Below are 57,510 nucleotides of genomic sequence, written 5' to 3' on the forward strand. Positions count from 1 at the left end.
AACGTGTCCCGATCCATGCCCGCCTCCCGCGTTCGGTATCCTTCATGATACCAAATCCGGGAATGCATAGCGAACGCTATTTGAGCCAAAGCAAAAAGCCGCCTTCGGGCGGTTTTTTGCTTTTGGGGGCCGGCGCTGCGGCGGTGGGGCCATGAGCGGGACGGTCCGGCCCCGCCTGCGGCTCGATCTACGGCACGATGTCGATGAAGGCGTAGGTGAAGCGCAGCATGGGGCCGGACTCTGTTTCCTGGCGCAGCAGATCCTCCAGGAACGCCTGCAGGGGTTCGACCTCCGGCCGCAGCTCGGGGAACAGCGGCACCGGCGATTGCGCCACCAGCACCATGTGCCGGCCGGCCGGGGGGGCCATCTCGTAGGCGCGGGGCACGCCGGACGGGCTCGCTTCGGGCGCCCCGAGCGAGATCGTCTCGCCCGCGCTGGCGGCCGTGTCCCGGCGGACGGGATTGGGCAGCATGTGCAGCACCAGCCGTTCGTTTGAGTCGATGAACACCGCGTGCAGATGGCTCTGGGGCAGGGTGGTCTGGATGTCGAGGGTCAGGAACTCGCCAACCCGGTAGCGCCCCGTGCCGTTGCCGAAGCCGATGGTCGGACCGTCCCGGAAGCGCCAGTCCTCCAGCGTGCCCAGGATGGCGCACAGGGGGCGCGGTGCCACCGCGACGCCCGAGGTGTCGATCCCCGTCAGGCCGGGTACATCGGCGAGGCGCGCGCGCAGGGTGTCCAGGTCGTCCCGGCTTTCCAGATAGCCCGAGGCGCTGGCGGCCATGCCGGCGTCGAAGCTGACCGTGAGCGCGCTGCACGGCAGGTCGGCTGTCAGCGCGCCCGGATCGGGCACGGGCGGACGCACCGCGACCTGTTCGGACGGGGCGGTGGTGGTCTCCGTCCCCGGTTCGGCCTGGACCTGGTCGGGCGGACCCGGCGGGCCGTCCTCCGGCGCGGTCGTGGAGGCGGTCTGATCCAGATCCGGCGTGGTTTCGGTCGCGCCATCGCTCTCGGGCCCGTCACCAGCGGTGGGACCGTTGTCCGGACGGGGACGGGGCGTCATCTGGGCGATGATCGCTTCGGTCTCCGCGTCCCGCTCCGGCTTGGCGTCGCTGCTGGCCGATCCGTCCGTCGCGGCCGTTCCACCAGTGTCCGCCTGCGGGATGGTCGGCCCCGTGGCGGTCGTGGTGGTGTTCGCCCCCGAAGCCGGCGTGGCGGGGCCGTCCGCCGGGGTGTCGGCGACCGCGCCCGGCCCGTCGGCCCCTGACCCAAGGCCGCCCTGCCAGACCCAGAGGCCGGCCCCGGCGCCGCCCGCCAACAGCAGCAGGCCGGCCGCGAGGGCGAGCGTGCGGCCCTTGCCGCCGCCGCCCGACCGTGCATCCCCGCGGCGGCGGGTTTCGCCCGCCTTGGCCGGGGCGCCCATGCCGATCAGGTCGGCGGCCGTGTCCGGCCGGTCCGCCGGGTTCGGGTGCAGCATGGCCGTCAGGTCGGGCCACAGGTCCTCCGGCACGCCTTCCAGGTCGGGCACATCGGCGCGCCGGGCCAGCAGTTCCGTCGGCGAATGGCCCATGTCCAGGGGGTTGCCGCGCGCCACGGCGGCCAGCACCAGCCCCAGGCTGTAGACGTCGGAGCGGCCGTCCACCTGCCCGCCGTGCGCGCCGAGGTGCTCCGGCGAGGCATAGCGGTACTTGCCCGCGAAGCCGTCGCCGATCAGCGTGGTGGCGGCCGCCTCCTGGCGGGCGATGCCGAAGTCGATGATCTTCGGCTGGTTGATGTCGCCGTCCTGCAGGACGATGTTGTCGGGCGAAATGTCCCGATGAACGATTCCCGCCCGGTGGGTTTCGGCCAGGGCGCCCGCCAGCCGGTCGCGCAACTGGCGGACCTCGCCGACCGAGAACCGGCGCCGCCCGATCAGGTCGGCCAGGGAGGGGCCGTCCACGTATTCCATGACCAGGAACGGGTGATTGTTCTCGTCCAGCACCAGCCCGCTGTAGCCGACGATGACCGGGTTGCGGATGGATTCCAGGATGCCCGCCTCGCGCCGGAACAGCGCAATGATGCGGTCATCGCTGGCGAACTCCGGCTTGATCATCTTCAGCGCATAGGCGCGCTGATTGAACAGGTGGCGGGCGCGGTAGACCTCGCCCATGCCACCGATGGCCAGCAGTTGTTCGATCCGGTAGGTGTGCGAGATGACGCCGCCGATCGGAATCGTGCCGCCGGAGGGCCGGGTTTCGCCGCGGGCGGCGGGCGGCGTGGTTCCGCCGGGCTGGGAGACGACGGTGGCGTCGTCCGAGGGGCTGCCGGGGGTGCGTCCGGGGGCGTCCGGATCGGACGGGGTCATCCAATGGTCTCCATCGCGGGTCCTCTGTCGCGTCTTCTATCGCGCCAGCACGAAGTCGGCGCCCCGGCTGATGCCCACGGGGGTCACCATGGTGCGGTTAAGGATGCCGCCGCGCGCGCCGGACACCTGGGCCAACTGCTTTTCCAGCGACTTCACCACGACCGGCACCATGTCCTCAACATACGTCTTGATCTCCACCACCGTCACCTGTCCGTCGCGCGGGGCGCGGTCGGCCTGACGGGCGCTGCCGCCCTCGAAGCCCTGCAGGAAGGCGTAGGTGAACAGGCCGTGGTTGAGGACCGCGTATTCAGGGGCCTCCTGACCGGCGCGGGCGGCGGTCAGCACGTGAACGCCGGTCTCGCGGCTCAGCGAGTCCAGGAACCGGCGCTGCTCGAATCCGTCGAACTGTTGCAGGGCGGCGCCGGATCCGCAGGAATCCACAAGCAGCAAGACCTTCTGGGCCGGGATGCGGCGCAGATTGTCCGCCAGTTCCTGCGCGGACACCCCGTGCGAGCGGATCGCCCCGGCCGAAGCGGCGGTCACGTCGGCGGCGAGGAAGTACCAGTCGTCGTTCAGCGCCTTGCCGTGGCCGGCCAGATAGACCACCACCACGTCCCGGTCGGACACGGTGCGCAGGCTCTTCAGGTGCGCCATGATGGCGCCCTTGGTCGCGTTGCGGTCCAGCAGCAACGTATTGCGCACGCCGGCGTAGGGGGTGCGGATGCGGCTCTGGAACAGCCCGGCCACCGACTGGGCGTCGTTGGCGGCGAAGTTCAGGGGCTCCAGCCCGCTGGCCCGATAGGCGTTGATGCCGACCGAGGTCAGGTAGAGCTGACCCGTGTTGCCGCCGCCGGCCGCCTGCACGGTGGCGGTGGCCGGCTCGCTGGTGCCGTTCTGCCAGCCGACGCCGACGGCGGAGAACTGGTTGGCCCCCGCGACGGCGGGCACGCCGAAGGTGACGGTGCGGCTGGGGTTGCCGTCCTGGGTGCCGGTGCTCTCGCTGACGATGACGTCGGGGGCCACGCGCTTGCCGTTGTTGAACAGGCGCACGGTGGGAATGGTGTCGCTGCTGGGATTGACCACCGTCACCGTGACCGTGAGCGTCTGCCCGGCCTGGGCGCCGGAGGTGGGCGAGACCGACAGCGAGACCTCGGGCGGCAGGCGGATTTCCTGGCTGATGGGCACCGAGGGGGTCTGGGTGCTGAGGGTCATGCCCGGCTGCACGGACTTGGACAGCAGGCCCGGCTCGTACAGCGAACTGGCGTAGGTGTCCACGGGCATGTCGGCGGCGGGCGTGCTCCACACCACATCGGCGTAGGTGTCGATGGCGCCGTCGTAGCGGCCCTCGGGGGAGACCACGGCCCAGCCGCCCTGGTTGGAGATCATGCGGGCGAGCTGGCGGAACGACTGGCCGTCCAGCACATGCACCGTGCCGTCGGCGCTGGCGGCCAGGATGCGGTTCGGGTTGGCGCGGAGCGCGAGGCCGCTGATGCGGCCGGGCAGGGGCGAGGGCGCGGTGGTGGCGCCGCCGCCCGCGTGCCGGACCAGCCGGCCCGATGCGTCGCCGGAGACGGCGGCCCCCCCGGGCGCGGCGGCGACGGCGGTCACGGCGCCCCCGTGCGGCGTGGTCGCGGACAGGCGCTGAGCGGTCGTGGCGTTCCAGATCTCGACCGCGCCGCCGCCGGTGCCGACCGCCACGGTGCCGTCGGCGGCCATGGCGAGCGCGGTGATGGAGCCCGAGGGCTGCACCGTCCGCACGCTGCCCGGACTGCCCAGCAGCAGCGCGCCGGTGCTCGTGGTGGCCGCGAATGTGCCGGTATCGGTGGTGGCGACGTGGGTGACGGGGCCGCCGGCCCGATGCAACTGCCGCACGGTGCCGCTGGCCAGGGTGACGGCGAGGATGGTGCCGTCGGTGCGGCCCACGATGGCCTCGTTTCCGTCCGGCGACAGGCCGAGCGCGCCCACCCCGGTCGAGGCGGCCGCCGGCAGGGGGGCGACGCCGCTGCCGGAGGAGGCCGGCAGGACCCGCGCCTGATTGCCGGTGGACCCCAACAGCACGAAGCCGCCGCCCGGCCCGACGTGGATCTCGCGCAGCGGCCCGAGGCCCGGGTTGGGCAGGCGCTGGCTCTCGGCGCCCTCCTGCAGGTCCCACAGGGCGATGCTGCCGTTGCCCACGGCGGTCGCGGCCGTGGTCCAGTCGCTGTCGATGGTCAGGCCCTGCACGGGTCCCAGGTTGCCCCGGATGGTCAGCGTCGGGCGGAAGATGGCGCGGGTCTGGCTCTGGACGGCCCGGCCCAGGTTGCGGGTGGAATAGCGCAGGATGTTGGACTGGGCCTCGGCATCCCGGGCGACCGGCAGGGGGCCGGGCGCCAGCAGGAGGGCGGCCCCGCAGACGGCGAGAACGAGCGAGCGGACGGACATGACGGCTTTCCCCTGCGCACGGCGGGGCCCGCGAACGCCGGACGGCCGCGCGGGACCACCGGCGCCGGGTCCGGCCTCAGGAATCCAGGTTGACCAGTTCGACGCGGCGGTTCGCGGCCGAGCGCGGGTTGGACGGATCCTTCAGGCGCTGTTCCCCGAAGCCGCGGGCGTCGAGCCGCGCCGGGTCGATATCGAAATTGCTGAGGAGGTAGTCGCGCACCGCCAGGGCGCGGCGCTGGGACAGGTCGTCGTTGTAGAACGACTCGCCCGAGGCATCGGTGTGGCCGAACACGCCGAACCGATAGGCGCTCAGCTCCTCGGATGTCAGCGCCTTGCCGATGGCGTTCAGGGTGGGCATGGCGCCGGGCAGGATCTCGGCCGAGTTCAGCTCGAACAGGATGCTGTCGAACGAGGCCGAGAGCTGGCCCATGTTTTCTTCGGTGGACGGCTCGGGCTGCTCGTCGCCGGCGTGCAGGCGGATGCCGCGCCCGCGCGGGCTCAGCATGTCGATGATCTCGTCGGAGCTGCGTTCCGCCCCGGTGATGTCGGGAATGGCGATGCCCGGGTTTGCGGGTTCGGTCTGGGCGGCGGCCGGGACGGCGCCGAAGGCGACGGCGGCAGACAGGCCCAGGGTGAGGCACGCGGACGTCCGCTTCATCGGTGGTTCCCTCTGGCTCGGCGGGCGGGGCCGTTCCCGCGGGACGGGACCGACTCCAGGCCCGGGATGTCATGCCCCACAGTAGGATTGATCCGGGCCGCTGTCACCCCCCGCGCCGAAGGCCGACGGGCTCACTCGGGAATAAAGATGTCCTTCTCATGCCCGCACACGGGGCAGATCCACCAGTCCGGCAGGTCCACGAAGGGTGTGCCCGGCGGGATGTCCGCCTCCGGGTCGCCCACGCGCGGGTCATAGATGTAGGGGTCGCAGTCGCCCCAGGTGCAGACCCAGAGGCCCCCCAGACGCTCCAGGTCCGCATCCGCGTCCGTGGCGGCGCGGGCGCGCGCCGCAGGACCGGCCAGAAACGGAAGCGCGGGCAGGGCGGCGAGGGCGGTCAGCAGGCGGCGGCGGCTGGGCGAAAGGCCGGGGGCGCGGCGGAAATGGTCGGCACTCATCGAGGGGTCTCCTGTCGCGATGCGGGCAAGTCGGCGGAACAGGCCGTCAGGGTGCGCAGCCAGGGTTCCGGCGGCATTGACGGCCCGCAAGCCGGCCCGGACTGCAATGGAGATTTCATACGCGCGACCGCAACGGTCAGGGGCGCGATTGGCCCGTCGGTGTCCGAGACTGGCCGACGAAAAGGTTCACCATTTTTTGTCGGCCGGCCGGCCCGACTGGGCCGGCGCCGCGAAGCGGCGGAGGCGATGAACCGGACTGGTCCGGTTCATCGCCGATCCGTGCAAAAAAAAGCGCACGGGCGGGAGCATGGCTCCCGCCCGGCGGTTCGCGATGGACCGATGGACCGAGGGACCGGCTTACATCGGCAGGTCGGGCGAGAACATGAACAGCTGGCCGCCCTGGTCGGCTTCGACCTCGGCGACGGCGCCGCCGGACTCGCCCTTGTGCTGGACGACGCCGATGAGCATGGCCTCGTTCACCGGCACGCTGAAGTTGACCTCCTGCTCGCCGGTGCCGGACAGCTCCTCGATGGAATAGAAGCTGCCGTCGTCCTTGCGGGCGAGCAGCGCCGAGACGTTCCAGGTGCCGGAGAACTCGGAGGAGGTCGCCTTGGAGAAGGTGCCGCCGTAGGCCGAGACTTCATTGGCCGCGCGGGGGTTCTGCTTGCCGCCGGCCATAGCCAGGAAGTAGCCGGTGTTCGCCGGCGTCACGTCCAGGGTCTCCGGATCGATCTCCAGGGCGTACTTCCGTTCGCCGTATTCGTTGCCGGAGTCCTCATCGACGATCAGAACGTTGGCGTCGGCGGTGCCGATCCACTGCAGGCCGTCCGGCGCATCGGTGCGGGCGGTGCCGTCTTCCCAGGTGGCGGCGGTGCCGTCGCCGCCGTGCTTGATGCCCTTGTCGCCCACCTCAAGGGTCAGGGCGCCATCGAACGCCGCGACGATGCGCTTGGCGCTCGCCGGCACGGACTCGGGCAAGGCGCCGTCCAGTTCGCCGAGCGCCGCGCCCAGGCCCTCGAAGTCGATGGCCAACAGTGCGCCCTCGTTGGTCATGTTCTGGATGTAGCGCTGCTTGGAGGTGTCCGGATCGACGGCCGGGTGCTCGGTCTTGCTGTCACCCACGAAGAAGGTGAAACCCTCCGGCTGCTCCTCCGGCTTCTGCCACAGGGTCATTTCGGTGTCCTTGACGGCCACCGGCTTGTCCCAGCCGCCCCACTGATAGCTGGTGGGGAAGAAGGTGACGTCGAAGGTGTTCGGGGCGTCCGGATTGGTCAGGTAGGCGTCCATCATCTTGGCCTGGAGGTCGATCTCCTCAATGCCAAGATCGGCGTAGGCGTCGTTGTTCAGCGCCATGCCATAGATCTTGCCGTACAGCAGGCCGTTGCGGGCCAGGAACTGGTCGCGCGCCGGCGCGTCCGCCGCCAGCGGCTCGCCGTCGGCATCCAGACCCTTGCGGCCGATGTAGATCTTCAGCGGAGCCGGCTCCAGGTCGTGGTTGTAGCCCGCCAGGACGACGACGACGTAGTCCGGATGACCCGGGTTGATCGGCAGCAGCTTCTCGTAGCCGGTCTGGCCCAGGGCGGGGACGGTGTAGGCGGTCTCGTTGGCGATATCAACGACGATCGAGGCCAGGCCCATGGTGTCGTTGGTATCGACCAGGGTGGTGACGGTGTTTTCGGCGTCCTTCGAGGTGAACATCTGCTGGATGTTCCACTCTTCGGCGTTCAGCCAGACATCATCGGCGAAGCCGATGCCGTCGCCGTACTTGTTGGCCTTTTCATAGAACGCGCCGCAGAACGACTGGAAGAAGAAATCGCCGTTCTTCAGCGTGTACTTGTCCGAGAAGTCCACCACGGTGCCGTCGGGCAGGGCCTGGTTGCCCCACGCGCCGCCTTCGGACCGCGGCACCACTTCGTCACCGAAGACGTTGTAGACGGTGTCGAACAGGTGCCCGGTGCCCTCGACGATGGTGCTGGCGGCGGCGTCGTTGCCGAGGAAGTCGGCCAGGCCGGCGCGGGCATAGTCGATGGTGTGGACGTGGGAGCCGGTGAACGTGACACCGCTCTCCATCTCCCAACCGTAGGTCTCATTGCTCATCGTGGCGTAGGATTCGGACTGGTACGCCACGCGCACCGTGTCCTCATCGGCCAGCCAGGCCGCATGGCCGTCCGGATAGCCGGTCAGCGCTTTGCCGGTCCCGGCGTCCACTTCGCCCACGGTGGCCAGCGGCTTCATGGCGCTGATGAAGGGGAAGTCGGTGTCGCCGCCCTGGCCATCGACGCTTTGTTCGGCGGGCGCGTCGGCCGTGCTGGCCTCGGCGATCAGCGCGGTGACCTCGCCCACGTTGTGGATCTCGGCGGCGTGCGCCGTGAGCGCCGTGGACGCCAGGAGCGCGGCACTGAACGGGATCAACGCTTTATTGCCCAGGTGCATGGAAATATCCCCTCTGTCTTTCGTCGGAAGGCGTGCGTCGAGACGGAACGCCCGATGGCGCGGGTGGACCTGGACCCCCGGCGGTTCGGCGAGGCGCTGTCCAGGGAGACCGCGGATGAGTCCCGGCCGGGCGCTGCGACGCCCGGATGATCGACCGGGAGTGTTCGCCAACGCCGCCCCAGGCTCAAATCACAGTTCGATGACGAAGAATTGCGGATAATAATGAATCGCAACTAAAGAATGCGGGTATGCCAATGCGGCCCGAAGCCGCGTGACGGATCGGGTGCCGGGCGCGAGGATGGATGCGGGGCAAGGCGCCGGCGTCGTGGGGTCATGCCGCTTCCGGCAAGTCGGGACTCGTCGGAAGCGGCCGGCCCGACCGGGCCGACGCGGCGGAGCCGCGTCTGGCATGGGTCCTGACGAGTCAGGGCCCAAGCAAACCAGGATCAGCCGTGCTTCACGAACCAGCGCTTGGGCGCGCCGCAGACCGGGCACAGCCAAGTGTCGGGCAGGTCCTCGAACGCGGTGCCGGGCGGGATGGGATGCGACCCGGCGATGTTGTCGGGATCGCCCGTGTCCGGATGGTAATAGTACGGATCGCACCCATTGTAGGTGCATTCCCAGACCTGCGTGAGCGGGTCGTAAGGCTCTTCGGCCGTGGCGGCCGTGGCGGCCGTGGCCCGGGCCGGGCGCGCGCCGGGCTGGACCCAGGCCAGCAGCCCCAGAAGGGCGGCCGGGGCGGTGCGCAACAGGGATCGGCGCGATGGAGTCATCGTGATCTATCTCCGGGTTCGAGACTCGACGGGGAGACCCTCCGCCGGGCGAACGCGGACAAGTCTGCGCGCGGGCCCCGCAGACTACATTGACGGCGCGCAAACGGCACCGGGGCAGAATCAAATGTCATGGCCCTGCAACAGAGAAGAGGCCGGCCCGAATGCCTCCGGACCGGCCCCGTTTTCAAAACCCGGTGAGAGGACCCACCGTCACGCGCCGATCGGGCCGCCGTCGGCCTTCACGATCACCTGCACGGACGGACGGGGCGGCATGCCCTCCTGGAAGTCCGGCCAGCGGGTGACGGGGGTCTCGAAGGTGCTGCCCTTCTCGTCACCCGGATGCTGGACGGCCGCGAAGTAGGTGGTGTCGTCCGGCGTGAACTCCGGACCGCACAGCTCCGCGCCAGCCGGGCAGGCGTACAGGCGACGGGTCAGGGCGCGGCCGGGACCGGACACGTCCGAGCCCCACACGCCGTCGGCGATGCCGCTCTTCGGGCCGCCGTCGGTGGAGATCCAGATCCGGCCCTTGCTGTCGAAGGCCAGGTTGTCCGGGCAGGACAGCCAGCCGCCCTCGACCAAGTCGCCGCCGTACATGGCGCCGGCCTCGGCGTCCGCCGGATCGCCGGCCAGCAGGAAGATGTCCCAGGTGAAGGTGGTCGCGGCGTGGTCGGCGTTGGCGCCGTCGCCGTCGGCGGCGGTGCCCGGCGGGATCATCTCGATGACGTGGCCGTGCGCATTGACCGCGCGCGGGTTGGCCGCGTCCGTCTGGTCGTCCTTCCGCTTCGTGTTGTTGGTCAGCATCATGTAGACGACGCCGGTCACCGGGTTCGGCTCCACGTCCTCCGGGCGGTCCATCGGCGTGGCGCCCAGCAGGTCGGCGGCGCGGCGGGTCTCGATCAGCACGTCGGCCTGGCTGTTGAAGCCGTTCTCGGCGGTCAGCGGGCCTTCGCCGTGGACCAGCGGCATCCACTCCAGGGTCCCGTCGGCGTCGAAGCGGCCGACGGAGAGCGTGCCTTCGTCCAGCAGGTCCATGTTGGCGGCGCGGTCATCGGGGTTGAAGGTCCCGGCCGAGACGAACTTGTAGACGTAGTCGAAACGCTGGTCGTCGCCGGTGTAGACCACCACGCGGCCGTCCTTGTTCAGGACCGTGGTCGCCCCCTCGTGCTTGAAGCGGCCGAGCGCGGTGCGCTTCTTGGGCGTCGAGGACGCATCGTACGGGTCGAACTCGACCATCCAGCCGAAGCGGTTGGGCTCGTTCTGCTCCTTGTTGATGTCGAAGCGGTCGTCGTACTTGCCCCAGACGTACCAGCCGCCCGGCACGCCGTAGCGCTTGTAGTTGCGGGCCTCGTCGGTCTGCTCCGCGTCGCCCATGAAGTAGCCGTGGAAGTTCTCCTCGGCGAACAGGACCGTGCCCCAGGGCGTCTTGCCGCCGGCGCAGTTGTTGAGCGTGCCGATGACCTTGGTCCCGGTGGAATCGGCGCTGGTCTTCAGGCGGTCGTGCCCGGCCGCCGGGCCGGTCAGCATCATCTCGGTGCCGCTGGTGGTGATGCGGCGATTGTAGGGGCTGTCGGCGACCACGGACCACGGCCCGCCCTCGCGCTTGATCTCGACCACGGTGTGGCCGTGGGCGGCCATCTCGATGGCGACCTGTTCGGCGGTCAGGTCCTCGGACGCCGGGCTGCCCGGGAACATCAGGTCCGGGTTGGTGTACTCGTGGTTCACGCACAGCAGGCCGTGGTCCGAACTGTCGGAGCCCATCGGCAGCGGCATGAAGCCCACATAGTCGTTGTTGTAGCCGAACTGCTGGGCCTGGGCCTCGGCGGTCTGGTTGGTGACGTCGAACGCAGGCGCGCCCGGCACCACCGGGTCGCCCCAGCGGATCAGGGTCTGGGCGGCATAGCCGTCGGCGACATGGCTGTTCTCGTCATAGCCGTGGGGCAGCGGGCTGAAGGTCAGGGTGCTGCCGCCGGCGGCATGGGCCGTCCGGCTGAACAGACTGGTGCCGATCGCGGTGGCGGTGCCGGCGACGGCCACGCTGGCGGCCGCGCCCTTCAGGGCATCGCGGCGGCTCAGGCGGGACTCGATGATGGCGCCGATGGTCGGCGTCTTGGTGGGGTTGGCGGGCACGTCGTCGTCGTGCTCCAGCCGCTCGCTCCAGGTCAGGTCGTCGCGCATGAGGGGCTCCGTCGGTCAGCAAATGAGGGGGAGGGGTCACAGAACCGGCCAGACGGGGCGATCGCGAGCATCCGCAAACCGAGAAAGGAGTCTGAGGTGCGCCTTCAGGTCACCACGCCGTGGAATGTCGCGAACTTTAATGACTCAAGAAAGCAGTCGGCGTGAAAGTTTGGTGTCAAACCCCTTTCGCGCGCGAAAGGAGCGGCGCGCGCCCGTCATGCGCGCACACACACCGACCGGGCCGCGAGAGAGTCGCGGCCCGGCGATGGAGCGTCGGCGTGTGGGGGCGGGACGGGGAGGGGGAGAGGTCAGACCGCAAGATACTCGTGGCGCAGGTCTTCGTTTTCCAGCACCTCTTTCGCGGAGCCGTCGAACACCACCTCGCCCATGTCCAGGATCACGGCCCGGTCGGCCAGCGTCAGGGCGGCGATGGCGTTCTGTTCCACGATGACGGCGGTCATGCCCAGGTCGCGGACCTTGCGCAAGGTGCGCTCGATCTCCTGCACGATGACCGGCGCCAGCCCCTCGTAGGGCTCGTCCAGGAGCAGCAGCTTGACGTCCCGCACCAGGGCGCGGGCGATGGCCAGCATCTGTTGTTCGCCGCCGGACAGGGTCGTGCCCTCCTGGCTCTTGCGCTCGCCCAGACGCGGGAACAGTTCGTAGACCTCCTCCAGCGTCCAGCCCAGCGGCGGCGCGATGCGGGCCAACTGCAGGTTCTGCTGCACCGTCAGGCCGGAGATGATGCGGCGGTCCTCGGGCACCAGCGCGACTCCCAGCCGTGCGGCCTGGTGGGCGCGCATGGTGTGCAGCGCCTGACCGTTGAGCCAGACCTCGCCCCGCTGAAGCTGCGGGGAGTCGAGGCGGGCGATCGCGCGCAGGGTGGAGGTCTTGCCGGCGCCGTTGCGGCCCAGCAGCGCCAGGATCTCGCCTTCGCGGATCTCGAAGCCCACACCCTGGACGATGTAGCTCTGTCCGTAATAGGCATGCAGGTCGCGCGCCTGGAAATAGGGGCGGTCGGAGGCGGCCGGGGCCGGGGACTGGGACATGAACGGGTTCCTTCGACGGGGGACCTGGCAGGAGCGTGACGGGGCCGCCGACCGGCCAGTCGGTCGAGCGAGGGCCTTGCCGCATCAGGCCCTGGGGCGCCCCTTCAGGGGGCGATTTGGCTTCGACCGAACGCCAACCGTATCATGTGGGGGCGGCTGCGTCCGGCACAAGGTTCCGGGCCGGAAGGACAACGCGCCGCCGGCCCCGAAGCGGGACGCGGCGGCGCGCGGGTGTGTCGTGCCTCGGAGCGACCAAGGGCCGCGCCTAGACCGCCAGGTTAGACGGCCAGGTACTCGTGTCGCAGCTCGGCGTTGTCCAGCACCTCCTGGGCGGCGCCGTCGAACACGACCTCGCCCATGTCCAGGATCACCGCCCGGTCTGCCAGATGCAGCGCGGCGATGGCGTTCTGTTCCACGATAATCGTGGTCATGCCGAGTTGCTTGACGTTCTCCAGCGTGCGTTCGATTTCCTGCACGATCACGGGCGCCAGACCCTCATAGGGTTCGTCCAGCAGCAGCAGCTTGATGTCCCGGGCCAGCGCGCGGGCGATGGCGAGCATCTGCTGTTCGCCGCCGGACAGGGTGGTGCCTTCCTGATTCTTGCGTTCGCCCAGGCGCGGGAACAGGTCGTACAGGCGCTCCACGCTCCAGCCGTGCGGCGGCGCGATCTGGGCGAGTTGCAGGTTCTGCTGCACGGTCAGGCCCGGGATGATCCGCCGGTCCTCGGGCACCAGGGCGACGCCGTTCTGGGAGGCCTGATAGGCCTTCATCTCGTGCAGCGGCTTATGATCCAGCCAGATTTCCCCGTGGGTCAGGTTGGGCGCATCGAGCCGGGCGATCGACCGCAGGGTGGAGGTCTTGCCGGCCCCGTTGCGCCCCAGCAGGGCGAGAATCTCGCCTTCCCGGATGTCGAACGACACCCCCTGGACCACGTAGCTTTCGCCGTAATAGGCGTGCAGATCCCAGGCGGAGAAATAGGCCGGCGCGCCGCCGCGCCCGCGCACGGGCTCCACGCCGGGGGCGTGTCCGCCCTGATAGATCTCGTCCTTCAGGAGCGTCTCGGTCATAGGTGGGCTCCTCCCAGATAGGCTTCCTGGACGCGCGAGTCGCCCTTGATCTCGTTCGGCGTGCCCTCGACGATGGGTGTCCCCTGGGCCATCACCGTGACGCGGTCGGCCAGCGAGAACACCACGTGCATGTCGTGCTCGATGATGATCTTGGTGACGCCGTGTTCTTCCTTCATGCGCGCCAGAAGGTCGATGGTGGCGTTGGTGTCGTGCCGCGACATGCCGGCGGTGGGCTCGTCCAGCAGCACCAGCTTGGGTTTCTGGACCAGACACATGGCCAGTTCCAGCCGGCGCTTGTCGCCGCGCGACAGGTTGCCCGAGTGGTGGTGGCGCTTGTCGCCCAGCCCGACGTTTTCCAGGATCGCCTCGGCCCGGTCGCGGATCTCGGCCCGGCCGTCCACGCGGCCCCAGGCGTTGACCTTGAACGCGCCGTCCCGCACCGCGAGGGTGGGGATCATCACGTTGTCCAGCAAAGACAGGTCTGTGAAGATCTCGGGCGTCTGGAAGACGCGCGCGACCCCCATCTGGTTGATCTCGTGCGGCGCGCGCCCGGTCAGGGTTTTGCCCCCGAACAGCACCGTCCCGGTGTCCGGCGCCAGCCGGCCCACGCAGACGTTCAGCAGCGTGGACTTGCCGGCGCCGTTGGGGCCGATGACCGCGTGAACGGTGCCCTCGGTGATGTCCAGGTTGACATTGTTGAGGGCCTTCAGACCGCCAAAGCTCTTGTTGACGTTCTGGACCTGAAGGATTCCCATGGTCGCTCTCTCCCCGTTCCCTATTCGGCCGGCTGCGGCTGTGTGCTGGAGCCGCCGGACCCGCCGCCCCGCAAGCGGGTCACGGCCGCGGAGATGCGCTGGCCGCCCTCGATCACGCCCCCCGGCAGGAAGATCACGATCAGCATGAACAGCAGGCCGAGCGTCAGGTGCCAGCCCTCGCCGACGAACAGCCCGGCGACGGAGACCACCGCCGCCTCGATGCCGTCGGGCAGAAAGGCAAAGATCTCGTGCAGGGCCTGCTCGTTGAAGGCCGAGAAGATGTTCTCCGAGTACTTGATGATGCCCGCCCCCAGCATCGGGCCGAGCAGCGTGCCCGCACCGCCCAGGATGGTCATCAGCACCACCTCGCCCGACGCGGTCCACTGCATGCGCTCGGCCCCCGCCAGCGGGTCGGTGACGCACAGCAGCGCCCCGGCCAGGCCGGCGTACATGCCGGAGATGACGAACGCGGTCTGGGCATAGGGTCGGGTACTGATGCCGGTGTAGTTCAGGCGGGTCTGGTTCGTCTTGATGGCGCGCAGCATCAGCCCGAACGGCGAGCGGAAGATGCGGAACGAGATGTACATGCCGATCAGCAGCCAGACGGCGCAGAAATAGAATCCGGGCAGGCCGCTCATCTCCATGCCGAACAGGTTGGTGACCAGCGGGCCGTCCACCTCGCCGGCGCCCATCATGTGGTCCAGCACCCGGGGATCGCTGTTGAGCACGCGCAGGCCGGTTTCGCCGTTCGTGATCGGCGTGAGCACCGAATAGGCGAGGTTGTAGGACATCTGGGCGAAGGCCAGGGTGAGGATCGAGAAGTAGATGCCGGTCCGGCGCAGACTGATGAAGCCGATGAGCCAGGCAAAGGCGCCCGACATCACGACGGCCAGCAGCAGGGCGGGGATCGGGTTCATGCCCAGCAGCTTGAAGCTCCAGACCGCCGTGTAGGAGCCCACGCCCAGGAAGGCGGCGTGGCCGAACGACAGGTAGCCCGTCAGCCCGAACAGAATGTTGAACCCGATGGCGAACAGGCCATAGATCGCGAACTTCTGCATCAGGTCCGGATAGGCCGCGCCGAAGGGCATGAGCCAGATGGGCATGGCCAGGATGACGACGGTGAACAGGCCGAACCGGACCATGTCGCCCTGTGGCGTCTCGCGAGTGTTCGTGGTCATGGTCTCAGCCCTCCATCACGCCCTTGCGGCCCATCAGGCCACGCGGCCGGACGAGCAGGATCACCACGGCCACCAGATAGATGATGATCTGGTCGATGCCGGGCAGGATACTCTTCACCTCGGTCATCGAGGCGAACGACTGCAGGATGCCGAGCAGGAAGCCGGCCGCCACCGCGCCCGGCAGGCTGCCCATGCCGCCCACCACGACGACCACGAAGGACAGAACCAGGAAGTCCATCCCCATGTGGTAGTCCGGCGGCAGGATCGGCGTGTACATCACACCGGCCAGACCCGCGACCACGGCCGCCAGCCCGAACACCAGGGTGAAGCGCTTCTCGATGTCGATGCCCAGCAGGCCCACGGTCTCGCGGTCGGCCATGCCGGCCCGCACCACCATCCCGAAGGTCGTGAGCTGCAGGAAGGCGAACACGCCGCCGATCACAAGGGCCGAGAACAGGAAGTAGATCAGCCGCCAGTACGGATAGACGATCTGGCCCGGGTCGAAGCCCACCAGCACGCCGATGTCGGCGGCGGTGCGCATGGCGTCGGGCGGGCTCTGTGGCAGCGGATTGGCCCCGAACCAGGTCTTGATGATCTCCTGCAGCACGATGGCCAGGCCGAAGGTCACCAGGATCTGCTCCGCGTGCGGGCGCTTGTAGAAGAACTGGATCAGGCCGCGTTCCATGATGAACCCGATCAGGATCATCACCGGGATGGCGGCCAGAATGGAGACCGGGACGGAGTAGTCCAGAAGAAGGTGGCCCGTGTCCCCCAGCCAGGAGACGATGTAGGGTTCGCGGATCTCGACCGGCGTGCCCCACGGCGTGAGGTTGTCCGGGTCGAGACGGACCTGTTCCAGGCCGATGAACTGGTTGACACTGACGGCGCAGAAAGCGCCGAGCATGAACAGGGCTCCGTGCGCGAAGTTGACCACGCCGAGGGTGCCGAACACCAGCGTCAGTCCCAGCGCGATCAGGGCGTAGGCGCCACCCTTGTCGAGCCCGTTCAGGATCTGGAGAAGGATCGCGTCCATCCCGTCAGACTCCCTTGGCGGTAGAGCACCGCCCGCCCCCATGGCGGACGGCTCCGGATATCCCGGTCATGTGTCCTGGTCCGGCTGTCCCGCCGCGTTGCGGCGCTCTGTCGAGCGGGGGCGGGTTGTCCGGAAAAGCGGCGTGCGGGCCCGCGCCGGCGGCCCGGGGCGAGCCCCGGGGCGTGTGCGCGGCCGCACGAAAGGGTGCGGCCGCCCCGCGAGGGGCGACCGCGATCACAGGGTGTCCCTGGGTGGGCCGGCTTAGGCGCCGTTGTTGCACTCACCCAGTTCGCCACCGAAGATGGCGGGATCGTAGGTGACCTGCTCGGCCGGAACCTCCTGCACGACCTCCAGCAGGTCGAACTGCGAGGACGGGTTCTCGTTGCCCTTCACGACCAGCACCTTCTTGAAGCACTGGTGGTCGGCGCCACGGTACAGGGTCGGGCCGTTGCCCATGCCGTCGAACTCGTGGTCTTCCAGGGCATCCACCACGCCGCAGGGCATGAAGGTGCCGGCGCGCTCGCACGCATCGGCGTACAGCAGAGCCTGGACGTAGCAGGTGTGGGCGGCCTGCGACGGCGGGAAGCCGTACTCGGCGCCGAAGGACTTCACGAAGGCCTTGGAGCCCTCGTCCTGCAGCGACCAGTGCCAGTTGGTGGACCCGAAGATGCCCTTCACGTTCTCGCCCGCACCCTGCGCCATCAGGCGGGAGTACAGCGGCACCACGATGGCGAAGTCCTTGCCGTTCACCTGCTTGTCGCGCAGGCCGAACTGCACGGCCTGGGTCAGGCTGTTGACCATGTCCTTGCCGTAGTGGTTCAGGATCAGCACGTCGGCGCCGCTGTTGAGCACCGGCGTGATGTACTGCGAGAAGTCACCGGCGCCCAGCGGGGTGCGGACGGCGTTGACGGTCTCCCAGCCCAGGGCCTCGGTGGAGTTCTTGATGGACTCTTCCTGGGTCCAGCCCCAGGTGTAGTCGGCGGTCAGGTGATAGGCCTTGCGGTCCGCGCCGTAGTTGCTCTTCAGCACCGGGGCCAGGGCGGCGCCGGACATGTAGGCGTTGAAGAAGTGGCGGAAGCCGTTGCGCCGCTTGTCCTTGCCGGTGGTGTCGTTGGAGTGGGTCAGGCCGGCCATGAAGATGACGCCGGCTTCCTGACACAGCGACTGCACCGCGATGGCCACGCCGGAGGACGAGCCGCCGGTGATCATCAGGGCGCCGTCCTTCTCGATCATGCGCTTGGCGCTGGCGCGGGCGGCGTCGGACTTGGTCTGGGTGTCGCCGGTGACGAACGAAACCTTCTTGCCCAGAACGCCGTTGCCCGAGAGGACCAGCGGCTTCATGGTGTTCAGCATGCCGCCGTCGCCCTCGCCGTTGAGGTGCTTGACGGCGAGCTGGTAGGCGCGCAGCTCGTCGGCGCCCTCGTCGGCGTAGGCGCCGGTCTGCGGCACGTTGAAGCCGAAGGTGACCGTGTCGCCCGTCGGCTTGTTCAGGTACTCGGCGGACCACGCCTGAGAGCTGAAGATGGTCGGCATGGCCAGGCCGGCGCCGACGGCGGCGCCGCCTTTGAGGACACCGCGGCGGCTCGGGGTCAGGAAATCAACCATGACGTTTCTCCCTGTGGATCATTGAGGATTGTCGCTGCCGCGCCGCGTCCGACGGACTGTCCTGTACGGGACCCGCACGCGCGACCCGGTCCGGCCCCCTGCTTTGGCTGCAGAGTTCTTCCGGACACTCTGACGCCTGGATACGCGGCAACAGTCAAAAAAACAATAATATATTGATTTGGAAGCCGCTTTTTGTAACAAGTTGTCTCGTTTGGCGCCGCCCTTTGTCAAAAAATCCACCTTGCGCCGCACACAAGGCGCACACAAGGCGCACACAAGGCGCGGACCGGGGCGGCCGAGGGGAAACGCGATGGAAAGCGGCTTCGGCCTCAAGATCCGGGAACGGCGGCGCAGCATGGGCCTGACGCAGGCCAACGTGGCCGATGCGGTCGGCATCTCCACGTCCTATTTCAATCTGATCGAGCGCGGAAAACGCACCATCGGCGGCGCGCTTCTGTTGCGGATCGCCGAGGCGCTGGAACTGGACCCGGCCACGCTCGACGACGACGCCGAACGCCGGCTGGTGGCCGAGATCACCGAGGTGGTGGGCGATCCGCTGGTGGCCGGTCTGGATCTGCGGCCGGGCGATGTGGCCGCCCTGGTCGGTCGCCATCCCGACTGGGCGCGGGCGCTCGCCATGCTGCACCGGGAGTGCCGCGACCGGGGCGAGCTCGTGGCCGCGCTGTCGGACCGCCTGCACCAGGATCCGTTCCTGGCCGATATCGTCCATCGCATGCTGACCAACATTGCCGGCATCCGCTCCACGGCGGAAATCCTGGAGAGCGTGGACGACATCGAACCCGGCCAGTCGCAGCGGTTCCATGCCACGCTGGTCGCCGAAAGCTCGCGCCTGTCCGAGGCGGCCCAGGCGCTGGCGGATTTCTTCGACCATGCCGAGGCCCCGAAGCAAGCCGTCACGCCCGGGGAGGAACTGGACGACTTCATCCAGGCCCACGGCAACCACTTCCCGCCCCTGGAGGAGGGGGCGGCCCGGCTGCGCGCGCGCATCGGGGCCAACGGCCCGAGCGGCGAGACGGCGGTGGCGGGCTATCTGGAGACCCGGGCGTCGTCCCGGGCGGCGCGCGCGGCGCCGGGGGATGGCCCCGGCGATGCCCTCGCCTGGGCGCTGGAGGACGGCGCGCCGCCGGCCAGCCGGCGGTTTGCGCTGGCGCGTCTGGCGGTGGGCCGCGATCTGGCCGAGCCCATCGCGGCCATCGTCGAGGCCTCGCCTTTGCTGTCGTCCGAAGCGGCGCGCCGCCGGGCCGAGGATGTGCTGGCCAGTTACGCGGCGGCGGCGCTTCTCATGCCCTATGAGCGCTTTCTGGAGGACGCCGAGCGGCTGCGCTACGACATCGGGCTGGTGCGCCGGATCTATCAGGCCAGCGTGGAGCAGGTCTGCCAGCGGTTCGTGAGCCTGCGCCGCCCGGGGGCCGAGGGGGTTGCGTTCGCCATGGTGCGGTCCGATCCGGCCGGGAACCTGAGCAAGCCGTTCCCCCTGCCGCGCCTGCCCATGCCGCGCCAGGGGGCGGCGTGCTCGCTGTGGGCCGTCTACCGCGCCTTTCAGAGCCCCGGCGCGGTGGTCCGCCACGTCTCGGAAACCCCGTCCGGCGATCGCTTCCTGTTCTTTGCCCAGACGGTGGCCAAGGGCGTGGATCGCTTCGGGGCGCCCCCGCGCCAGGCGTCGGTGATGCTGGCCTGCGACCTGCGGGTGGCCGACCGGGTCGTGTATGGGGACGGGCTGGACCTGTCCGCGAACGCCCGACCCGATCCCGTCGGCGTGTCCTGCCGGGTGTGTCCGCGCGACGACTGCGCCCACCGCGCCGCCGCGCCCATCGTGCCGTTGGCGTGAGGGGCGTGGGCCGGGGGGCGACCATGGACGTCAACGGTCATCGTCGGATGCCGTTGGAATTACAGTCGGTGCTGCCACGGATCGATGATCCGGACGCCGGCCGCCCTGAACGCGGTGGCGTCGCGCGTGGCCACGGCGAAGCCGCGGGCGGTGGCGATGGCGGCGATGTAGCCGTCCGGTGTCGGGAACCCCTTTCCCAGGGTGCGGGCCGCAACGGCAAGATCGGCGTACCGCCGCGCGGCGTCCAGATCAAACGGCAGGATGCGGTCGGCGAACAGGCCCAGGAGCCCGTCGAGCGTCGAGGAGAGGGCCTGTCTCCGCCGCCCCGCGGGCAGGGCGTGGATGCCGAACAGCAGTTCCGCGACCGTCACGCTGGACAGAAACAGCGTTTCAGCCGTCTGCGCGTCCAGCCAGTCCCGGACAGCGGGGGACGGCTCGGGCTTCATTGCCTCGGAGACGACCTTGGTGTCCAGAACAATCATTCCAGGCCCAAGGGTGCGGCGGGCGTTCTTTCGCGATGTCTCTCCAGCGCGTCAAGATCGTCATTGGTCAAGCCGGCCTTCCGGCTCAAAGCCGACAGGGCCGACCCGATCCTCAGGCGCTCGCTGGGGCGAACCGCCGTCTCCAGGATGTCCCGCATCTCGGCTTCGGTGCTGCGGCCATGATGGGCGGCGCGCACCTTGAGGGCACGGTGGGTCTCTTCGGACAGGTTGCGAATGGTCACGGCGGGCATCTGCTGGCGCCTCCATCCATGCGATGGCGATGCTATCAGGATAATGATACTGATATCACGCGGCAAGCGGCAACCGTCATGGGCCGTCCCTACCGAAAGGGAAAGGCCGCAAGCCGCTCTCGGGCGCGGCGCAGGCTGTCGGCGTTCTGGGCCGCGCGGGCGGGGTTCCAGCCGTCCGGATCCCGAACGAAGGCGGACAGGCGATCATTATAGTTCATGCCCCTTCTGGCTGTTTGACTGGGGTCGACGGGCAGCAGGTCCGCTTTTACATCCTTCCGCCCATACCGACGGACCAACCCAAGGAGTGTCTCCTTCGGATCCTGGATTCCTTCCGCATCATGGGTCAGCTTGGATTTCGGAATCCCGCTTAATGTTGAGAAACCATCGCGATCCGCCATCAGCCACGCTTCGGTTTCCCTTACGGCAACCCGAAAGACGAGACCTTTCGGCAAGGACCGGCCCTTGCACCATGAAGCGACGAGCGACGGAGGGCACTCGATCCTGTCGAGATCGGTGAGCAGGAAGACTGGAAAAGCGTGTGCCATCTGGATGAATTTCTGGAGGTTCTTCGAAAGATATCCCGAACCCGTTCCGCCAAGTCGACCCGCGATTTCCAGATGCTGACCGGTTTCGAGCAGCAGTCGCTCGGCGACGGCTTCGCTGAGCGCATCCTCCGTGGCCAGCCAGACCGACGTCATTGCCACAGGCTCAGTTGCTCGACCCCCTGGGGACGTGTGTTGGGCAGAACGGCTTCGGCGACCGAGAACCCGGCCTTGAGGGCAGCAACCTCGGCCTCGGTGGGGGGCACGATCTCCGAGCCTTCCTTGCCCGGCAAAAGGCGAATAACCGCGCCAGCGTCAATCCCGGGATTGCTCAGCATGGCCTCGCTGTGGGTGCTGATGATAACCTGACGCTTGTGCTTCGCCTCCCGTTGAGCGCGAGAGATGAGCGCTGGCAACTGCTCAACCACCGCAGTATGCAAGGAAAGCTCGGGTTCTTCGATCAACAAGGGGCCTTTGCCGTCGAGAAGCGACCAGAGTATTCCCAGAAGGCGTAAGGTGCCGTCGGAAAACTGGTCCTCACCTTGCCAAGCCCCTTTCGGCCTATGGTGTTCGTACAGGGCTTGAATGTGGGGGCGTCCCTGCTCGTCGCGTTCAAACCTGAGTTCTTTGAATTTCGGAACCGCGATCTGAAGTGCTTTCTCTATTCTCCGGAAGCGGGAGTCCCGTGTTCGTTGATGTGTTACCGCAATCCGTTCCAGGAAACCTTGGCCGAATGGGTCATCTTCCAGGCGATTGCCACCGATCTTATCGCCGAACTTCAGCAACTGCGGAACCAGGTGCAAATAGGTCACATTGGCGAAATGGTCCGACAGTTCGCGAAAGGTGGCGTTGGCGCGGGTTTGTTCCAGGTGGGTTTCGGTGAGCAAGACCGGATCTCGCTGATCGTCCGCGTCCGGACGAATCAGAGGAGGCTTGGTCCCGAGGTGTTCCACCTTTTCCTCGGTCACGACGGGTCGTTGGGCGCCGACCCCTTCGGACGTGAAACCAAGAACGTAGCGCCAGTTCGAAACCGGATTGCTGAGATCGAACGATAGAACGACTTCGATACGGACCTCGGTATCTTTTCTCGCATGCAGGCAGCGGACCTTTTTGAGGCCACGCCGCATCTCAACAGCCTGTTGCAAACCGCCACCGGTCGGTTTGCAGATATCCCTTAGGAACCGGAACACGTCGATCAGGTTGGATTTTCCCGAGGCATTGGGCCCGATGAGGTAGGACACCGGCTGCGTCAGATCGAATTCCGCTTCGCGGAAGTTCCGCCAGTTCTTGATCTTGACGTGGGTGATGAACATCGGGGGCACCTTGCGCCGAACGGAAAAGGGTCCGCCGGATGGAACCGGCGGACCCCTTAGATCTACGCGCCGGGGTCAGCCCCGGCAAGGCGGCGAGACCCCCGCCCTCACCCCATGGCGGCTTTCAGGCCCTCGTCCAGCTTGTCGAGGAACTGGGTCGTGGTCAGGAACGGCTGGTCCTTGCCGATCAGCAGCGCCAGGTCCTTGGTCATGAAGCCGGCCTCGACGGTCTCGATGCACACGCGCTCCAGGGTCTCGGCGAAGCGGACCACCTCGGGTGTGTTGTCGAACTCGCCGCGGAACTTCAGGCCCCGGGTCCAGGCGAAGATGGAGGCGATCGGGTTGGTCGAGGTCTCCTGGCCCTTCTGGTGCTGGCGGAAGTGGCGGGTGACCGTGCCGTGGGCGGCCTCGGCCTCGACCACGTCGCCGTCCGGGGTCATCAGGACGGAGGTCATCAGGCCCAGCGAGCCGAAGCCCTGGGCCACGGTGTCGGACTGCACGTCGCCGTCGTAGTTCTTGCAGGCCCAGACGTAGCCGCCTTCCCACTTCATGGCGCAGGCCACCATGTCGTCGATCAGGCGGTGTTCGTAGGTCAGGCCGGCGGCCTCGAACTTCGCCTTGAACTCGGCGTCGTAGACCTCCTGGAACAGGTCCTTGAAGCGGCCGTCATAGGCCTTCAGGATCGTGTTCTTGGTGGACATGTAGACCGGGTAGCCCCGGTTCAGGCCGTAGTTCATGCAGGCCCGGGCGAAGCCGCGAATCGACTCGTCCAGATTGTACATGGCCATCGCCACACCCGAATCGGGGAAGTCGAAGACCTCGTGCACGATGGGCTCGCCGCCGTCGGCCGGCTGGAAGGTCATGGTCAGTTTGCCCGGGCCGGGCACCTTGAAGTCGGTGGCGCGGTACTGGTCGCCGAAGGCGTGACGGCCGATCACGATGGGCTGCGTCCAGGTCGGCACGTAGCGCGGCACGTTGTCGCAGATGATCGGCTCGCGGAACACGGTGCCGCCCAGGATGTTGCGGATGGTGCCGTTGGGGGAGCGCCACATCTTCTTGAGGCCGAACTCCTCCACCCGCGCCTCGTCGGGCGTGATGGTGGCGCACTTGACGCCGACGCGGTGCTTCTTGATCGCCTCGGCGGCGTCGATGGTGATCTGGTCGTCCGTCTCGTCGCGCTTTTCGATGCCCAGGTCGTAGTACAGCAGCTCGACATCCAGGTACGGCAGGATCAGCTTGTCCTTGATGAAGGACCAGATGATGCGGGTCATCTCGTCGCCGTCCAGTTCGACGATCGGATTGGCGACCTTGATCTTGTCCATGGCGGGGGTCCCCTTGATCTTGGGCGCACGGATCGTGACAACGGCCCGATCGGCCCGAAGGGCCGGCCGCGGGTCAGGTCCGCGCTGCGTTTCCAGAATAGCCACCGGCCGCGACGCCGGCCTCTTGTGGGCCTGCGGGGTGGCATGATGTCCGCGGGGGAGCGCCCCCTGGGGTGCATGGACCGGACCCGCGCAGCGCATGCGAGCTTGGCGCGAGCATGGCGGCGGCGGTCCCTGGGACGGACGCCCGCACCATACCAGGACGGGCGCGGAAGGCAAGGGCGGAGTCGGCGCGTCTCCGGGGCGGCGGCGGTGGCGTCGTTTTCCCTATGTTCTCTTCCTGTTCCCGTTTTTGCTTGCGTGGCGGAACAGACCGTGTACGGTTTGCGGTGCGGGCCGACCCGGCGCTCCGGTCCGCGGCGGCGGGCCTCAGCCTCGCCTTGCACCCGGCCGGACCCGTGTGGAATAAGGGGGACCCTCGTCATGTCGCAAAGCGCGCTCCGCCTCGTGGATCGGGATACCATGGACAAACAGAAGGCGCTCGACGCCGCCGTCAGCCAGATCGAACGGTCCTTCGGCAAGGGCTCCATCATGCGCCTCGGCCAGCGCGAGCGGGCCGTGGAGATCGAATCGGTGCCCACCGGCTCCCTGGGGCTGGACATCGCGCTGGGCATCGGCGGTCTGCCGCGCGGCCGCATCGTGGAGATCTACGGGCCGGAAAGCTCGGGCAAGACCACGCTCGCCATGCATGTGGTGGCGGAGGCCCAGAAGCGCGGCGGCACCTGCGGCTTCATCGATGCGGAACACGCCTTCGATCCCAACTATGCCCGCAAGCTGGGAATGGACCTGGACACGCTGCTGATGTCCCAGCCGGACGCCGGCGAGCAGGCCCTGGAGATCGCGGACACCCTGGTGCGATCCGGGGCCATCGACGTGCTGGTGGTGGACTCCGTCGCCGCCCTGGTGCCGCGCGCCGAGCTGGAAGGCGAGATGGGGGATTCCCACGTCGGCCTGCAGGCGCGCCTGATGAGTCAGGCCCTGCGCAAGCTGACGGCCTCCGTGGCGCGGTCGAACACCCTCGTCATCTTCATCAATCAGATCCGCATGAAGATCGGCGTCATGTTCGGCAACCCGGAGACCACGACGGGCGGCAACGCGCTGAAGTTCTACGCTTCGGTCCGCCTGGAGATCCGCCGGATCGGCGCCATCAAGAACAAGGATGAGACGGTCGGCAACCAGACTCGCGTCAAGGTGGTCAAGAACAAGGTCGCGCCGCCGTTCAAGACCGTCGAGTTCGACATCATGTACGGCGAGGGCGTCTCCAAACTGGGCGAGATCATCGACCTGGGCGTGCGCGCCAACATCGTGGAGAAGTCGGGGGCCTGGTTCTCCTACAACTCCCAGCGCATCGGCCAGGGCCGCGAGAACGCCAAGCAGTACCTGCGCGACCACCCGGCCATGGCCGAGGAGATCGAGAACGCCGTGCGCGCCAACGAAGGGCTGATCGTCGAGGCCATGATTGCCGGCCCCGGCGGCATGGAGGACAACGACTCCACGCCGGCGTCCGACGGGACCGCGTCGGAGGCGTAGACCGACGGCGGGTCGCTCGCGCGGTCACCGTGGCCGGCCGCGCCCGCCGCCGCCCTTGGGCGGGCCGGAGCGCCGGCGGCCGGTCGGGCCGCGCCGCACGCCGCCGCCCCGGGGGCGGCCGCCAGGGCGCCCCCCTGAGCCGGTGTCCCCGTCGTCGCCCTCCAGCACCTCGAACAGCAGACCGCCGGAGATGGGCTCGGCCTCCACCAGACGCACGGTCAGGGGCTGGCCCAGCCGATAGACGCGGCCGTGCTCGCGGCCCTCCAGGCAGCGGGCCTCCTCGTTGTGCCAGTAGAAATCCGCCGGCAGGGTGCTGATCGGGATCAGCCCGTCGGCCCCGGTGTCGTCCAGGGTGACGAACAGCCCGGCCCGGGTGACGCCGTTGACCCGCCCGGTGAAGGTGGCCCCGACCTGTCCGGCCAGGAACGAGACGGTGAAACGGTTGACCGCATCGCGCTCGGCGGCGGCGGCGCGGCGTTCCGTCGAGGAGATATGGCCGCCGATCTGGGCCATCTGTTCGGCCTGATCGTCCGCCAGCGCGCCGGCCCCCAACCCGAGGCCCCGGATCAGCGCCCGGTGCACCAGAAGGTCGGCATAGCGCCGGATGGGCGAGGTGAAGTGGGCGTAGCGCCGCAATCCCAGCCCGAAGTGACCGATGTTCTCCGGGTTGTACTCGGCCTGGGCCTGGGCGCGCAGCACCACCTCGTTGATGAGGTGTTCGTGCTCGGTGTCGCGGGCCTTTTCCAGCACGCGGTTGAACTGGTGCGGGGTCAGCACCTGCCCGGCGGACAGCTTGATGTCGAGCGTGTGCAGAAAGTCCCGCAGGGCGCCCAGCTTCTCCTGGGACGGCTCGTCGTGGATGCGGTACATGCAGGGCTGGCGCAGCCGCTCCAGCTCCTCCGCCGCGCAGACGTTGGCGGCGACCATCAGTTCCTCGATCAGCCGGTGGCTGTCGTAGCGCGCGCGCGGCTGGATGCCGGTCACGGTGCCGTCCTCGGCCACGATCACCCGGCGCTCGGGCAGGTCCAGGTCCAGGCTGCCGCGCGTGTCGCGGGCGGCCTTCAGCGCCCGGAACAGGCCGTAGAGCGGCGTCAGCAGCGGGTCGGTCAAGGGTCCGGTCGCCTCGTCCGGGTGGCCGTCCACGGCCATCTGCACCTGGGTGTAGGTCAGCCGCGCCGCCGAGCGCATCAGGCCGCGCACGAAGCGGTGGCGGCGCTTGATGCCGTCGGCGTCGAACCACAGTTCCACGGCCAGACAGCCGCGCTCCTCGTCCGGGCGCAGCGAGCACCAGCCGTTGGACAGCGCCTCCGGCAGCATGGGCACGACCCGGTCCGGGAAGTACACCGAGTTGCCGCGCCGCAACGCCTCGTCGTCCAGCGCATCGCCGGGCCGCACGTACCAGGCGACGTCGGCGATGGCGACCATGGCGTGCCAGCCGCCGGGGTTGGCGGGGTCCGGGTCGGGTTCGGCCCAGACGGCGTCGTCGAAGTCCCGGGCGTCCTCGCCATCGATGGTGACCAGCGGCACGTCGCGCAGGTCCTCACGGCCCTCCAGGGGCGCGGGCCCGGCGGCGCGGGCCTGATCCTCGGCCTCCGGCGGCCATTCGGTGGGAATGCCGTGCGTGTGCAGGCAGATCAGGCTGACGGCGCGCGGATTGGCGGTGTCGCCCAGGCAGTCCACCACCTTGGCCATGCGCAGGCCGTAATGTCGGCCGGGCACCACCTCGGCCTCGACCAGCTCGCCCGGGCGGGCGTTGCCGGTGTTGCCGGCGCGGACGATGTATTCGTTGCGGTCGCGCTTGCTGGTGGGCCGCAGGCGGTAGCCCTCCGGTCCCTCCGCCAGCACGCCCAGCAGCCGCGCGGGGGCCGAGGCGAGGCGCTTGATCGGTTTCGCGGTGTAGCTGGCCTCGCCGTCGCGGGTCAGGCGCGCCAGCACGCGGTCGCCGACACCGATGGCGGCGGCGTGCCGGCCGGTCATGGGCAGCACCAGCACGCGCGGCGGCGGCCCCAGTTCCTCGGCGTCCCAGGTGTCGGGGCGGGCGAGCAACTCGCCGTCGGCATCGGTCGTGTGCACCGTCAGCACCGTGACTTCGGGCAGGGTGCCCGGTGGCGCGAACCGGCGCTTGCGCCCCCGCTGCACCGTGCCCTCGGCCTCCAGATCCTTCAGCAGCGCCCGCAACTGGGGGCGCTGGTCGGCGGTCAGGCCGAAGGCGCGGGCGATCTCGCGCTTGCCCACGTGGTCCGGGTTCTCGCGGATGTACTCCAGCACCTGCTCGCGGGTGGGAAAGGGCGCCGGGGTTCGGGGCTTGGCGGGTGACACGAGGCGGGGTGTTCCTTGCGTTGTGACGGGGCAGGGGGCGGGCGAGGGCGGCGCAGGGAGCACCGACGGACCGGCGGGGCTCAGGGGGTCTGGTCGCGCTGGGTGCGGGCGACCACCTTGGCGGACTGCTCGCGCTGGCGTTCGGCCTTGCGGCGCTCGGTGGCCTCGCGCCGGGCCGCCCGCTTGGCGTGATGGCGGCGCGAGACCCGAAGGCTGATGCGATACCCGAAAAAGCCCGTCAAAAGGACCCAGGGCACGGAGCCGACCACCAAGGGGAGCCCCCAGCCCGCGACGATGTCAACGAGATAGGCCCACAGGGCGGCCCAGAACCCCATGTCGGCGCCGAAGGTGCCCTCCCATAGGCCGACGAAGGTCTCGAATCCCGTGATGTCGTCCCAGTGGCCCAACAGAACCTGTCCGGTGACGTAATACCCATAGTAGAACGGCAGGATCGTGAAGGCATTGGTCACCCAGGTCCAGGCGAGGCTGAGAACCAGGCTGAAGTTCCACGAGAACAGCCTGTTGGTCAGGAACCAGGTGACGGCGACCATCATCATCTGGATGCCCACGAGCGGCGTCATGGCCCACATCAGGCCGATCATGACCCCGCGCGCCGTGTGCTCCGGGGCGTGTCGGCTGCGCATCAGCGGGATGACCAGCTTGTAGCGCATCAGGCGGAGGCTCTGGGTCAGCCATCCGAGCCGTCGGCCCGGCCCGGATGCCGGCTGCCCGATCCCCGCCGGGCCCGGTTCGGGTCCGGGGTCCGACCAACGCGGCCGTTCCGTCCGGGATTCCGGGGGCCGCCCAGTGTCTTCCGCCGTCATGTCCCGCATTGCTCTTCGTCTGACGTCCGTCCTGGACGGGCGGGGTCTGCGCCGCACAGGCGGAGCAACGGAAGCCTCGTCGTGCGACCGGGACCCGTCCTTGCGCGCATATAGCACTTCACGGGGCCGTGTGTAAGGGCAAGCCGGGCTCAGGCCGGACGCCAGGAGACCCGGGCTGCATGGGGCACGCCTTTTTTCCGGTCCTTGCGGTCCGGTTCATTCTGGTCGGCCGGATCGTCGCAGCCGTCGTCGGCGTCGGGGTCGCGCGGGTCCTGTGGGTCGTCTTCGCCCGGATCGCCGTTGGCGTCCCCGGCGTCGGGCGGAGCGACCAGCGGGGGCGGCTCCCGACGTCCGGTCCCGCCGGCCTGCGCGGCCTCGCGCCGGGCCTGACGGTGCGCCTTCAGACCATCGCGCCAGCCGGCCGCGCGGGCCCGCAGCATGAGCGCGCTGGGCGTGACGACCAGGGTGAGCACGGTCGCGAACAGCAGTCCGGCGACCACCGACGTGGCGAGCTGGGTCCACCACTGCATGGAGGGCGCCCCATAGCTCACGTCGCGGCCGATGAAGTCGATGTTCAGCATGAAGACCATCGGCAGCAGGCCCAGCATGGTGGTGATCGAGGTCAGCATCACCGGCCGCAGGCGCTGCACGCCGGTGCGCAGGATGGCCTCGCGCGGGTCCAGGAACTCCTTCTTCAGGCGGTCATGCGTGTCGATCAGCACGATGTTGTTGTTGACCACGATACCGGCCAGCGCGATCACGCCGACCCCGCTCATGATGATGCCGAACGCCTGGTTGGTGACCAGCAGGCCCAGCATGACGCCCACCGTGGACATCACCACCGCCGACAGGATCAGGAAGGCGGAGTAGAAGCTGTTGAACTGGGTGACCAGGATGATGGCCATGATGAACAGGGCGACGGCGAACGCCTTGCTCAGGAAGGCCATGCTTTCCTTCTGCTCCTCGTCCTCGCCCTTGAACTCGATATCGACGCCCCGGGGGAAGCGCTCGCGGTTGTCTTCCAGCCAGGCGCGCAGGTCCTGCATCCGGTCGTCGGGCAGCAGGCCCGGCGCCGCGTTGGCCTTGACGGTCATCACCCGGTTGCCGTCCACGCGTTCGATCTGACTGATCTTGGGGTTGGCCGTGCGCTCGACGAAGGCGGACAGGGGCACCAGCCCCTCGGCCGTGTTCAGGCGCAGCCGGTCCAGCTCGGTCATGGAGCGGTGCTCTTCCGGATAGCGCACCACGATGTCCACCTCGTCCTTGGCCGAATCCGGCCGGAACGACGAGACCTTCAGCCCGCTGGTGACAAGCTGGACGATGCTGCCCACGCTGGCCACGTCGGCGCCGAGCTTGGCGGCCTGACCCATGTTGACGGACAGGTCCCACTGGATGCCGGGAATGGGACGGCTGTCCTCGATATCCACCAGTCCGCCGATGGAGTCGAAGGCCTCCAATGCCAGCGAGACCGCCTCCGGCAGCACGGCGGGGTCGCGCGCCGTCAACTGGACCTGGATGTCCTTGCCCACGGGCGGCCCCTCGTCCGGTTCGTCCGGCTCGATGCGGACACCCGCCAGGTCACTGGTGCGCGCCCGGATCAGGTCCAGCACATCGTCGGAGGGCCGGCGGTGCTGCCAGTCCTTGTAGGTCAGGCCGATGATCCCGATGACGTCCTCGGCGGCGTCCTGGGGGGCGCGGTTGAAGGTGCGGGCATAGACGGCCTCGAAGTCGGGCAGCCCGAGAATGCGGCTTTCCACCTGCTGCACCAGGGCGTCCTTTTCGTGGATGGACAGGTTGCCGCGCGCATGGACGAGAATCTGCGCCTGCTCCGCCTCCACGTCCGGGAAGAACTCCACCCCCTTGCCGTAATTGGCATAGGCCGCCCAACTGCCGATCAGCACCAGCACGGCCATGGTCACGACCAGACCCGGGCGCCGCAGCGCCCAGCCCAGCAGCCGGGCATAACCGCCCGTCAGGCCCTTCAGGTCGGTCAGCGACCCCTTTTCGCTGGCCGCCAGCGCCTTCATGGTGCGCGGATCGGCCGCGCCCGCCTTGCCCACATGCGAGCCCAGCGTCGGCACGAACACCAGCGCCATCAGCAGCGAGGCCGTCAGGGTGGCGACCAGGGTGATGGGCATGAACTTCATGAACTCGCCGACCACGCCGGTCCAGAACAGCAGCGGCATGAAGGCGGCGAGCGTGGTCAGGGTGGAGGCGAACACCGGCCCCGCCATGCGCTTGGCGGCCAGGGCATAGGCATCGCGCCGGTGCAGGCCCTCGGCCATCTTGCGGTCGGCGTACTCGGTCACGACGATGGCCCCGTCCACCAGCATGCCCACGGCCAGGATCAGCGAGAACAGCACGACCATGTTGACGGTCAGGCCCATGGCCGCCAGCAACAGGATCGCCATCAGGAACGATCCCGGAATGGCCACGCCGACCAGCAGCCCGGAGCGCAGACCCAGGGCGGCGACGACCACCACCATGACCAGCAGGATGGCCGCGATCACGTTGTTCTGCAGGTCGAACAGCATCGTCTTGATGTCGTCCGACTGGTCCTGGATGAAGTTGACCGCGATGCCGTCGGGCCAGAGCGCCTGTTCGCGGGCGACCACGGCGCGCACGGCCTCGACGGTGTCGATGATGTTCTCGCCGACCCGCTTCTTGACCTCCAGGGTCACGGCGGTGCGGCCGTTGACGCGGGCGAAGCCCTCCGGGTCCTTGTAGGTGGCGCGCACGCTGGCGAAGTCGCGCAGGCGGACCACCGAGTCTTCGGTGAACTTCACCGGCTGGTCCAGGATGTCGCTGACGTCCTCGTACAGGCCTGGAACCTTGACGGCGAACCGGCCCTGGCCGGTGTCCATGGTGCCGGCGGCCACCAGCCGATTGAAGCGCGCGATGACGTTGGCCACGTCGGCGTTGGCCAGGCCGTAGCTCTGCAGGCGGATGGGATCGACGATGATTTCCGCCTGCTGTTCCCGATCGCCGCCGATGTCCACCTCCAGAACGGACGGGATCTTCTCGATCTCGTCGGCCAGATCGTCGGCGATGCGCAGCAGGGCGCGTTCCTGGATGTCGCCGCCCAGGGTGATGACGACGATGGGGAACAGGCTGATGTTGATCTCGTTGACGACCGGCTCGTCGGTCTCGTCGGGCAGGTTGCCCTTGGCGATGTCCACCTGTTCCTGGACGTCGCGCTTGGCCTGCTCGCTGTCGAAGCCGGCTTCGAACTCCAGCAGCACGTTGGCGCCGCCCTCATAGGCGGTCGAGCGCATTTCCTTGACGCCCTCGATGCCCTTCAGTTCCTGCTCAATCGGACGCACGAGCAGGCGCTCCGCGTCCTCGGGCGAGATGCCCCGGTGCGACAGCGCCACGTAGATGATCGGGATCGGGATGTCCGGCGCGCTCTCCTTCGGGATCTCGATGAAGGCGATGGTGCCGGCGATCAGGATCAGGACCAGCGTGGCCAGCACCGTGCGCGAGCGGGTGATGGCGGCGTCGATGAAGCCGGTCATTGGCGATCATCCGCGATCGAATCGATGGTGGCGTCCGGCGCGCGGCCGGCGTCCCGGGCGTCCCGGTCGGCGGCGGCCATGGCGGCCGTGTTCTGCGCGATGGTCTCGGTGTCCACCGGCGTCACGCGCTGGCCGGGACTCACGAACTCCTGGCCCACGATGATGACGGTGGCGGGATCGGGCAGGCCCTCGACCCAGATGCCCTGGTCGTCATCGCCGGTCAGATGAACGGGATGGAAGACCACGTGATCTTCGGCGTCCACCAGCTTCACGCCGATGCGGCCCTGGTCGTCCAGCCCCAGCACCGCCGGCGAGATGCGGTGCGCCATGGTGCTGTCGAGGGGAATGGTCACGCGCGCGGTCATGCCCTCGGGCACCGGCGGATCGGGGCGCGGGAAGGACAGTTCGACCGTGAAGGTGCGCGTCACGCCGTCCGCCACCGGCGCGATGAAGGTGATTTCGCCCTCCAGCGCCCGGCCGTTGACCAGCGTGGCGGTGCCGGACAGCCCGACGTGCAGGGAGTCGATGTCCGATTCCGGAATCTTGGCGGCCACCACCAGCGGGTCCAGGTCCACGATGCGGGCCACCGGATCGCCGACGGAGAGGAAGTCGCCGACCTCCACCATGCGCTCGGCCACGATGCCGGCGAACGGCGCCTGGATCTTTGTGTGGTCGATGTCGATCAGGATGGCCGCCAGGGCGGCGCGGGCGTCCTCCAGCGCGGCCTTGGACTCCATCACGCTCTGCCGGCTGGTGAAGTCGCGGTTGGCGAGCCGCTGATCGGCGCGGGTGCGGTCCTCCCACCGGGCGATGGCCGCCTCGGCGCGACTGAGCCGCTCCATGCGGTCATCCATGGCCAGCTCGACCAGCAGGGCGCCGTCCTCGACGGGCCGGCCCTCCTCGGCCGCGACCTCGATGACGCGGCCGGAGGTTTGCGCGCGGACGTCCACGCGGCGGGCCGCCCGCGTTTCGCCGAGCACCGACAGCGAGGACACCCGCTTTTCCGCCGACAGGCGGGCCACGCGCACCGTGGGAACCGGCGCCTCCATGCCCTCGGACCGGGGCGGCTGCAGGTCGGCCGCGATGCTGCCCGGCGTGTCCTCGGTCCCGATCATGCCCGAGGCCACCCAGCCAAGGGTGGCGAGCACGATCAGAACCGCGATCAGGATCGATGATCTCATGGTCTCACAGTCAGTCTGGCCGGCCCCGGGGGCGGCTCACGCAGAGGATCCCGGTCCGGCGCCGGGGGCACAGGGTGGGAGCCGTCCCGCGCCCTCAGCCGCCCCCGCCGATGGCCGCAAGACGCGGCGGTGGTGGCTCCGCATCCGCGTCCTGGTCGCGACGCAGGGCCTCTTCCAGGGCGGCGCGATGGGCTTCGATGCAGCGCGCCCACGCATGACAGCCGTCCCGTCCCATGTCGATCAGGAACCGGCGGCCGGCGGGCGGGTCGCAGCTCTCGGCCCCCAGTTCATCGGCCAGCGCCCGGTATCCGGCGGCATAGTCGTCCAGCAGGGCGGAGACCTGGTCATGCCGCAGGAGGTGGGCGAAGGCGATGGCGAACATGAAGTCGGAGCGCAGCCGGTCGAACTTGAGGTACCGGGTCAGGGCGGCGCGCAGAGCGGCCCGTCCGGCGTCGGTGATGGCATAGACCTTCTTGTCCGGTCGTCCGTCCTGAACCTGTTCGGTGCACGAGGCCAGCCCCTCCGCCAGCAGGGCATTCAGGGCCGGGTAGATCGAGCCGTAACTGAGGCTCTGATACAGCCGGAAGGGGCCTTCCTCGAACGCCTTGCGGATGTCGTACCCGGTGTTGAACCCGGCGTCCAGCGCGCCGAGGCAGAGGGTCTTGGAATCAAGGGGCATGGCGGCACCGTCCGGACCGGAGGATGGAAGCCGGCTCGGCATCGTCGGCCTCCCACGTCTTGAGGGGGCGGCGCGCGCCTGTCCGGCGGCGCCGGTGCCGACACTAGTATGCCAGCACGATATATATCGTTCCTGAATACCACGACCCCGGTGAAAACTGAAGGTGTGGCCTCATGTGTTGCGCTCACGCCTGTCCGGCATTCATCGCATGCCGGAACAATCGATGCGGTCGGTCTGGTCCGGGCCGGGGATTGCAATGGCTAGATTGATGACATGTCGTGCTAGGATGACGAGTCGGTCTGCCGCATGCGCGGTGGGCCCTTCAACGCCATCAAGGGTCACCGCGAACGATCGTCTGGACTCAGACGCCGGACGCGCACCGTTGGGGACTCGGAACACCAGGCAAAATCATCCGGAATGCTTGTCATCGACTGCAAACAACCGAAACTCGAAGTGATCGTCACGCCGCCGGCCGCGCCCAAAGGGCGCAATGGCGTCCCGCCCCAAGGGCGCAATGGCGCCGCGCCCAATGGCCGCAATGGCCCGCCGCCGCGCGAGAAACCGCCGATCGTGTTCGTCCATGGGGCGTTCGCCGGCGCGTGGTGCTGGGAGGAGTTCTTCGTCCCGTACTTCACCGGCAAGGGCTACACCACGGTCAGCTTCAGCCTGCGCGGCCACGGCGAAAGCGAGGGCTGGGAGATGCTCGATCTGGCCACCCTGTCCAATTATGTGGACGATCTGGCCAGCGTGACCGCGGCTCTGGAGCGGCCGCCGATCCTGGTCGGCCACTCCATGGGGGGCATGGTGGTCCAGAAGTATCTGGAAACCCGAACGGCCGCCGCCATGGTGCTGATGTCTTCAGTGGGGCCGTGGGGCCTCCTGGAAAGTTCCTGGCACATGATGCTCAGCAGTCCCAGGCTGGCGCAGGGCCTCTCGCTGATGCAGCTCTGGGGCCTGCCGATGATGAACCCGGACGTGCTGTACGAGGGCCTGTTTTCCACCGCCGTGCCGCGCGACCGCGCCGAACGGTATTTCCGCCGGTTCCAGCGGGAATCCCAGCGCGTCATCATGGACATGACGTGGTTGGACATCCCCCGCCAGCCGCCGCGCACGCCCTTGCCCACGCTGGTCATGGGGGCAGGCGAGGATGCCTTCATTCCCCGCACGATGGTGCACCGGACGGCGCGCTATCTGGACGCGGATGCCCTGATGGTGCCCGACATGGCGCACGCGATGATGCTTGAGGAAACCTGGTATCACGCCGCCGAACCCATCCTGCACTGGCTGCACGAGCATGGATTGTAGGGTTGGGTTTGACGGCGCCCTTGCATCGGTGTACAACTGGGATATACACTGCAATGAGGCCGGGGGGTTTTTGAGCGTGCTCAGACGCCGCGTGCGCAATCTCAGTGGAGATGTGCGGCGTAGTGATCCCCTCTGGTTGTTTCGCTTTGTGAATCGGGCTATATCTGGGCAGCGATCCCTGGCCTATTTGTCGCTGCTGGCGTCTACTTTTCGCTACTGATATCAATATCAATATATCGTCAGGCGAAGTTCGCAAAAATTGCAATTCTACTGTAAAACATCCCAAAGCGCATGAGGGAAGGGCCTCTATTGCTTAAAGGATATGCAACGCGTCCTGGGCGTCGCCTGGCCAACACAGAGGGTGTATCTGAAGACGCGTTACGTCGTGCGCTTTGTGAGATCGAATGCGGCCTGATCGATGCCGATTTGGGCGGAGGCCTCATCAAGAAGCGGGTCGGGCGGCCCGGACAAGGGAAGCGCGGCGGAGTTCGATGTTTCTTTGCCTATGCACCGCATGACCGTGCTGTTCTATTGTACGTTCTGTCGAAATCTGACCGCAAGAACATCCGAAAGGATGAAGAGGAGGCCCTCAAGAAGCTTGCGAAGCAGTATCTGACGTTTTCGGACAGAGACCTGCAACATGCTGTTGCGTCCGGCGCGCTCGTAACACTCTCTTCCAAGGATTCGTCGGTGACATGACAAACACGGCGCGAAGCTCAATTTTGGATGCCGTTCACGAGGCGGCCCAGGACTTGCGCAGGGCGGACCTTCTCGACGACATCACGATGCGTGAATTCGACGCGTTGTGTTTGCCGCGGGTGCCCGCCATGACCGCTGAAGCCATTCGTGATCTGCGGACGCGCTGTCGGGTCAGTCAGCCCGTGTTCGCGGCACATTTGAACGTGTCAAAGACAGCGGTCGCGAGCTGGGAGGCCGGGGACAAGAAGCCCGGTCCCACGGCCCTGAAGCTCCTGGACCTTGTTCAACGCAAGGGACTGGACGTGTTGACCTGACCGAGGGCGCCGCCTCTACACGTTGAACAGGAAGTGGAACACGTCGCCGTCCTTGGTGATGTAGTCCTTGCCCTCCGACCGCATCTTGCCGGCGTCCTTCGCCCCCTGTTCGCCGCCGCAGGCGATGAAGTCGTCGTAGGCGATGGTTTCGGCGCGGATGAAGCCGCGTTCGAAGTCGGTGTGGATGGCCCCGGCGGCTTCCGGGGCCTTGGCCCCCCGGCGCACGGTCCAGGCCCGGGCCTCCTTGGGGCCGACCGTGAAGAAGGTCAGCAGGTCGAGCAGCGAATAGCCCGCCCGGATCACCTGCGACAACCCGGTTTCCGACAGACCCAGGTCCTCCAGGAAGGCGGCCTTTTCCTCCGGATCCTCAAGCTGGGCCACCTCGGCTTCGATGGCGGCCGAGATCACCACCGTGATCGCGCCTTCGGCGGCGGCCTTCTCGGCCACCCGCTGGGACAGGGCGTTGCCGGTCGCGGCGCTGCCCTCGTCCACGTTGCAGACGTACAGCACCGGCTTGGAGGACAGCAGGTTCAATTGCTGGAACTGCTTCAGCGCCTCCGGGTCATCCGGCTTGGCCAGGCGGGCCGGCTTGCCCTCGCGCAGCAGCTCAAGCACGGGCTCCATGACCGCGATCTGGGCCTTGGCGAGGGCATCCCCGCCCTTGGCCTTCTTGCCCAGCGGCACGATGCGCTTTTCCAGGCTTTCCAGATCGGCGAGCAGCAGTTCCGTCTCGATGGTCTCGGCATCGCGGATCGGGTCCACGGCGCCGTCCACGTGGGTAACGTTTTCGTCCTCGAAGCAGCGCAGGACGGAAACGATGGCGTCGGTTTCGCGGATGTTGGCGAGGAACTGGTTGCCCAGGCCCTCACCCTTCGAGGCCCCGCGCACCAGTCCGGCGATGTCCACGAACTCAAGCTGGGTCGGGATCACCTTGGCCGACTTGGCCAGTGCGGCCAGCTTTTCCAGGCGGTCGTCGGGCACGGCGACCCGGCCCACGTTGGGCTCGATGGTGCAGAACGGAAAGTTGGCCGCCTGCGCCGCCGCCGTCGAGGTGAGCGCGTTGAAGAGCGTGGACTTGCCCACGTTGGGCAGGCCCACGATGCCGCAGTTGAATCCCATCGGTCGCCTGTTGGTCTGGATGCGGGGAAGGGGAGGGGGCGACTTAGCGCATGGGCGCGTCGGACGCAACACGGGACTCCCCAGGCGGGTGCGCCGCCGCGATCAGGGATGCCGTCCGCCGCCGGTCGGGACGTCACGGTGACCAGAACGCCACGGCCTGGTCGGAGATGTCCTCCAGGGCCCGGCGAAAGGCCTTGGCGTCCACATGTGACCGCAGCGCCGAGCCCACGGCCTGGATGGACTCGGGCGGCGAGAAGTTGTGGTCGGGCCGCAAGTCCCGGACCTCCGCGTTCATAACGGTCATGTCCGTGAACGCGCGCCGGGGGGCTTCGACATCCCATTGGGCGACGAACAGGGCGCGGAGCACGGGCGGCAGGACATTGGCGAACGCGACGGCCTGCGCGACGGTCAGGCGGCGGCGGAAGACCATCAGCACCGCCTGCACCGTCGTATAGGTCATGTGGCGGGTCTCGAAGCCCAGCGCCGCGCGGGCGTCCTGCAGGAACGCCTCGAAATCCCGCGAGGCGTACTCGTACTCACGCGGCATGGGCATGTCGCAATCCCTCCGACGGGGCCCTCCGACGGGGCCCTCCGACGGGGCGCTCCGACGGGGCGCTCGCCGTCCTAGCCGATCCGCGCCAGCGCCTCCTTGAGACGGTCGCGCGTGGCTTCCAGGTCGGCGAGGCGCTCCCGGTTCTCGGCCACCACCTCGGCGGGGGCCTTGGCCAGGAACCCTTCGTTGGCGAGCTTTTTCGCCAGCTTGGCGATCTCGCCGTCCTGCTTGGCCACGTCGCGCGACAGCCGGGCGCGTTCCGCGTCCAGGTCGATGACGTCCGCCAGCGGCAGGATCACGGTCGCCTCGTCCACCACGATCTGGGCGGAGCCGCTGGCCGGGGCTTCGGTCACATGGTCGATGGCGTCCACCCGGGCCAGGGTGCCCACCAGGTCGCGATGGGTCGCCAGCCGGGCGCGGGTGGTGTCGCTCGCGTCCTTGACCAGGATCGCGAGCCGGGCGGCCGGCGGCACGTTCATCTCGGCCCGCACGGAGCGCAGGGCGGTGATGAGCCCCACCAGCCAGTCCATTTCCGCCTCGGCGTCCGGGGCGACGAGGCCAGGGCGGTCCGGCCAGCGCGCCCGGATCAGCGGGGTGTCGCGGGTCTCGGCCAGGGACTGCCACAGCTCTTCCGTCACGTAGGGCATCACCGGGTGCAGGGTCACCAGGATCAGATCCAGCACCCACGCGGCGGTCGCCCGCGTCTCGGCGGCCGCCGCGGCGTCGTCGCCATTGAAGACCGGCTTCGCGAACTCCAGGAACCAGTCGCAGAACGTGTTCCAGGTGAACTGGTAGAGGGCCTGGGCGGCCTCGTTGAAGCGGTAGGCCTCGATGGCCGCGCCGACCGTGCCGGCCGTGGCGGCGGCGCGCGCGACGATCCAGCGGTTGAGCGTGCTGGTCACGCCCGCGGGGTCGAAATCCGGCGATGCCGCGCAGCCGTTCATCTGGCAGAAGCGGGCCGCATTCCACAGCTTGGTCGCGAAGTTGCGATAGCCCTGCACGCGGCTTTCGCTCATCTTGATGTCGCGGCCCTGCGCGGCCATGGCCGTCAGGGTGAAGCGCAGGGCGTCGGTGCCATACTGTTCGCTCAGGTCCAGCGGGTCGATGACGTTGCCCTTGGACTTGGACATCTTCTGGCCCTTCTCATCGCGGACCAGGGCGTGGATGTAGACGTCGCGGAACGGCACGTCGCCCATGAAGTGGTGGCCGAACATCATCATGCGGGCGACCCAGAAGAAGATGATGTCGAAGCCCGTGACCAGCACGTTCCCGGGGTAGTAGCGCGCCAGTTCCGGGGTCTCGTCCGGCCAGCCCAGGGTCGAGAACGGCCACAGCGCGGACGAGAACCACGTATCGAGCACGTCCGCATCGCGCTCCAGGGCCACATCCGCGCCGTAGTGGGTGCGGGCGGCGGCCTGGGCCTCGGCCTCCGTCTCCTCCACGAAGATGGTGCCGTCCGGGCCGTACCAGGCCGGGATGCGGTGGCCCCACCAGATCTGGCGGCTGACGCACCAGGGCTGGATGTTGCGCATCCACTCGAAGAACACGTTCGACCAATGCGCCGGCACGAACCGCGTCCGGCCCTCCTCGACGGCCTTGATCGGCGCTTTCGCCAGTTCGGCGGCATCGACGAACCACTGGTCGGTCAGCCAGGGTTCGATGACCACGCCCGAGCGGTCACCGTAGGGGACCGTCATCGGGTTGGGCTCGATCTTCTCCAGCAGGCCCAGCGCCTCCATGCGCTCGACGATGCGGGCGCGGGCGTCGAAGCGGTCCATGCCCTGGAACTCGGCCGGCGCGTTTTCGTTCAGGCGTGCATCGCGGTCGAGGACGTTGATCATCTCCAGGCCGCAGCGGCGGCCCACCTCGAAGTCGTTGAAGTCGTGCGCCGGCGTGATCTTCACCGCGCCCGAGCCCTTCTCCGGGTCGGCGTACTCATCCGCGACCACCGGAATCGGCCGATCCACGATGGGCAGGATCACGGTCTTGCCGACCAGATCCGTATAGCGCTCGTCCTCGGGATGGACGGCAACGCCGGTGTCGCCGAGCATGGTTTCGGGGCGGGTGGTGCCGACCACGACGAAGCGGTCCGGCTCGCCCTGAACCGGATAGCGGAAGTACCACATCTGGCCGTCGGTGGGGCGCTGCTCCACCTCCAGGTCCGAAATGGCGGTGTGCAGCTTGGGGTCCCAGTTGACCAGCCGCTTGTCGCGATACATCAGCCCCTGTTTGTGCAACTGCACAAATACCTTGACGACGGCGCGCGACAGGCCGTCGTCCATGGTGAAGCGCTCGCGCGGCCAGTCCGGCGAAGAGCCCAGGCGGCGCAACTGGTTCTGGATGGTGCCGCCGGAGTGGGCCTTCCATTCCCAGACCGTGTCAACGAACGCCTCGCGGCCCAGGTCGTGGCGCGTCTTGCCCTCGGCGGCCAGATTGCGTTCCACCACCATCTGGGTGGCGATGCCGGCGTGGTCGGTGCCCGGCTGCCACAGCGTGTCACGGCCCGTCATGCGGAAGTAGCGGATCAACACGTCCTGAAGGGTGAACGTCAGGGCGTGGCCCATGTGCAGGCTGCCGGTCACGTTCGGTGGCGGCATCATGATGGTGTAGGGCGAGGCGCTGGACTTGGGGTCGCACCGGAAGGCGCCGGCGTCCTCCCACATCCGATAGCGCTTCTCTTCGACGGCGTGGGCGTCGTACGTCTTGTCCAGCATGGCCGAACCGCTTCCCTCTGGGTCGGTGGATGGCATCGCGTCAAAAAAAATCGGCCGGGCGCGCGACCCGGCCGGTTGGGGTGGGGCGCGACGGCCCGCGCTTTCTACCGGGTCCGGGCCGACTTGGCCAGTCGTTGGATTTCCCGCTGCACGAGGCGCTCGGTGATCTCGGGCAGATTGTCGTCCAGCCACTCCTTGACCAACTCGCGGGTGATCTGGCGGACCAGGGTCTCCAGCGTCAGGGCGCCATCGCCGATGGGGATGTCCCGTCCGCGCAGGGAGTCGGTCAGGCCCGACAGGTGACGCGAGGACACGGCGGCGACGGCCGCTTCCACCAGCGGGCTGTCGTCCAGATCGTCATCGACCGGGACCATGGCCGGGACCGGCTCGGGGTCGGCGGGCGGCGGCTCCCAGATCGGTTCGGGTTCGGGCTCCGGTTCCGGTTCCGGTTCCGGTTCCGGCGGGGGCGGAGGCGGCTCGGGTTCCGGCTCCGGGTCGTCCACCATGTCATCGGTCAGTTCGAGGATGTCTTCTTCCGGCTCGGGGTCAGGCTCGGGCGGTGGCGGCGGGGGCGCGGCCGGCTTGGGGGCGGCGGGCGGCGGTTTCGGCGCGGCGGCGGCCTGCGGCTTGGGCTCCGGCTTGGGCTCCGGTTTGGGCTCCGGTTTGGGCTCCGGCGCGGCCTCCTCCTCCTCGTCCTCGGACAGGATCTTCCGAATCGAGGCGAGGATGTCCTCCATCGAGGGTTCCTGCTGCTGGGCGTCGTTGTCGCTCATGGCCCGTCCCGTCGTGCCTCGCGGCGCCTGTCGGCCTCCACGGTGATCGCATGCCGGCCCGGCGGCCGGCGTTTCATCCTACTGCCCGGCGCCGCCGGTGCCGAGCGCCGCATCGGCGTCCGCCGCCTCGGATCCGCCGAACCACTGATCCTTCACGTCCTCGTAGTTCCGCACCGGATCATACATCGTGACCGGCAGGCCGAGGTCCGCGGCGGTCAGGCCGCCCACGGCGGCGAGCAGCGAGAACGCGGCCACCAGTTCGTCGCGCTGGGCGCGCACCAGATCGACGCGCGCGTTGAGCAGTTCCTGCTCGGCGTCGAGCACGTCCAGCACGGTGCGGGCCCCCACCTGGGCCTCGCGCTGCACGCCCTCAAGGGCGATCTCGGCGGCCTCGATCTGGGATTCAAGAGACTCGATGCTGGCCCGGGTGGCCACCATCTGTTCCCACGCCTGCTGGGTCTGCTCGCGCACCTCGGTGCGCGCGCTGTCAAGCTGCAGGCGCGCCTGCCCGGCCTGATGTTTCACCTGCCGCAGGCCGCTGTAGACCTGACCGCCCTGATAGATGGGGATGGTGACGTTCAGGGTGGCCTGCAGCGTCTCCTGCTCCGCGTCCTCGATGTTCGCCTGGTTCCAGCCGTAGAAGTAGGAACCGTCCACGGTCACGTCCGGCAGCAGGTCGGCGCGCTGGCTGCGGATGGCGTCCTGGGCGGCGCGCCAGTTGTACTCGGCGGCCACAATGGCGGGGTTGGAGGCCAGCGCCCGTTCGATCGCCTCGTCCAGCGTGGCCGGCAGGTTGGGCACGGGCGGCGGCGGGGTCAGCGCGGCCGGCTCCAGGTCGGAGACGCGGCGGAACGTGGCCTTGGAGCTTTCCAGCGAGGCCGCCGCATCGGCGGTGCTGGCATAGGCGCCGGACAGGCGCGCCTCGGCCTGGGCCACGTCGGTGCGGGTGATCTCGCCGACGCGGAAGCGGTCCTGGGTGGCTTCCAACTGGCGGGACAGCACGTCCTCGTTGTTCCGGTTCAGGTCCACCACGGCGGTGTCCCGGACCACGTTGAGGTAGGCCGTGGCCGCGTCCAGCAGCACGTCCTGCTCGGTCGAGGTCAGGTTCGCGCGGCCGGCCAGCACCCGGTTTTCCGCCTGATCCACGTCAGCGAAGGTCTGGAAGCCGTCGAACAGGGTCTGGGAGACGCTGACCGTCACCGAGGCCGGCTTGGTGTCCACGGTATCGGGCTTGCCCGTGCCCAGGTCCCGGGTCGTCTGCTGCCATCCGGCCGCGCCGGAGACGGTGACGCGCGGGCGCCAGCCGGACTTGGCAAGCGGCACGCCTTCGTCCGTGGCGCGCAGTTCGGCGCGTCGGGCCTGAAGCGTGGGGTTGTTGGCATAGGCGGCGGCCAGGGTCTCTTCGAGGGACTGGGCCCGGGCCTGGCCGGGCAGGGCGGCGCCGAGAGCCGCGGCGATGACGGCGGCGGAGGCCAGAAGACTGTAACGTTTCATGCCGGGTCTACCACTCCAGACTAATCTTGGACGGCCATCCTGCCGCCTTGGTCCGCGCGGGCCTGTCACGCGGGAATCGCGCCGGTCGCGCCGCGAGACCGTCCCTTCCGGCACACACCGCCCGAGGCCGGCGGGACCACCGGGCGGCCCCCGGCGCGGCCCGGAACCCCAGGGCGGGCGCCGCGCGCGCCCCTGTTTCGGTCGTGTTGCAAAGCGCTGCCTTGAAAGTCAAGCACCGCTTGATGTTGAGGCGCAATGCTAACACGAAGTGTGAAACCATCAAACACCCTTCCCGGAGGCCGGAAGCGGGTCAGAAGACGAAATCGGGCGCCTTGGCGAAGCCCGGCAGGACGGGAGTCGCCGCGTCGTACAGAGTGCGGTGCCCGAAGGCGTCGCCGTGCCGCTCGATGACCGTCAGCTTGCTGTTCCAGCGGCCGTCGCCGAGCACCGCCACCAGCCGGCCGCCGTCGGCGAGCTGGCCGCGCAAACCGTCGGGAATCTGCTGGACGGCCCCGTTCAGCACGATCACGTCATAGGGCGCCTGCCGGGGGTAGCCCTCGGCCAGCGGACCCGTCACGACCACCGCGTTGTCCAGGTTCAGGTCGGTCAGCGTGCGGGTGGCGCGGATGACCAGATCGTCGTCGCATTCCAGCGCCACCACCGTGCTGGCGATGTGCGCCAGGACCGCCGACGAATAGCCCGTCGCGCAGCCCACATCGAGCACCACGTCTCCCGCCCGGACCGCCGCCGCCTGGATCAGGCGGCCCAGGACCATCGGTTCCATCAGGAAGCGGTCCTCGTCCAGCGCGATGTCCTCGTCCACATAGGCGATGCCACGCAGCGCCTTGGGCACGAACAGTTCGCGGGGGACCTTTTCCATGGCGGTCAGAACGGCCGGATCGGTCACCCGGTTCGCGCGGATCTGATTCTCCACCATGTTGAGTCGCGCATGCGTGAAATCCATCGCTGCCTCTCGCCAGTCGCCGGTCGCCAGTCGGACGCGGTCAATCCTCGCGCTTATAGCCCCCGTCCCGCACCGAGACAATGCCGGCTTGAGCCCGGCGCGGGAGGGACGGGCGGTTGCCTGCCGGGTGCGGCCAAAAAAACCCGCTCCCGGACGCTTGACCGGCCGGAAGGCTGTCGCTATAAAGCCGGCCTTCCGACGTTGAACCGCCCTTCGGGCGCGGCGGCGGCGGTCGCGGGGCCGGGTGGCAGAGTGGTCATGCAGGGGACTGCAAATCCCCGTACGTCGGTTCGATTCCGGCCCCGGCCTCCAAACGGTGCGGTCTGCGCGACCCCGCCGTGGACGATGGATGATCCGGCGTAGCTCAACGGCAGAGCATGCGGCTGTTAACCGCAGGGTTGTAGGTTCGAATCCTACCGCCGGAGCCATCGGTCCCGTCAGGCGCCCCAATGGGCGGCCGCCTGACCGATCGTGTTTCCAGAAAGACGTGATTTGCGGCGCCCTTTGCACCGGGCAGGGGCGAGCGCGCGGGTGTGCGCCGCACGTCCGGGGTCCCCGGTGCCGCGCCCGCACGACAAAACCGCCCCTGGCCACGGGCCAGAGGCGGCTTCGGTCGCGGTTCGGCCGGCCGTGAATGAGTCCGCCCGACCTATGGCCTTTGTCCCGACGAGTCGAGACAAAGGCCGGCTGGAATTACGCGGTCTGGCCCTTCTTGAGCCAGCGGGTGCCGAACAGCCCGCCCAGGGCGGTCAGCAGGAACCACGCGGCGGCGGGGAGCGGAACGGCGGACACATCCATCTGCGAGACCCGCCAGGAGTCGTCCCAGCCATTGGCGCTGACCGAGAACGACGAGGCGACAATGCCGCTCAGCCCGCCGAACAGGAACGGGTTCTGCTGAGAGTCGTTGGCGACCGTGACATCGTCCACCTTGACGGTCCAGTCATCGTCCCAGCAAAGCCCAAAAACGCAACCATTGTCGTCGGCCTTGGCGAACGAAACGCTGTTCAGCCGCACCTTGGTGTCGAACTCGAACAACAGGGTTTCGACGCCCGGGGCGCCGTCCACTTCGCCGTTCTCATGGTACCAGGTGCTCACGCCCAGGCCGTACGTGTTCTGGGTCACCACGGGTGTCAGACTGCCCGCGTAGGGGCCCGAGTACTGGGCCGTCACCGTTCCGCTGATCGAGCCCTGGGAAAACCCGAGAGGTTGGGCGGAGGTGTTGCCCGCCTGCTGGAAGTCAAACACCGCCGCGTTCGCGGTCGCGGCCCCCATGCTCAGCACGCCGCAAAGGGCGGCCGCCCCGAGGGTCGCCTTCGTCCAGGTCTTAACAGCCATTGTCCCCATCTCCTTGTATCGGCGCCGCTTGTATCGGCGCCGTTTGTGTCGGACTCCCGGGCTCGTCCTGAGCCAATGTCCCCGTCGGCCGTGCGTGAGCGTCCGACCTCCGAACGATTCATCCGCAGTCTGATGTACTTCTGGTGGTGCGTGAACCCACTTTTCGCTGAATCCACCATATGGGGGAGGGCGGTGTTCGGGTGTGGCTCCCCCATTCGGTGGGGCCGGAATCGCAACGTCCCTACGGTTCCGGTGGCGTTCCTCATCAGAAGGGTTCAGTGCGGCCTGGGCGATCAGGTCACGGGCCCATGGGGTGCCGAGAACACCCGTGGCTGCGTGCCGGGTCATCGGGGTGACATGCACGGATCGCGGGCGGCGCGCCCGACTCGCCGCCTGTCATGATGCGCGGCACCCGGTGGGCGCCGGATCGGGGGACGGCGCGCCGACGTGGGTGCGGGTCCGGGAAACGCCGAGTCCGGCTGTTGGCCAATCGCGCTGAGGCGGGGGCGCGCGCCGCCGGATGGCAGGGTAAGGGCGTGGCCCGAGTTTGGAGCGCCTCTAAGGTGGTGAATCGCCGCAGACCGCCCCCTGCGGCCTCCACCGAACGGTGGACGCCGCGGGAGCGCCCGCCCCTCCGAACCGGCCTTTCTCCACCGAACGGAGGGGGGCACCATGCGATGGATAGCAATCGGGTCAGGATTTGGCGACATTGGTATACGAGCAGATCGAAAGCGATCACCGCTGTGGGACCGTGCCTGTCGGCCAGACCTTATTGGTTCGCCCACGGTAGACGAACCGAACCCAAGAACATGGGAGTAAGTCATGACCTTCAAGACTGTTGCTGCGGCCCTCGTCGGCGCGTCCGTGATGGTGGGCGCCGCCGGCGCCGCCCAGGCCGCCTTCGTCTCCCCCACCAGTGTCACCTGGGAGAACAACGGCTCCGTCACGGACGCCAATCGCACGAACACCAACAACGTCATGGTGCAGGACGGCAAGTTCCTGAGCCTCGGCGTCGGCGGCTGGGCCGTGTTCGATTTCGGCTACGAGCGCGCCGCCAGCGCCAATGACGGCGTCGTGGTCGAGACCACGTTCAACTGCGTGACCGCCAATGACGGCAACTGCACCTACTCGGAAGAGGCCGACGTCTACGTCGCGACGAGCTGGGACGGCAGCTATGCCGCCGGCACGCCGCTGACCGGCGCCACCTGGACCAAGATCGCCTCGATCCCGAACGGCCTCGCTCAGGGCGGCTTCAGCTTCACGATCCCCGAGGCCTTCCGCTACATCGCCCTGCTGGATACCTCCACCAAGCAGGTGGACGGCTTCGACGTGGACTACATCGCCGTCACGCCGCTGCCGGCCGCCGCGTGGTTCATGCTGACGGCGCTGGGCGGCCTGGTTGGCGGCCGCTGGCTGCGCAAGGGCCGCGCCGCCCAGGCGGCGTAACCCGCACCGTCTGACCGCCACTTCGGCCCTATCGGGTGGCGCAGGACATGGAGAGCCCCGGGCGCCGCATGGCCCCGGGGTTTTCTCGTGGATCCGCCGTGGTCGGTCCGGGCGGCGGTCACCGGGCGCCGGGTGTGCGCTCGACCAGCAGGCCGTGCACCTCGTGGAAATGGAAGGCGTAGGCGGCGGCGCCGAAATCGACGGTGTGGGTGGTGCGCCGCGCGAAGTCGTCCGGCCCCGGCGGCGCCGGAATGACGGTCGGGTCGTCCCACCAGACCTCGGCGGCCTCGCGGAACACCCCGCGCAGCGACGCCTTGAAGCCATGATCCAGGGTCTTGTACCGGACGCCGTCCAGGTCCTCCGGTCCGATGTAGCGCAGACGGGTCATCTCGGCCCCGCTGGTGGCGTCGCGGTTGCGGCGGACCGTGTCGATCTCCTCGACATCGTGGAACATGTCCTGGCGTCCCGCTGTCCAGTACACTCGCGTGCGGCTTGGCACGGTGGCCGCCAGGACACTCATGTCGCGGATGGGCGCATAGCCGCGGGCGAAGCCTTCGGGGTCCACGGCGTCGGTCAGGGTTCGGTCGTGCACATAGGGCACCCGGATGCCGTTGATCGACATGAAGGAGCCGTCGTTGAAGATTTCCCGCTCGCGGGCGGACAGAAGCGGCGCGTTGACCACGCAATAGGGGAAGGTATCGGGGGCGTAGTGCGCCGCCAGCAGGCAGAGATAGCCGCCGTAGCTGGTTCCGAACAGGCAGGGGCGGGGCCTGACCAGCCCGAGCCGGCGCACGACCCAGTGATACGCCGTCAGGACGTCCAGCGTGGAGAGGAAGCCATAGTTGAAATAGCAGCCCGCGTGAATGCCCAGGGACGGCGGCACGGCCGTGACCCCGCGCGCCCGCAGATACGCCAGCGGATCGGCCAGCGGCGAGGTTGCGGAGTCCCGGAACAACGCCCAGTGGCCGTGCAGCAGCCGCACCTTGATGGTGGGGTCCGCATTGATCGGCCGGCACTTGATGGGCAGGTCGAAATACTCCGGCATCAGCACCAGGGCGCCGTAGGTGGCGGCGAGATAGCGCCGCAGCTTGACGAAATAGGCGTCCATGGGCTGGGCCCCCCAGCCGCCGAGCACGAGAATGACCGGCGTGCCCTCGCACGGGAGGTTGGCCGGGAAGGCCATGTGGACCGGCGTGCGCTGGCGAGGGTAGCCGAACTCGATATCCGGATGCGGGCGATCGACGAACAGGGTCTGCGCAAGGATTTGTGCATCCCCCGTGGCGGCGGACTCCTCCGCCGGCGCGCCGGGCAGAACATCGGACATGACGGGTCCCTCCGGGACGGCAACGGCGGGCGCGGTCCCCGGAGTAGGGCGGCGACGGCCGATTCGTCAAAGTCTGCCAAACAGACCCTGCCCGGTGGTTAATGCCGACCGCCCCAACGACAAAAGCCGGCCCAACGAGAAAAGGCGCCCCGAAGGGCGCCTTTGGCAGTCTCGAAACAAGCCGTCTCGACGGTCTTTCTCGACGGTCATTTTTTGAGGCCAACGGCATCTGACGATCACCGTTGAAGCCCGTCGCCGGCCCGCTTCCCCAGCCGGCCACCCCACGCCAGTATCCCCAAGGAAAGGGATGGGGGGGGCAGGGTGGGGGAGCGGGCCGGTGCCGTCGGTCCAATTTGGTCGGAGAGGCGGGATTCGAACCCACGACCCCTTGACCCCCAGTCAAGTGCGCTACCAGGCTGCGCCACTCTCCGATCCGTGGTCCGGCTTTCGGTCTTGCGACTCCGGCCGGCCCGACCCCACACCGCTATGAGGGGCCCGTCATCTTATCGTCCCGGCTTGCCCGAGACCACCCCGCCGGCGTGATGGTGCCGGCGCCATGGTGCGGTCGAGAAGACTCGAACTTCCACCCCGTTTCCGGGACAGCGACCTCAACGCTGCGCGTCTACCAATTCCGCCACGACCGCATCCGTGGGGCGCCCCACCGGACCCGGCGGGGAAGAGAGGACGTATCAGAAAGCTCCCGGGTCATCAAGGAGATTGCGCGCCCTTTTTCGGCGGTCTTGCCGGCGGCGTCGCGGGGTCTTAAGTGCTAGTGCTCCACGACACCGGCAGGATGCCCGATGACCGTCTCGACCCCGTCCGTTCCCGAACAGCCGACGACCGGCCCCGCCCCCGGACCCGAGTGGCGCACCAGCGATGCGCCCGTGCCCTATCCGGAGGCCCTGGCCGCCATGGAGGCCCGCGCGGCCGCCATCCGCGCCGGCGAGGCCCGGGAGCAGGTGTGGCTGCTGGAGCATCCGCCGCTGTACACGGCCGGGACCAGCGCCCGGCCGGGCGATCTGGTGGCGCCCGACCGTTTTCCGGTCTACGCGGCGGGGCGGGGCGGCCAATACACCTATCATGGGCCCGGTCAGCGGGTGGCCTATGTCATGCTGGACCTGGCGGCGCGGGACCGCGATGTGCGCTGCCATGTTCACCGGCTGGAATCGTGGCTGATCGCCACGCTGGCCCGCTTCGGCGTGACGGGCGAGCGACGCGAGGGGCGGGTCGGCCTCTGGGTGCCGCGCGCCGACGGGCGCGAGGACAAGATCGCCGCCATCGGCGTGCGCGTGCGGCGCTGGGTGACGTTCCACGGCGTGGCCCTGAACGTGCACCCGGACCTGTCCCACTACGGCGGCATCGTCCCCTGCGGCATCCGGGATCATGGCGTGACCAGCCTGCGCGACCTGGAGCGGGGCGTCACGCTGGCGGAGGTGGACCGGGTTCTGCGCGAAACGTTTGTGCAGGTGTTTCCGCCGCCCGGGCGCGGCCGTTAATCCCCTGTAAACCCTTTGGAACTTGACAGATTAAGCGGGCGGCGCGCACAGTCCTAGCCTCGGGGCGAGGCCCTGGTCGGTGGCTCAACAGCGGGAACATGCGGCGATGAACCAGGTTGCAACCGTCTCACAGGACCGCGACCCCGCGACGCGCGGCGGTCGTGCCGTCGCCACCGTGTCCGAGGATCAGGTCTTCGTCACGATCTACGTGCACGGCCAGCTTTTCGGCATCCCCGTGGAGCGGGTGCAGGACATCCTGATCCCCGAGAAGGTCGCCCGCATTCCCCTGGCGCCGACGGAAATCGCCGGGGCCATCAACCTGCGCGGCCGGATCGTCACGGTGATCGAGGTCCGCAAGCGGCTCGGCCTGCCCAAGCCGAAGGACCAGAAGAAGGTCATGTGCGTCACCGTCGAGCAGGGCAACGAGCTGTACAGCCTGATGGTGGACTCGGTCGGCAACGTCCACAGCCTGTCCATGGACGCCATCGAGCCCAATCCCTCGACCCTCGACTCCCGCTGGCGCAGCGTGTCCCAGGGCGTGGTGCGGCTGGACGGCGAGCTGATGGTGGTGATGGACGTGGATGCGTTCCTGAGCTTCGAATAGCCGCGCGGCCGCTGCGCCCGCAAAAATCATCGGCGGATGAGCCAAGCTCGTCCGCCGTTTGCGTTACGGGTCAATGAATAGCTGGCGGTGCAGCCAGACGGTCACCGCGACCGTGATGACTCCGGCGAACAGCACGTCCGACAGGAAGTGCGCGCCCACGACCACGCGCGCGAGACTGACCACCGTGCCAAACACCAGGGCGGCGACCACGGCCCAGACCCGGTACGGGCGCGGGGCCAGCAGGGCGAAGGCGACCACCCAGAACGCCATCGCGGCATGCCCCGACACGAAGGCGCAGTTGGTCGGGCACTGATCGGTCATCATCCAGGCCGGCGTGAACTGCCCCTCGCCGCCGAACGGCAGGATGTCGCTCGGGCGCGCGCGGCCCCAGCCCTCCTTGAGAACGCCGTTGACGATCAGGCCCGGACCGATGGCCAGGCTGGACGCCAGGAACAGCACCTGCCGCCCGCTCGGGCTGTTCAGGCGCGGCCCCGGGATCAGACGGTCCCCCAGCCACAGCAGCGTGACGAACAGCAGGGCGGCGTACAGAAACGGCGGCACGCCCTTGCGGATCAGGTTGAGCACCGGCCCGGACTGGACGAACAGCCCGGTGTCCGGATCATGGAACAGGGCGCTGACCCCCAGGTCGATCTGCGGCACCGCGATCAGCACCAGCGTGACGGCGAACAGCACGCGGCACCGCCAGCCCGCCAGCATCGGGGGATCCCAGCTTTGGACGCTCATGTTCGGCCTCGGGTCTGGCGCACGTCGTGCGGCGCGGGGAACGGGGCCCTGGCCTGACGGTCAGACAAGGGCCGGGAGAAAGAGGGGGCCGGGAGAGAAAGGGGGTGGGTGAGCATCAGGGCACCATGGCGGCCGCCCAGGCCGTCGTCCGTCCATCCGGCAGGGTGACGGTCAGGCGGCCCCGGATTTCGTCGCCGCCGGCGTCCGCCTCGGCCAGGGCGGCGGGCATGACCAGCAGGCCATGAAAGGCGTCCTGCGGCACCGCCAGCGGATGGGTGCCCACCACCCGCGTCGGTACGTCCCGCACGGCGGCGTGATAGGCCAGCAGCGGCGCGTCCGCGCCCGCCACCGCCAGGGTGACGCCGGGGTGGGCGCGGGCGAGCGCCTCCAGCCAGTGTCCGGCGGCCTCGGCCATCCGCTGGCGGGCCACCGGATCAAAGCCCGCGGGAACCACCCAGCCCTCGGCCCGCAGGGTCTGGGGGCCGATCAGCAGGGCCGCCGAGACGGCCACGTTCGCGGCCAGGGCCGCCGCCGTCCAGCCCATCTGTCCGCGCACCAGCAACCAGCCGCAGACCATCACCAGCGCCGCCGGCACGGCCGCGCCCGTCAGCATCGCGCCATCGTCGCGCACCAGCGTCAGCGCCAGGGTGACCGCCAGGACCGGGGCCGAGAACAGCAGCAGCAGCCGCACGCGGTAGTCGCTCCAGGCGCCGGACCGCAGCAGGGCGGGCATGCGGATCAGAAGCCAGATCAGCACCGCCGCGAGCACCGGCCCGGCCAGCAGGATGCCGATGCCGATGGTCGAGGCCAGGTTCCACGGATCGTCGATCGGGCTGGTCACGGCGGCGAGCAGGCGCTCGGCAGCCGCCCAGTCATCGGCCGCCGCGCGCAGCAATTCCGGCAGCAGGCAGGCCAGGCCCACCAGGATCGCCACATAGGGTCCGGGCCGGCGCCACACGCCGGCATGCTCGGGCGAGGTCGCCAGGTACAGCAGGGCCAGGGGCACGAACAGCGCCATGACCGGATGCACCAGCAGGCCAAGGCCCACGCTGGCGCCCAGAACCCCCCACTCCCACAGGCCGCGGGTCACGTGGGTGCGGGCGAGCGCGAGCAGGGCCAGCGTCCACAGCGGCATCATCAGCGCGATGGGCCCCACCACCAGGCCGCCCTGCATGACCAGCGGCAGGGTGCCATAGAGCACGGCGCACCAGAACCCCGTGACGGTGTCGAACAGGCGCACCCCCAGCCGATAGACAAACCACATGGCGATGCCGTGGGCCACCGGCCCCCACAGGCGCAGGCACGGGGCGTCGGCGCCGCAGGTCTCGGACAACAGGCCCAGCAGCCAGGGCAGGGCCGGGCCCGTTTCGGGCCAGAGCGGTCGGTTCGTCTGCCCCAGAAGCCAGAAGTCGGCCTCGCCCGGCATCACCGGCAGGGCCAGCTCACTGGACAGCAGGACCAGCCGCGCGGCGGTGATGGCGAACACCAGGACGGCAACGCCCCAGGGGCCGCAGATGGCTGCGACAGCCCTGGCCAGAATGGCCCTGGGCGTGGACACGGGGACGTCGTTCATCCGGGCTCCGTCGTCGGGGGGTGGGTCGGGGGACCGCGCGGCGCGCGGGACAGGGCCAGCCATGCGGTCCGACCCCGGCCGGCGCGGCCGCCTCAGCCGTCCTCCAGGTGGAACAGCAGGGCGGCGCCCAGCAGGGCGCTGACCAGCGCCGGCGCCCAGGCCGCCAGGGCGACCGGCAGGGTCTGGGACTGGCCGAGGGTATAAGTCACCTGGGAGAAAAAGTAGATGACGAATCCGGTCAGGGCGCAGCCGGTCACGCGGATCAGCCAGGCGCCCTGACGCTGGCGGGCGTTGAAGCCGAACACGGCGGCCAGCAGCACCATGGCGCACAGCAACGCCGGGGACGAGATCATGGCATGCCAGTGCATCCGGTGCGCCTCGGCCGAGAACCCGGCGGACTCGAAGAATGCGATGAAGTCGGGCAGGTCCCAAAACGACATGGATTCCGGCGCCGCGAACCGCTCCTGGATCTTGGGCAGGGACAGGTTCGTTTCCACCGACAGCATCTCGTAGCGTTCCGGCGGGCGCCCCGGGACCGAGACCATCGCCCCGGTCAGCAGGAATCGGTTGCCTGCAAGGCGCGCCTGCTCCGCGTCGGCCCGCCAGGTCGGCAGGTCGTCCGGCCCCATTTCGAGCACCATGACATCCGACAGGAACAGCACCCGGTTTTCCTGCCGAGCGTCGCGGGCATGGACGATGGTGAACCCGTCGTCCGTGGACTCGCGCAGCCACATGCCGCCCTGGGACAGCGAAAACGGGTTGTCTCCGCCGATTCCGATCTCGTGGGCCTTGCGCTCGAACTGGGTGAACAGGGCGGCGGCGATGGGGTTGCCGGCGGCCACATTGATCGCGCCCAGCACCATGGACAGCACCACGAGCGGGACCAGCACCTGCCAGACCGACACCCCGGCGGCCCGAATGACGACCAGCTCGCTGGAGCGGGCGAGGCGCCAGAACGCGATCATGGCCGCCGCCAGGAAGGCGAACGGCAACCCGGTCTGCAACACCAGAGGCAGGCGCAGGAGGCCCATGGAGACGACCATGCCGAGGGTCGCCTCCTCGACCTTGGCGGTCTGGCGCAGCAGTTCGATGACGTCGAACAGCAGGATCAACCCGGCCGTGACCAGCAGGGTGCCCAGCAGGGCCACCAGGAAATGGCGCGAGACGTATCGGATCAGGGTCGGGTGCAAACCGGGCCTTCCAGGCTGCGACGAAGCCGGGTCGCGATGGCCGCGACCGTGGCGCTTCGTCTTCATACACGCCGACGGGTGGGCTTGCCAACGCCGTCGCGCGGGCTTCCAGGGCGACGGGCACAGGTTAACGGCATCGCTCTTCCAGGTCTTTGCAACGGGTCGGAGATCTGCGCTGGAGGTCCTTCAGCCGCTTCGCGGCTTCAGGATGACATCCTATAATTTTAATGAGTCATCCCGCGTGAGCGTAGCGAGACGAGGGATCTCGAGAGGCCCGCTCCGACCGCGCGGAACGTGCCGTCACGTGAACCTGAATCCGTTGCCCAGCGCGGGCTCCCCCCCCCCGTCGGGCGAGGGGGTTTCGGGCGTCCGCCGGGAGGGTTACAGTGAAACGATGCGGTTCTCGGGTCGGAGAGCCGTCTGGAGAGGGGCCGAAGGCAGATGATCGCCACGAAGGATGTACCGAACGCCGACGATATCGACCGCGAGATCGAGGCCGAATTCCGCGAGGATGTCCGCCAGACCATCGACACGGTGGACGTGATCGCCAGCAATGTGCGCTCCGGCGCCACCGAGCCGGAGGCCGCCGTCGTGGGCCTGCGCGCGGCGGTGCGCTCGCTCAACGCACAGGCCCCCTCCGGGGTGCTGCCCAACGTGCGTCTGGTGCTGCGCCGGATGGACGAATACGTCGGGCCGCTCAACACTCTGGATGAACAGACCCTGTCTGACATCGAGTCCTTCGCCGGCCGGCTCGAAGATGCGCTGGAGGGGCGTCTTGAGGGGTCGGACGCGGCCGCCCGGGTGGTCCGCGAACTGCCGATCAAGCGGACGTTCGACATTGACTTCGAAGTGGTGGTTCCGCGCCCGATCGAGGTCCTTCTGGTGCTGCGTGATCGTGCCGGGGCGCATCTGGTGGAGCGTGAACTGGCCGCCTGCGGACTGCACAGCACCTGCGTGAAGATTCCCTTCGACGCCTTCGAGCAGGTGTTTCGCGTGCGCCCGGATCTCATCATCGCGGGGCAGGAGATCGGCGAGATGACCGGCGTCGATCTGGCCTGCGCCTTCGCCGCCATGCCGCCGACGCGGGACATCCCGTTCGCGCTGCTGACGAGCTACGAATGGGGGCATCCGGCGTTGCGCGACCTGCCGCCGCGCGCCGGGCTGCTGAAGAAGGGACCCAGCTTCGGCGACGATCTGGCCCAGGCGCTGTCCCGCTTCGGCCTGACCTGACAGCGGCGGGAAGCGCGCCATCAAGGGGGTGTCGCTCCCCATCGGGCGAACCCCCCTCAATTCTCTAAGGACTCATGTGCCGAATTGCCGAATACCGGCCGCAGTGGTGACGAACACTGGCTTTAAAAGCAATCTACAAGGTCTATTGGTTGTATCAAGCGGGTCATGCCAAGCTGACACATTGTCTTTTGTCGGGGATTGCCGCACACTGACGAATACCAAAGGCGGGAGCCGTGTCTTCCCCCCGCCGATCGGCATCCGCCCTCTCCCCCATCCGACTGTGCCCGGGCGTATCCTGGGGCGGGTCGGATCGGGGAGAGGGCCCGCCAACGACCCCAACGGTCATCGACTGAGGCCGGGAAAACACGAGGGACACGAGAGGGCAATCGGCAATCGGTGATCGGCTTATGGCGAGTATGCCCCTTTTTGGCGACGATGAATTGTTTGCGTTCGTTGACGACGACGTCGAGAGCCCCTGCGAAACGGTGACGCCCTGGCGGGTCCTCGTGGTGGATGACGAGGCCGATGTTCACGAGGCGACACGACTGGCCCTGCGGGATCTGCCCATCGAAGGGCGGCTGGTTCGTCTGTTTCACGCCCATTCGGCCGAGGAGGCCTTCCAGACCCTGATCCGCGAGCCCGACATCGCGGTCGTGCTGCTTGATGTGGTCATGGAGACGGATGACGCCGGCCTACGGTTGGTGCGCCGCATCCGCGAAGACCTGGGCAACGGCACGGTCCGGATCGTGCTGCGGACCGGCCAGCCCGGCTACGCGCCGGAAATCGACACCATCCGCACGTTCGACATCAACGATTACAAGACCAAGTCCGAACTGACGCGGACCCGGCTCTATACCACCCTGGCCGTCGCGATCCGGTCCTATTGGCAGATCCATCAGTTGGAGATGAGCCGAAAGGGCCTGGAACTGATTCTCGCCGCCAGCACGGGTCTGGCGAAGCTGCGGGCCGTCCGGCTCTACGCCGAGGGGGTGGTCACGCAACTCTGCGCCCTGCTGGGGATCGAGCCGGAGGGGCTGGTCTGCGCCGGAACCGTTGTGGACGGCGAAGAGGCCCGGGTGATTGCCGCCGCCGGGCGATATCGGGATCTGATCGACTGCCCGCTGGATGATCTGCCGGAGCGCGACCTGCGACAGGTCCTGCGCACGTGCCTGGACAGCCGTGCGCATCTGACGGCCGGTCCCATGTGCTTCTACTTCAGCGTCGGCGAGACCGCGGGCATCGCCGCCTACGTTGATGCCGACGGCGAGCCGGACGAGGTCAACCGGAGCCTTCTGGAAATCTTCTGCGCCAATGTCTCGGTCGGGTTCCAGAATGTGTTCCTGCAGCAGCGCCTCTATGACTACGCCTACATGGACCCGCTGCTCCAGATGCCGAACCGCAAGGGGTTCATCGAGATCGTGGACGGGCAGGTCAACGGCGACGACACCGTGCTGGCGCTGGTGGACCTGGACGACTTCGCCGAGATGAACACGGTGCTCGATCATCACTTCGGCGACCGGGTGCTGGAGGCCGTGGCCACACGCCTGAGCGAGGTGTTCACCGCGCCGGCGGTCCTGGGCCGGGTGGGCGGTGATACCTTCGGGGTGCTGGGACCCGCCGCGTTGGTGACCACAGGCGGGATCGAGTCCGTGTTCGCGCTGCCCTTCGACCTGGACGGCGAAGTGCTTCGGGTCTCGGCGACGGCCAGCGTCATCCGGGTCGGTCGGCAGGCGCCGGCCAATGCGGACGTGCTGCGCAACGCCAGCATCGCCCTCAAGCAGGCGAAGGTTCTGAAACGGGGACGGGCCACGTTCTTTTCGGAGGACCTCAGCCTTGCGGCGCGCGAGCGCATCCGCATGCTGACGGAACTGCGGGCCGCCTTTTCCGCCGAACGTCTGTTCCTGGCCTATCAGCCCCAGGTCGATCTCAAGACCGGCCGCGTGCTGGGGGCGGAAGCTCTGCTGCGATGGAAAACGGAAGACGGTCGGTCCATTCCGCCGGATCAGTTCATCCCCCTGGCCGAGCAGTCCGGGTTGACGGTGCCCATCGGCGAATGGGTGCTGCGCACGGCGGGGCGCCAGTTGAAGCATCTGGCCGACAGGGGGTACGACCGCTTCCGCATGGCCATCAATGTCTCGCACACGCAGTTCCGGGAGCCCGGGTTCGTGCCGGCCCTGGGGCGCGCCTTGCGGGACTGCGCCATTTCCCCCCAACAACTGGAATTGGAACTGACGGAGTCCGTCGCCATCGGTCACATCGACTCGACGGCCGCCAAGATTCAGGAGATCCGCAGCATGGGGATCACCGTGGCCATGGACGATTTCGGCACCGGCTATTCCTCGCTCAGCGTGCTCAAGCAGCTCAACGTGGACCGGCTGAAGGTGGATCGCAGCTTCGTTCAGGAGATTACCGAACGCGGGGATGCGACCGGCATCGCCGAGCTGGTGATTTCGCTCGGCCACCAGTTGAACCTCGTCACCATCGCGGAGGGCGTCGAGGCCGAAGAGCAGCGCCGGCAGTTGCTGCGGATGGGATGCCAGGAGGGGCAGGGATTCCTCTTCGGCCGGCCCATGCCTGCGGCGGACTTCGAGCGTTGGCTGGCCGGCCAGGGGTGACGGCCGGATCGGGGCGGCCGGCGCGGTCGCCCGGCCGCAGGCCGCACCGGAAGACCCCGCCGCGAAGGAGCGCCCCGTGACTCAGCTCGATCAGGCCCCGCCGGGTGACGAGACGCTGATGTTCTGGATCGGGTCGGACGGCCGCATTCTCGGCGTGTCCGATGCCGTCTGTGAGTTTTTGGGGTATCGGCGGGAGGACCTGCTCGCCTTC

Annotated in this window: 45 protein-coding genes and 4 tRNA genes (1 of these 49 only partly in view); 13 read left to right on the plus strand and 36 right to left on the minus strand. The window is 68.5% G+C overall.

Annotation, left to right across the window (positions count from 1 at the left end):
• Positions 1-187: 187 nt before the first annotated feature.
• The 13 genes from GHC57_RS07575 to GHC57_RS07635 form a co-directional block, all read right to left on the minus strand.
• Positions 188-2,341: a protein kinase domain-containing protein gene (locus GHC57_RS07575; RefSeq protein ID WP_153342832.1), complete on the minus strand. Its 2,154-nt coding sequence runs from the start codon at positions 2,339-2,341 to the stop codon at positions 188-190.
• A 36-nt stretch (positions 2,342-2,377) separates the two neighbouring features.
• Positions 2,378-4,762 carry a caspase family protein gene (locus GHC57_RS07580; protein ID WP_153342834.1) on the minus strand — a complete coding sequence of 795 codons (2,385 nt, stop codon included), beginning with the start codon at positions 4,760-4,762 and terminating at the stop codon, positions 2,378-2,380.
• A gap of 76 nt (positions 4,763-4,838) precedes the next feature.
• A complete protein-coding gene (locus GHC57_RS07585) occupies positions 4,839-5,420 on the minus strand; it encodes an OmpA family protein (protein WP_153342837.1) in 582 nt (193 codons plus the stop codon).
• A 131-nt stretch (positions 5,421-5,551) separates the two neighbouring features.
• Entirely contained in the window at positions 5,552-5,875 is a 324-nt protein-coding gene (locus GHC57_RS20425) for a rubredoxin (RefSeq protein ID WP_153342839.1), read from the minus strand.
• 357 nt (positions 5,876-6,232) lie between these two features.
• Positions 6,233-8,308 (minus strand): hypothetical protein, encoded by a 2,076-nt coding sequence (locus GHC57_RS07595; protein WP_211369142.1) that lies wholly within the window; start codon positions 8,306-8,308, stop codon positions 6,233-6,235.
• Positions 8,309-8,754: 446 nt separating this feature from the next.
• A complete protein-coding gene (locus GHC57_RS07600; RefSeq protein WP_153342841.1) occupies positions 8,755-9,081 on the minus strand; it encodes a rubredoxin in 327 nt (108 codons plus the stop codon).
• A gap of 210 nt (positions 9,082-9,291) precedes the next feature.
• Positions 9,292-11,256 (minus strand): PhoX family protein, encoded by a 1,965-nt coding sequence (locus GHC57_RS07605; protein ID WP_153342843.1) that lies wholly within the window; start codon positions 11,254-11,256, stop codon positions 9,292-9,294.
• A 308-nt stretch (positions 11,257-11,564) separates the two neighbouring features.
• Positions 11,565-12,302 carry an ABC transporter ATP-binding protein gene (locus GHC57_RS07610; protein ID WP_153342845.1) on the minus strand — a complete coding sequence of 246 codons (738 nt, stop codon included), beginning with the start codon at positions 12,300-12,302 and terminating at the stop codon, positions 11,565-11,567.
• A 278-nt stretch (positions 12,303-12,580) separates the two neighbouring features.
• Positions 12,581-13,369 carry an ABC transporter ATP-binding protein gene (locus tag GHC57_RS07615; protein WP_153342847.1) on the minus strand — a complete coding sequence of 263 codons (789 nt, stop codon included), beginning with the start codon at positions 13,367-13,369 and terminating at the stop codon, positions 12,581-12,583.
• A complete protein-coding gene (locus tag GHC57_RS07620) occupies positions 13,366-14,124 on the minus strand; it encodes an ABC transporter ATP-binding protein (RefSeq protein WP_153342850.1) in 759 nt (252 codons plus the stop codon). The genes GHC57_RS07615 and GHC57_RS07620 overlap by 4 nt, the downstream gene beginning before the upstream one ends.
• Positions 14,125-14,144: 20 nt before the next feature.
• Positions 14,145-15,302, minus strand: a complete 1,158-nt coding sequence (locus GHC57_RS07625; protein WP_153342852.1) for a branched-chain amino acid ABC transporter permease — start codon at positions 15,300-15,302, stop codon at positions 14,145-14,147.
• A gap of 4 nt (positions 15,303-15,306) precedes the next feature.
• Positions 15,307-16,335 carry a branched-chain amino acid ABC transporter permease gene (locus GHC57_RS07630; RefSeq protein WP_153342854.1) on the minus strand — a complete coding sequence of 343 codons (1,029 nt, stop codon included), beginning with the start codon at positions 16,333-16,335 and terminating at the stop codon, positions 15,307-15,309.
• Positions 16,336-16,596: 261 nt separating this feature from the next.
• Positions 16,597-17,940 carry a substrate-binding protein gene (locus GHC57_RS07635; protein WP_153342856.1) on the minus strand — a complete coding sequence of 448 codons (1,344 nt, stop codon included), beginning with the start codon at positions 17,938-17,940 and terminating at the stop codon, positions 16,597-16,599.
• Between the two features lie 310 nt (positions 17,941-18,250).
• Here GHC57_RS07635 and GHC57_RS07640 point away from each other — a divergent pair, with 310 nt between their 5' ends.
• Positions 18,251-19,789 carry a helix-turn-helix domain-containing protein gene (locus tag GHC57_RS07640; RefSeq protein WP_153342858.1) on the plus strand — a complete coding sequence of 513 codons (1,539 nt, stop codon included), beginning with the start codon at positions 18,251-18,253 and terminating at the stop codon, positions 19,787-19,789.
• Between the two features lie 59 nt (positions 19,790-19,848).
• Here the strand turns inward: GHC57_RS07640 and GHC57_RS07645 are convergent, their stop codons facing one another.
• The 5 genes from GHC57_RS07645 to GHC57_RS07665 form a co-directional block, all read right to left on the minus strand.
• Positions 19,849-20,271: a type II toxin-antitoxin system VapC family toxin gene (locus tag GHC57_RS07645; RefSeq protein ID WP_153342860.1), complete on the minus strand. Its 423-nt coding sequence runs from the start codon at positions 20,269-20,271 to the stop codon at positions 19,849-19,851.
• Positions 20,268-20,522, minus strand: a complete 255-nt coding sequence (locus GHC57_RS07650; RefSeq protein WP_153342862.1) for a FitA-like ribbon-helix-helix domain-containing protein — start codon at positions 20,520-20,522, stop codon at positions 20,268-20,270. Before GHC57_RS07650 ends, GHC57_RS07645 begins: the two co-directional genes overlap by 4 nt.
• An 89-nt stretch (positions 20,523-20,611) precedes the next feature.
• A complete protein-coding gene (locus tag GHC57_RS07655) occupies positions 20,612-21,220 on the minus strand; it encodes a DUF4276 family protein (RefSeq protein WP_153342863.1) in 609 nt (202 codons plus the stop codon).
• Positions 21,217-22,377, minus strand: a complete 1,161-nt coding sequence (locus GHC57_RS07660; protein ID WP_153342865.1) for an AAA family ATPase — start codon at positions 22,375-22,377, stop codon at positions 21,217-21,219. The genes GHC57_RS07655 and GHC57_RS07660 overlap by 4 nt, the downstream gene beginning before the upstream one ends.
• Before the next feature lie 107 nt (positions 22,378-22,484).
• Positions 22,485-23,699 carry an NADP-dependent isocitrate dehydrogenase gene (locus tag GHC57_RS07665; protein ID WP_153342867.1) on the minus strand — a complete coding sequence of 405 codons (1,215 nt, stop codon included), beginning with the start codon at positions 23,697-23,699 and terminating at the stop codon, positions 22,485-22,487.
• Positions 23,700-24,182: 483 nt separating this feature from the next.
• On the opposite strand from GHC57_RS07665, the gene recA reads away from it, so the two are divergent.
• Positions 24,183-25,289, plus strand: coding sequence for a recombinase RecA (gene recA / locus GHC57_RS07670; RefSeq protein WP_153342869.1), 1,107 nt, complete (start codon positions 24,183-24,185; stop codon positions 25,287-25,289).
• Positions 25,290-25,313: 24 nt separating this feature from the next.
• Here the strand turns inward: recA and rnr are convergent, their stop codons facing one another.
• The 5 genes from rnr to GHC57_RS07695 all read right to left on the minus strand — a co-directional run bounded on the left by rnr (position 25,314) and on the right by GHC57_RS07695 (position 33,807).
• Positions 25,314-27,608, minus strand: a complete 2,295-nt coding sequence (rnr, locus tag GHC57_RS07675) for a ribonuclease R (protein ID WP_170294747.1) — start codon at positions 27,606-27,608, stop codon at positions 25,314-25,316.
• An 80-nt stretch (positions 27,609-27,688) separates the two neighbouring features.
• Entirely contained in the window at positions 27,689-28,279 is a 591-nt protein-coding gene (locus GHC57_RS07680) for a DUF2062 domain-containing protein (RefSeq protein WP_170294748.1), read from the minus strand.
• A gap of 302 nt (positions 28,280-28,581) precedes the next feature.
• Positions 28,582-31,947 (minus strand): efflux RND transporter permease subunit, encoded by a 3,366-nt coding sequence (locus tag GHC57_RS07685; protein ID WP_153342874.1) that lies wholly within the window; start codon positions 31,945-31,947, stop codon positions 28,582-28,584.
• On the minus strand, positions 31,944-33,128 hold the full coding sequence (locus tag GHC57_RS07690) for an efflux RND transporter periplasmic adaptor subunit (protein ID WP_153342876.1): 1,185 nt from the start codon (positions 33,126-33,128) through the stop codon (positions 31,944-31,946). The genes GHC57_RS07685 and GHC57_RS07690 overlap by 4 nt, the downstream gene beginning before the upstream one ends.
• 94 nt (positions 33,129-33,222) lie before the next feature.
• Positions 33,223-33,807, minus strand: coding sequence for a PadR family transcriptional regulator (locus tag GHC57_RS07695; RefSeq protein ID WP_170294749.1), 585 nt, complete (start codon positions 33,805-33,807; stop codon positions 33,223-33,225).
• A 417-nt stretch (positions 33,808-34,224) separates the two neighbouring features.
• On the opposite strand from GHC57_RS07695, the gene GHC57_RS07700 reads away from it, so the two are divergent.
• The 3 genes from GHC57_RS07700 to GHC57_RS07710 all read left to right on the plus strand — a co-directional run bounded on the left by GHC57_RS07700 (position 34,225) and on the right by GHC57_RS07710 (position 36,125).
• Positions 34,225-35,112, plus strand: coding sequence for an alpha/beta hydrolase (locus GHC57_RS07700; RefSeq protein ID WP_153342879.1), 888 nt, complete (start codon positions 34,225-34,227; stop codon positions 35,110-35,112).
• Between the two features lie 309 nt (positions 35,113-35,421).
• Entirely contained in the window at positions 35,422-35,811 is a 390-nt protein-coding gene (locus tag GHC57_RS07705) for a type II toxin-antitoxin system RelE/ParE family toxin (RefSeq protein WP_170294750.1), read from the plus strand.
• Positions 35,808-36,125: a helix-turn-helix domain-containing protein gene (locus tag GHC57_RS07710; RefSeq protein WP_153342882.1), complete on the plus strand. Its 318-nt coding sequence runs from the start codon at positions 35,808-35,810 to the stop codon at positions 36,123-36,125. Before GHC57_RS07705 ends, GHC57_RS07710 begins: the two co-directional genes overlap by 4 nt.
• Before the next feature lie 15 nt (positions 36,126-36,140).
• Here GHC57_RS07710 and ychF read toward each other — a convergent pair whose 3' ends face one another.
• The 6 genes from ychF to GHC57_RS07740 form a co-directional block, all read right to left on the minus strand.
• Entirely contained in the window at positions 36,141-37,244 is a 1,104-nt protein-coding gene (gene ychF, locus GHC57_RS07715) for a redox-regulated ATPase YchF (protein ID WP_153342884.1), read from the minus strand.
• A 133-nt stretch (positions 37,245-37,377) separates the two neighbouring features.
• Positions 37,378-37,797 (minus strand): DUF2267 domain-containing protein, encoded by a 420-nt coding sequence (locus tag GHC57_RS07720; protein ID WP_153342886.1) that lies wholly within the window; start codon positions 37,795-37,797, stop codon positions 37,378-37,380.
• Between the two features lie 71 nt (positions 37,798-37,868).
• The gene (locus GHC57_RS07725; RefSeq protein ID WP_153342888.1) at positions 37,869-40,511 is read right to left on the minus strand and encodes a valine--tRNA ligase; all 2,643 of its coding nucleotides are present in this window, start codon (positions 40,509-40,511) and stop codon (positions 37,869-37,871) included.
• A 104-nt stretch (positions 40,512-40,615) separates the two neighbouring features.
• Positions 40,616-41,284: a DUF2497 domain-containing protein gene (locus GHC57_RS07730; protein WP_246152195.1), complete on the minus strand. Its 669-nt coding sequence runs from the start codon at positions 41,282-41,284 to the stop codon at positions 40,616-40,618.
• A gap of 78 nt (positions 41,285-41,362) precedes the next feature.
• Positions 41,363-42,778: a TolC family outer membrane protein gene (locus GHC57_RS07735; RefSeq protein ID WP_153342890.1), complete on the minus strand. Its 1,416-nt coding sequence runs from the start codon at positions 42,776-42,778 to the stop codon at positions 41,363-41,365.
• A gap of 310 nt (positions 42,779-43,088) precedes the next feature.
• Positions 43,089-43,742, minus strand: coding sequence for a protein-L-isoaspartate O-methyltransferase family protein (locus GHC57_RS07740; protein ID WP_153342891.1), 654 nt, complete (start codon positions 43,740-43,742; stop codon positions 43,089-43,091).
• Between the two features lie 238 nt (positions 43,743-43,980).
• On the opposite strand from GHC57_RS07740, the gene GHC57_RS07745 reads away from it, so the two are divergent.
• Together GHC57_RS07745 and GHC57_RS07750 are read left to right on the plus strand one after the other, a co-directional pair.
• A tRNA-Cys gene (locus GHC57_RS07745) sits at positions 43,981-44,054 on the plus strand.
• A gap of 41 nt (positions 44,055-44,095) precedes the next feature.
• Positions 44,096-44,170: transfer RNA gene (locus GHC57_RS07750), tRNA-Asn, on the plus strand.
• Between the two features lie 265 nt (positions 44,171-44,435).
• Here GHC57_RS07750 and GHC57_RS19310 read toward each other — a convergent pair.
• Positions 44,436-45,077, minus strand: coding sequence for a VPLPA-CTERM sorting domain-containing protein (locus tag GHC57_RS19310; RefSeq protein ID WP_170294751.1), 642 nt, complete (start codon positions 45,075-45,077; stop codon positions 44,436-44,438).
• Positions 45,078-45,899: 822 nt separating this feature from the next.
• Here GHC57_RS19310 and GHC57_RS07760 point away from each other — a divergent pair.
• On the plus strand, positions 45,900-46,523 hold the full coding sequence (locus GHC57_RS07760) for a VPLPA-CTERM sorting domain-containing protein (protein ID WP_153342895.1): 624 nt from the start codon (positions 45,900-45,902) through the stop codon (positions 46,521-46,523).
• A gap of 118 nt (positions 46,524-46,641) precedes the next feature.
• Here the strand turns inward: GHC57_RS07760 and GHC57_RS07765 are convergent, their stop codons facing one another.
• From GHC57_RS07765 to GHC57_RS07775, 3 genes are all read right to left on the minus strand, one after another.
• On the minus strand, positions 46,642-47,847 hold the full coding sequence (locus tag GHC57_RS07765; protein WP_153342897.1) for a DUF2920 family protein: 1,206 nt from the start codon (positions 47,845-47,847) through the stop codon (positions 46,642-46,644).
• A 354-nt stretch (positions 47,848-48,201) separates the two neighbouring features.
• Positions 48,202-48,278 (minus strand) — tRNA-Pro (locus tag GHC57_RS07770).
• 126 nt (positions 48,279-48,404) lie between these two features.
• A tRNA-Leu gene (locus tag GHC57_RS07775) sits at positions 48,405-48,491 on the minus strand.
• 156 nt (positions 48,492-48,647) lie between these two features.
• Here GHC57_RS07775 and lipB point away from each other — a divergent pair.
• The gene (lipB, locus tag GHC57_RS07780; RefSeq protein ID WP_153342899.1) at positions 48,648-49,343 is read left to right on the plus strand and encodes a lipoyl(octanoyl) transferase LipB; all 696 of its coding nucleotides are present in this window, start codon (positions 48,648-48,650) and stop codon (positions 49,341-49,343) included.
• 106 nt (positions 49,344-49,449) lie between these two features.
• Positions 49,450-49,947 (plus strand): chemotaxis protein CheW, encoded by a 498-nt coding sequence (locus GHC57_RS07785; RefSeq protein WP_153342901.1) that lies wholly within the window; start codon positions 49,450-49,452, stop codon positions 49,945-49,947.
• Positions 49,948-50,010: 63 nt separating this feature from the next.
• Here the strand turns inward: GHC57_RS07785 and GHC57_RS07790 are convergent, their stop codons facing one another.
• The 3 genes from GHC57_RS07790 to lptG form a co-directional block, all read right to left on the minus strand.
• Positions 50,011-50,691, minus strand: a complete 681-nt coding sequence (locus GHC57_RS07790; protein WP_153342903.1) for a phosphatase PAP2 family protein — start codon at positions 50,689-50,691, stop codon at positions 50,011-50,013.
• A 115-nt stretch (positions 50,692-50,806) separates the two neighbouring features.
• Entirely contained in the window at positions 50,807-52,264 is a 1,458-nt protein-coding gene (locus GHC57_RS07795) for a glycosyltransferase family 39 protein (RefSeq protein ID WP_170294752.1), read from the minus strand.
• Positions 52,265-52,356: 92 nt separating this feature from the next.
• On the minus strand, positions 52,357-53,454 hold the full coding sequence (gene lptG / locus GHC57_RS07800; RefSeq protein ID WP_246152196.1) for an LPS export ABC transporter permease LptG: 1,098 nt from the start codon (positions 53,452-53,454) through the stop codon (positions 52,357-52,359).
• Positions 53,455-53,895: 441 nt separating this feature from the next.
• Between lptG and GHC57_RS07805 the strand changes: the two genes are divergently transcribed.
• The 3 genes from GHC57_RS07805 to GHC57_RS07815 all read left to right on the plus strand — a co-directional run.
• On the plus strand, positions 53,896-54,684 hold the full coding sequence (locus GHC57_RS07805) for a PleD family two-component system response regulator (RefSeq protein ID WP_153342909.1): 789 nt from the start codon (positions 53,896-53,898) through the stop codon (positions 54,682-54,684).
• Between the two features lie 440 nt (positions 54,685-55,124).
• Positions 55,125-57,299, plus strand: a complete 2,175-nt coding sequence (locus GHC57_RS07810; protein WP_211369143.1) for an EAL domain-containing response regulator — start codon at positions 55,125-55,127, stop codon at positions 57,297-57,299.
• A gap of 76 nt (positions 57,300-57,375) precedes the next feature.
• Positions 57,376-57,510, plus strand: partial view of a PAS domain S-box protein gene (locus GHC57_RS07815; RefSeq protein ID WP_153342913.1) — the start only. Its footprint extends 4,734 nt past the window's final position; the window shows 135 of its 4,869 coding nt (coding positions 1-135); its start codon is at positions 57,376-57,378; the stop codon falls past the right edge of the window.

This window comes from Roseospira navarrensis (genome assembly GCF_009601025.1).
Lineage (GTDB): Bacteria > Pseudomonadota > Alphaproteobacteria > Rhodospirillales > Rhodospirillaceae > Rhodospira > Rhodospira navarrensis.

Bases quoted from the DNA above. Each gene is read 5' to 3' on its own strand.
- GHC57_RS07600 (WP_153342841.1), bottom strand. From the start codon at position 9,081: ATGACTCCATCGCGCCGATCCCTGTTGCGCACCGCCCCGGCCGCCCTT.
- GHC57_RS07735 (WP_153342890.1), bottom strand. From the start codon at position 42,778: ATGAAACGTTACAGTCTTCTGGCCTCCGCCGCCGTCATCGCCGCGGCT.
- GHC57_RS07720 (WP_153342886.1), bottom strand. From the start codon at position 37,797: ATGCCCATGCCGCGTGAGTACGAGTACGCCTCGCGGGATTTCGAGGCG.
- GHC57_RS07680 (WP_170294748.1), bottom strand. From the start codon at position 28,279: ATGCGCTACAAGCTGGTCATCCCGCTGATGCGCAGCCGACACGCCCCG.
- GHC57_RS07645 (WP_153342860.1), bottom strand. From the start codon at position 20,271: ATGATTGTTCTGGACACCAAGGTCGTCTCCGAGGCAATGAAGCCCGAG.
- GHC57_RS07635 (WP_153342856.1), bottom strand. From the start codon at position 17,940: ATGGTTGATTTCCTGACCCCGAGCCGCCGCGGTGTCCTCAAAGGCGGC.
- GHC57_RS07630 (WP_153342854.1), bottom strand. From the start codon at position 16,335: ATGGACGCGATCCTTCTCCAGATCCTGAACGGGCTCGACAAGGGTGGC.
- GHC57_RS07730 (WP_246152195.1), bottom strand. From the start codon at position 41,284: ATGAGCGACAACGACGCCCAGCAGCAGGAACCCTCGATGGAGGACATC.
- GHC57_RS07640 (WP_153342858.1), top strand. From the start codon at position 18,251: ATGGAAAGCGGCTTCGGCCTCAAGATCCGGGAACGGCGGCGCAGCATG.
- GHC57_RS07585 (WP_153342837.1), bottom strand. From the start codon at position 5,420: ATGAAGCGGACGTCCGCGTGCCTCACCCTGGGCCTGTCTGCCGCCGTC.
- GHC57_RS07790 (WP_153342903.1), bottom strand. From the start codon at position 50,691: ATGAGCGTCCAAAGCTGGGATCCCCCGATGCTGGCGGGCTGGCGGTGC.
- recA (WP_153342869.1), top strand. From the start codon at position 24,183: ATGTCGCAAAGCGCGCTCCGCCTCGTGGATCGGGATACCATGGACAAA.
- GHC57_RS07785 (WP_153342901.1), top strand. From the start codon at position 49,450: ATGAACCAGGTTGCAACCGTCTCACAGGACCGCGACCCCGCGACGCGC.
- GHC57_RS07625 (WP_153342852.1), bottom strand. From the start codon at position 15,302: ATGACCACGAACACTCGCGAGACGCCACAGGGCGACATGGTCCGGTTC.
- GHC57_RS07605 (WP_153342843.1), bottom strand. From the start codon at position 11,256: ATGCGCGACGACCTGACCTGGAGCGAGCGGCTGGAGCACGACGACGAC.
- GHC57_RS07575 (WP_153342832.1), bottom strand. From the start codon at position 2,341: ATGACCCCGTCCGATCCGGACGCCCCCGGACGCACCCCCGGCAGCCCC.
- GHC57_RS07620 (WP_153342850.1), bottom strand. From the start codon at position 14,124: ATGGGAATCCTTCAGGTCCAGAACGTCAACAAGAGCTTTGGCGGTCTG.
- GHC57_RS07660 (WP_153342865.1), bottom strand. From the start codon at position 22,377: ATGTTCATCACCCACGTCAAGATCAAGAACTGGCGGAACTTCCGCGAA.
- GHC57_RS07655 (WP_153342863.1), bottom strand. From the start codon at position 21,220: ATGACGTCGGTCTGGCTGGCCACGGAGGATGCGCTCAGCGAAGCCGTC.
- GHC57_RS07765 (WP_153342897.1), bottom strand. From the start codon at position 47,847: ATGTCCGATGTTCTGCCCGGCGCGCCGGCGGAGGAGTCCGCCGCCACG.
- GHC57_RS07685 (WP_153342874.1), bottom strand. From the start codon at position 31,947: ATGACCGGCTTCATCGACGCCGCCATCACCCGCTCGCGCACGGTGCTG.
- GHC57_RS07615 (WP_153342847.1), bottom strand. From the start codon at position 13,369: ATGACCGAGACGCTCCTGAAGGACGAGATCTATCAGGGCGGACACGCC.
- lipB (WP_153342899.1), top strand. From the start codon at position 48,648: ATGACCGTCTCGACCCCGTCCGTTCCCGAACAGCCGACGACCGGCCCC.
- GHC57_RS07595 (WP_211369142.1), bottom strand. From the start codon at position 8,308: ATGCACCTGGGCAATAAAGCGTTGATCCCGTTCAGTGCCGCGCTCCTG.
- GHC57_RS20425 (WP_153342839.1), bottom strand. From the start codon at position 5,875: ATGAGTGCCGACCATTTCCGCCGCGCCCCCGGCCTTTCGCCCAGCCGC.
- GHC57_RS07795 (WP_170294752.1), bottom strand. From the start codon at position 52,264: ATGAACGACGTCCCCGTGTCCACGCCCAGGGCCATTCTGGCCAGGGCT.
- GHC57_RS07650 (WP_153342862.1), bottom strand. From the start codon at position 20,522: ATGCCCGCCGTGACCATTCGCAACCTGTCCGAAGAGACCCACCGTGCC.
- GHC57_RS07665 (WP_153342867.1), bottom strand. From the start codon at position 23,699: ATGGACAAGATCAAGGTCGCCAATCCGATCGTCGAACTGGACGGCGAC.
- GHC57_RS07695 (WP_170294749.1), bottom strand. From the start codon at position 33,807: ATGCCCCTTGATTCCAAGACCCTCTGCCTCGGCGCGCTGGACGCCGGG.
- GHC57_RS07725 (WP_153342888.1), bottom strand. From the start codon at position 40,511: ATGCTGGACAAGACGTACGACGCCCACGCCGTCGAAGAGAAGCGCTAT.
- GHC57_RS07610 (WP_153342845.1), bottom strand. From the start codon at position 12,302: ATGTCCCAGTCCCCGGCCCCGGCCGCCTCCGACCGCCCCTATTTCCAG.
- GHC57_RS07740 (WP_153342891.1), bottom strand. From the start codon at position 43,742: ATGGATTTCACGCATGCGCGACTCAACATGGTGGAGAATCAGATCCGC.
- GHC57_RS07690 (WP_153342876.1), bottom strand. From the start codon at position 33,128: ATGAGATCATCGATCCTGATCGCGGTTCTGATCGTGCTCGCCACCCTT.
- GHC57_RS07760 (WP_153342895.1), top strand. From the start codon at position 45,900: ATGACCTTCAAGACTGTTGCTGCGGCCCTCGTCGGCGCGTCCGTGATG.
- GHC57_RS07710 (WP_153342882.1), top strand. From the start codon at position 35,808: ATGACAAACACGGCGCGAAGCTCAATTTTGGATGCCGTTCACGAGGCG.
- ychF (WP_153342884.1), bottom strand. From the start codon at position 37,244: ATGGGATTCAACTGCGGCATCGTGGGCCTGCCCAACGTGGGCAAGTCC.
- GHC57_RS07700 (WP_153342879.1), top strand. From the start codon at position 34,225: ATGCTTGTCATCGACTGCAAACAACCGAAACTCGAAGTGATCGTCACG.
- GHC57_RS19310 (WP_170294751.1), bottom strand. From the start codon at position 45,077: ATGGCTGTTAAGACCTGGACGAAGGCGACCCTCGGGGCGGCCGCCCTT.
- GHC57_RS07580 (WP_153342834.1), bottom strand. From the start codon at position 4,762: ATGTCCGTCCGCTCGCTCGTTCTCGCCGTCTGCGGGGCCGCCCTCCTG.
- GHC57_RS07805 (WP_153342909.1), top strand. From the start codon at position 53,896: ATGATCGCCACGAAGGATGTACCGAACGCCGACGATATCGACCGCGAG.